At 73.9% G+C, this 48,695-nt stretch carries 36 protein-coding genes; 15 read left to right on the forward strand and 21 right to left on the reverse strand.

What is annotated here, in order from left to right:
* On the reverse strand, positions 1–1,170 hold a 1,170-nt coding region (locus E1J50_RS27250), incomplete at its 3' end, for a serine protease (protein ID WP_165937838.1).
* 268 nt (positions 1,171–1,438) lie between these two features.
* On the opposite strand from E1J50_RS27250, the gene E1J50_RS11500 reads away from it, so the two are divergent.
* Complete coding sequence (locus E1J50_RS11500; RefSeq protein ID WP_132253652.1) at positions 1,439–6,796, forward strand: alpha-2-macroglobulin family protein; 5,358 nt, start codon at positions 1,439–1,441, stop codon at positions 6,794–6,796.
* On the forward strand, positions 6,793–9,021 hold the full coding sequence (pbpC, locus tag E1J50_RS11505; RefSeq protein ID WP_132253654.1) for a penicillin-binding protein 1C: 2,229 nt from the start codon (positions 6,793–6,795) through the stop codon (positions 9,019–9,021). The genes E1J50_RS11500 and pbpC overlap by 4 nt, the downstream gene beginning before the upstream one ends.
* A gap of 31 nt (positions 9,022–9,052) precedes the next feature.
* Here pbpC and E1J50_RS11510 read toward each other — a convergent pair whose 3' ends face one another.
* The 4 genes from E1J50_RS11510 to E1J50_RS11525 all read right to left on the reverse strand — a co-directional run bounded on the left by E1J50_RS11510 (position 9,053) and on the right by E1J50_RS11525 (position 11,700).
* Complete coding sequence (locus E1J50_RS11510; RefSeq protein WP_405029708.1) at positions 9,053–9,625, reverse strand: NAD(P)H-dependent oxidoreductase; 573 nt, start codon at positions 9,623–9,625, stop codon at positions 9,053–9,055.
* A gap of 376 nt (positions 9,626–10,001) precedes the next feature.
* Positions 10,002–10,256, reverse strand: coding sequence for a hypothetical protein (locus E1J50_RS11515; RefSeq protein ID WP_132253656.1), 255 nt, complete (start codon positions 10,254–10,256; stop codon positions 10,002–10,004).
* A gap of 146 nt (positions 10,257–10,402) precedes the next feature.
* Positions 10,403–11,074, reverse strand: a complete 672-nt coding sequence (locus E1J50_RS11520; RefSeq protein WP_132253658.1) for a class I SAM-dependent methyltransferase — start codon at positions 11,072–11,074, stop codon at positions 10,403–10,405.
* Positions 11,071–11,700, reverse strand: coding sequence for a glycosyltransferase family protein (locus E1J50_RS11525; RefSeq protein WP_132253660.1), 630 nt, complete (start codon positions 11,698–11,700; stop codon positions 11,071–11,073). Before E1J50_RS11525 ends, E1J50_RS11520 begins: the two co-directional genes overlap by 4 nt.
* A 120-nt stretch (positions 11,701–11,820) precedes the next feature.
* On the opposite strand from E1J50_RS11525, the gene E1J50_RS11530 reads away from it, so the two are divergent.
* The gene (locus E1J50_RS11530) at positions 11,821–13,083 is read left to right on the forward strand and encodes a DNA topoisomerase IB (protein WP_132253662.1); all 1,263 of its coding nucleotides are present in this window, start codon (positions 11,821–11,823) and stop codon (positions 13,081–13,083) included.
* Positions 13,084–13,098: 15 nt separating this feature from the next.
* Here E1J50_RS11530 and E1J50_RS11535 read toward each other — a convergent pair whose 3' ends face one another.
* From E1J50_RS11535 to E1J50_RS11550, 4 genes are all read right to left on the reverse strand, one after another.
* On the reverse strand, positions 13,099–13,641 hold the full coding sequence (locus tag E1J50_RS11535) for a DUF4142 domain-containing protein (RefSeq protein WP_132253664.1): 543 nt from the start codon (positions 13,639–13,641) through the stop codon (positions 13,099–13,101).
* A gap of 122 nt (positions 13,642–13,763) precedes the next feature.
* Positions 13,764–15,233, reverse strand: coding sequence for a DUF6880 family protein (locus E1J50_RS11540; protein WP_132253666.1), 1,470 nt, complete (start codon positions 15,231–15,233; stop codon positions 13,764–13,766).
* Between the two features lie 47 nt (positions 15,234–15,280).
* Positions 15,281–15,520: a DUF2188 domain-containing protein gene (locus tag E1J50_RS11545; RefSeq protein ID WP_132253668.1), complete on the reverse strand. Its 240-nt coding sequence runs from the start codon at positions 15,518–15,520 to the stop codon at positions 15,281–15,283.
* 83 nt (positions 15,521–15,603) lie between these two features.
* On the reverse strand, positions 15,604–15,831 hold the full coding sequence (locus E1J50_RS11550; RefSeq protein WP_132253670.1) for a hypothetical protein: 228 nt from the start codon (positions 15,829–15,831) through the stop codon (positions 15,604–15,606).
* Positions 15,832–15,918: 87 nt separating this feature from the next.
* Between E1J50_RS11550 and E1J50_RS11555 the strand changes: the two genes are divergently transcribed.
* Positions 15,919–16,164, forward strand: coding sequence for a hypothetical protein (locus E1J50_RS11555; RefSeq protein WP_132253672.1), 246 nt, complete (start codon positions 15,919–15,921; stop codon positions 16,162–16,164).
* A gap of 99 nt (positions 16,165–16,263) precedes the next feature.
* Here the strand turns inward: E1J50_RS11555 and E1J50_RS11560 are convergent, their stop codons facing one another.
* Complete coding sequence (locus E1J50_RS11560) at positions 16,264–16,830, reverse strand: glutathione peroxidase (RefSeq protein ID WP_132253674.1); 567 nt, start codon at positions 16,828–16,830, stop codon at positions 16,264–16,266.
* A gap of 134 nt (positions 16,831–16,964) precedes the next feature.
* Between E1J50_RS11560 and E1J50_RS11565 the strand changes: the two genes are divergently transcribed.
* Positions 16,965–17,480 carry a PRC-barrel domain-containing protein gene (locus E1J50_RS11565; RefSeq protein ID WP_132253676.1) on the forward strand — a complete coding sequence of 172 codons (516 nt, stop codon included), beginning with the start codon at positions 16,965–16,967 and terminating at the stop codon, positions 17,478–17,480.
* A gap of 10 nt (positions 17,481–17,490) precedes the next feature.
* Here the strand turns inward: E1J50_RS11565 and E1J50_RS11570 are convergent, their stop codons facing one another.
* The gene (locus E1J50_RS11570) at positions 17,491–17,901 is read right to left on the reverse strand and encodes a response regulator (RefSeq protein WP_132253678.1); all 411 of its coding nucleotides are present in this window, start codon (positions 17,899–17,901) and stop codon (positions 17,491–17,493) included.
* Positions 17,902–18,135: 234 nt separating this feature from the next.
* Between E1J50_RS11570 and argJ the strand changes: the two genes are divergently transcribed.
* Genes argJ through E1J50_RS11585 form a run of 3 tightly spaced genes read left to right on the forward strand, consistent with a single transcriptional unit; the run spans position 18,136 to position 20,536 of the window.
* Positions 18,136–19,386 (forward strand): bifunctional glutamate N-acetyltransferase/amino-acid acetyltransferase ArgJ, encoded by a 1,251-nt coding sequence (gene argJ, locus E1J50_RS11575; protein WP_132253680.1) that lies wholly within the window; start codon positions 18,136–18,138, stop codon positions 19,384–19,386.
* A complete protein-coding gene (locus E1J50_RS11580) occupies positions 19,383–20,117 on the forward strand; it encodes an SIMPL domain-containing protein (protein ID WP_132253682.1) in 735 nt (244 codons plus the stop codon). The genes argJ and E1J50_RS11580 overlap by 4 nt, the downstream gene beginning before the upstream one ends.
* Complete coding sequence (locus E1J50_RS11585) at positions 20,114–20,536, forward strand: (deoxy)nucleoside triphosphate pyrophosphohydrolase (RefSeq protein WP_132253684.1); 423 nt, start codon at positions 20,114–20,116, stop codon at positions 20,534–20,536. The genes E1J50_RS11580 and E1J50_RS11585 overlap by 4 nt, the downstream gene beginning before the upstream one ends.
* Positions 20,537–20,542: 6 nt before the next feature.
* Here the strand turns inward: E1J50_RS11585 and E1J50_RS11590 are convergent, their stop codons facing one another.
* Positions 20,543–21,766: an AMP-binding protein gene (locus E1J50_RS11590; protein WP_132253686.1), complete on the reverse strand. Its 1,224-nt coding sequence runs from the start codon at positions 21,764–21,766 to the stop codon at positions 20,543–20,545.
* Between the two features lie 541 nt (positions 21,767–22,307).
* Here E1J50_RS11590 and E1J50_RS11595 point away from each other — a divergent pair.
* The gene (locus tag E1J50_RS11595; protein ID WP_132253689.1) at positions 22,308–23,090 is read left to right on the forward strand and encodes an invasion associated locus B family protein; all 783 of its coding nucleotides are present in this window, start codon (positions 22,308–22,310) and stop codon (positions 23,088–23,090) included.
* A gap of 103 nt (positions 23,091–23,193) precedes the next feature.
* On the opposite strand, the gene hspQ is transcribed toward E1J50_RS11595, so the two are convergent.
* The gene (gene hspQ, locus E1J50_RS11600; RefSeq protein ID WP_132253691.1) at positions 23,194–23,532 is read right to left on the reverse strand and encodes a heat shock protein HspQ; all 339 of its coding nucleotides are present in this window, start codon (positions 23,530–23,532) and stop codon (positions 23,194–23,196) included.
* Positions 23,533–23,596: 64 nt separating this feature from the next.
* Positions 23,597–24,646, reverse strand: a complete 1,050-nt coding sequence (locus E1J50_RS11605) for an HpcH/HpaI aldolase/citrate lyase family protein (RefSeq protein ID WP_132253693.1) — start codon at positions 24,644–24,646, stop codon at positions 23,597–23,599.
* 319 nt (positions 24,647–24,965) lie between these two features.
* Between E1J50_RS11605 and E1J50_RS11610 the strand changes: the two genes are divergently transcribed.
* Positions 24,966–26,276 carry a patatin-like phospholipase family protein gene (locus tag E1J50_RS11610; protein ID WP_132253695.1) on the forward strand — a complete coding sequence of 437 codons (1,311 nt, stop codon included), beginning with the start codon at positions 24,966–24,968 and terminating at the stop codon, positions 26,274–26,276.
* 44 nt (positions 26,277–26,320) lie between these two features.
* Here the strand turns inward: E1J50_RS11610 and E1J50_RS11615 are convergent, their stop codons facing one another.
* The 7 genes from E1J50_RS11615 to E1J50_RS11645 form a co-directional block, all read right to left on the reverse strand.
* On the reverse strand, positions 26,321–28,816 hold the full coding sequence (locus tag E1J50_RS11615; protein ID WP_132253697.1) for a sensor histidine kinase: 2,496 nt from the start codon (positions 28,814–28,816) through the stop codon (positions 26,321–26,323).
* A gap of 362 nt (positions 28,817–29,178) precedes the next feature.
* On the reverse strand, positions 29,179–30,579 hold the full coding sequence (ahcY, locus tag E1J50_RS11620) for an adenosylhomocysteinase (protein ID WP_132253700.1): 1,401 nt from the start codon (positions 30,577–30,579) through the stop codon (positions 29,179–29,181).
* A 331-nt stretch (positions 30,580–30,910) separates the two neighbouring features.
* Positions 30,911–31,162 carry a DUF4926 domain-containing protein gene (locus E1J50_RS11625; protein WP_132253702.1) on the reverse strand — a complete coding sequence of 84 codons (252 nt, stop codon included), beginning with the start codon at positions 31,160–31,162 and terminating at the stop codon, positions 30,911–30,913.
* Between the two features lie 45 nt (positions 31,163–31,207).
* Positions 31,208–32,833, reverse strand: a complete 1,626-nt coding sequence (locus E1J50_RS11630; protein ID WP_132253704.1) for an AMP-binding protein — start codon at positions 32,831–32,833, stop codon at positions 31,208–31,210.
* 9 nt (positions 32,834–32,842) lie between these two features.
* Complete coding sequence (locus E1J50_RS11635; protein ID WP_132253706.1) at positions 32,843–33,442, reverse strand: nitroreductase family protein; 600 nt, start codon at positions 33,440–33,442, stop codon at positions 32,843–32,845.
* A 109-nt stretch (positions 33,443–33,551) separates the two neighbouring features.
* Positions 33,552–33,908 (reverse strand): hypothetical protein, encoded by a 357-nt coding sequence (locus tag E1J50_RS11640; protein WP_132253708.1) that lies wholly within the window; start codon positions 33,906–33,908, stop codon positions 33,552–33,554.
* Between the two features lie 35 nt (positions 33,909–33,943).
* Positions 33,944–34,834 (reverse strand): hypothetical protein, encoded by an 891-nt coding sequence (locus E1J50_RS11645; RefSeq protein ID WP_132253710.1) that lies wholly within the window; start codon positions 34,832–34,834, stop codon positions 33,944–33,946.
* Between the two features lie 157 nt (positions 34,835–34,991).
* On the opposite strand from E1J50_RS11645, the gene E1J50_RS11650 reads away from it, so the two are divergent.
* From E1J50_RS11650 to E1J50_RS11670, 5 genes are all read left to right on the forward strand, one after another.
* Positions 34,992–36,275, forward strand: a complete 1,284-nt coding sequence (locus E1J50_RS11650) for a GGDEF domain-containing protein (protein WP_132253712.1) — start codon at positions 34,992–34,994, stop codon at positions 36,273–36,275.
* A 118-nt stretch (positions 36,276–36,393) separates the two neighbouring features.
* The gene (locus E1J50_RS11655) at positions 36,394–37,137 is read left to right on the forward strand and encodes an efflux RND transporter periplasmic adaptor subunit (protein WP_165937839.1); all 744 of its coding nucleotides are present in this window, start codon (positions 36,394–36,396) and stop codon (positions 37,135–37,137) included.
* Positions 37,138–37,139: 2 nt separating this feature from the next.
* Positions 37,140–38,528, forward strand: coding sequence for an efflux RND transporter periplasmic adaptor subunit (locus E1J50_RS11660; protein WP_132253716.1), 1,389 nt, complete (start codon positions 37,140–37,142; stop codon positions 38,526–38,528).
* Positions 38,525–40,672, forward strand: coding sequence for a site-2 protease family protein (locus E1J50_RS11665; protein WP_132253718.1), 2,148 nt, complete (start codon positions 38,525–38,527; stop codon positions 40,670–40,672). The genes E1J50_RS11660 and E1J50_RS11665 overlap by 4 nt, the downstream gene beginning before the upstream one ends.
* 116 nt (positions 40,673–40,788) lie before the next feature.
* The coding region (locus E1J50_RS11670) for an Ig-like domain-containing protein (protein WP_132253721.1) at positions 40,789–48,695 on the forward strand (7,907 nt) is incomplete at its 3' end.

The following is a 48,695-nucleotide window of genomic DNA, read 5'->3' on the forward strand; positions in this document are numbered from 1 at the left end:
GGGCGCCAGCGTGGTGCCGCCCGCCCCCGCCCCGATCACCCCGAGCGCGTCGTCCGGCCCGGCCGGGTCCGGGCGGGCCGGAGGCAGGACAGGCCCCGGAAGCGCGCCGGCTTCGAGGAGTGCGAGGCCGCGGGCCGGATCGCTCCTGAGGATGCGGGCGGGTGCCCCGCCGATCCGGGGGGCGACGCAGCCTTCGAGCGGGGCCGAGGCCGTGAGGACGCGGCCGGGCGCGACGGCGAGACCCGTGGCGGCGAGACTCGTGGTGGCGAGGCTCGTGGTGGCGACAGGGGCCGCCGGGGCGGCCGGCGGGGCTTCGCGGGCCTGTGATGGCGGCGGAGCGGCCGGTGCCGCCGCGACGGCCTGGGCCGTGGGGGATGCCGCCTCCGGGAAGGGCACGAAGGCGTTGGCGATGGCGATCACGAGCCGGTCGACCTCGCCCGCGAGCGCCTTGTCGTAGCCGATCGTGAAGCCGCGGATGCCGGCCTCGCCCGCGGCGTAGCGGATGTAGGACCTTCCCGCCCCCGTCTCCCCCGTCACGACGATGAAGTCCGGCCGCTTCAGCTTGTAGGTGACCTTCCGGTCCGCCCCCGGATTCGTGGCCCGCTCGAAGAGGGCGTCGAGGCTCGCCTCCCCGGTCCCGAACGAGCGGCTTTCCAGGGTCACCCGCCCGTCCGCGCTCTGCCAGCGGCTGCCGCCGGGGATGGCGGTGCGCTTCGCCAGCAGCCGCTCCGGCACCCCCATCACCGCCCCGCTCGCGGGATCGGGCCTGACGGTGAAGCGGGCGCTCCGTCGCGCCGCCTCGCCGCCCGCGAGGATCGCGGTGCGCAGGCGCGGCGCGAGGGGATCCTCGGCGCCCGCGCCGGCCCGGGTCCGGAAGCTCGCCAGCGCCTCGAAAGTTCGGCGCCCGAACGTGCCGGTAACGACGCTGTTATAGTCGCCCGTCCAGACGAGGGCGTCCTGCAGCCCCTTGCGCTCGGTCTCGGGCAGCGCCTCGAAGGCGGCCCTGGCGGCCTCGAAGGCGGGGTCCGGCGCGGCGGGAGCCGGGGCGGCCGGTTTCGGCCGAGCCGGTGGAGGGGGCGCCTGCGCGGCCGCGGGACCGAGGACGAGCAGCGCCGCGATCAGGCCCGCGCCGGACCGGATGCCAGAACCGATACCGTCCCGCCGCGTCATGTGAGCCCGCCCCCGGATGCGCGCCGAGCTTGGCAGAGCGAGGCCGCGAAAGCCAGGGAAGCGGTCGAGAGATCGCGACGACCGCGGCCGCACCGGACTTCATCAGGGGGATGTCCTGGCCGCGTCGCGCCGCTCTTCGAAGAGAGAGCGGCCTTCGCAGCCGTTGCGGCCGCCCGCGCAAGTGCTACGCTCGCGCCTCGACGGCGCCTCTCAAGGAATCGCCGGCCCCGTCGAGGCCGGCCCGGGTGTCCGACGCGCGAGGCGGATCATGGCGGGTTCTTCGAGGCTCGGGCGCCGGATCGGCCGCCTCTCCGCGGCGCTCCTCGCCGAAGGTCTGCTGGCCGCAGGCCTCCTGGCCGGGGCCGCGGGGCCCGCCGCCGCGCAGGCCCCATCGGCGCCGGCCGCCCAGGCCCCGTCGACTCCGGCCGCGCGCACCGCGAAGGTCGCCCCCCCGAAGACCTTCCTGCGCGAGGCGCTCGCCAGTTCCGGCGTGCGCCTGGAGGCGGCCCTCAGGAGCGAGGCGGGCAAGGGCCTGAAGCCCGCCGCGCAGGCCCGGGCCGAGGGCGAGGCGCGCCTGGAGGCCGACGACGCGAAGGGCGCGCTCGCGCCGCTCACGGCGGCGGTGGCCGCCGAGCCCGCGGATGCGCGCAACTGGCTGGCCTTCGCCCGCGCCGCCGACGCGCTGGGCAACGACGAGCAGAAGGGCGGCGACTACGCCGCCCGCTACCGGCTGCGCGAGCGGGCGCTCGCCGCCGCCTACCAGGCGTATTGGCGGGCGAAGACCGCGCCCGATGAGGCCGCGGCGCTGGCCTTCCTCGCCGAGGCCTACGGCAACCAGTCCGAGTGGCGCCCGGCGCTCGAAGCCTACCGGGCGAGCCTCGCCCTCAACGACGACGCGGATGTCCGGCAGGCCTACGAGGAGGTCCGGGCCGAGCACGGTTTCCGCATCCTCGACTACAAGGTCGATTCGGACGCGGCCGCCCCGCGGGTCTGCTTCCAGTTCTCGGAGACGCTCGCCCCGAAGACCGACTTCACGCCCTTCGTCGCCGTCTCCGGCGCGGCGAACGCGGCCGTGACGGCGGAGGGCCAGCAGGTCTGCGTCGAGGGGCTGAAGCACAGCCAGCGCTACGCGTTCGTGCTGCGCGAGGGCCTGCCCTCCTCGGTCGGCGAGACCCTATTGAAATCGGCCGATTACGAGGTCTACGTCCGCGACCGCGCCCCCCAGGTGCGCTTCACCGGCCGCAATTACGTCCTGCCCCGCACGGGTCAGGCGGGCGTGCCGCTCGTGTCGGTCAATGCGGGCAGGCTCGACGTCGAGGTGCTGCGCATCGGCGACCGCGGCCTGCTGCCGGCTCTGCGCACCGAGGAGTTCCTGAGCCAGCTCAACGGCTCGACCGCCCGGGCCATCGCCGACCAGAAGGGCGTGCAGGTCTGGAAGGGCAGCCTCGACACGGCCAAGGCGGAGCCGAACCAGGAGGTCGTCACCGCCTTCCCCGTCCTGGAGGCGGTCGGCAAGCTCGAACCCGGCCTCTACATCATGATGGCCCGCCCCGCCGGCTCCGCGACGCCCGCGGAGGAGGGGGAGGGCGGCTACGAGCAGCAGGCGACGCAATGGTTCGTCGTCTCGGACCTCGGGCTCACCGCCTTCAAGGGCCGGGACGGGGTCCACGTCCTCGCCCGCTCGCTCGCGAGCGCCGAGGCCATCTCGGGCGCCGAGATCCGCCTGATCGCCCGCAACAACGAGGTGCTGGCCACCCGCCGGACGGATGCCTCCGGCCACGCCGCCTTCGATCCGGGCCTCGCCCGCGGGGAGGGCGGCATCGCGCCGGGCCTCGTCGTGGCGCAGCTCGGCGACGATTACGGCTTCCTCGACCTCGCCCAGACCGCCTTCGACCTGACCGACCGCGGCGTGAAGGGGCGCCCGGCGCCCGGCGCCGTCGACGCCTACGTCTTCCCCGAGCGCGGCGTCTACCGCTCCGGCGAGACGGTGCAGCTCACGGCCCTCCTGCGGGACGCGCGGGGGCAGGCGGTGGCCGGCCTTCCCCTGACCCTCGTGGTCAAGCGGCCGGACGGCGTCGAGTACCGCCGCGCGCAGGTCCCGGACCAGGGTCTCGGCGGGCGCGCCCTGCCGCTGCCGCTCCTGTCGGGCGCCATGCACGGGACGTGGCGCGTCTCCGCCCACACCGACCCGAAGGCGCCCGCCATCGGCGAGGCGAGCTTCCTCGTCGAGGATTACGTGCCCGAGCGCCTGGAGGTGAGCCTCACCCCGAAGGCGCCGGCCCTGCGGCGCGGGGAGCCCGCCGAGATCGCGGTCTCCGCCCGCTACCTCTACGGGGCGCCGGGCGCGGGGCTCGAGGTCTCGGGCAACGTCGTGGTGCAGGCCGCGGCGACCTCCGGCATCAAGGGGCTCGAGGGCTACGCGATCGGCCTCGACGACGAGGCCGTCGAGGCCGCCACCGCCGAGATCGGTGAACGCGCCACCACGGACGCGAAGGGCGCGGCGGCGCTCACGGTGCCGATCGAGGCGCCGGCCGCCCCCCGGCCGCTCGAGGCGCGCATCACCCTGCAGGTCGGCGAGCCCGGCGGGCGGGCGCTCTCCCGCAGCCTCACCCTGCCGATCCTGCCGGATGCCCCCGTGCTGGCGATCCGGAAGGGCTTCTCCGGCGACCTGCCCGAGGGCGGCACCGCGAGCTTCGACTTCGTGATGGCGACGCCCGAGGGCCAGCGCCTCGCCCGGCCCGGGGTGACCTGGACCCTGTCGCGGCTGGAGCAGACCTATCAATGGTACCGGGCGGAGGGGCGCTGGTCCTTCGAGCCCGTGAAATCCGTGCGCCGGGTGGCGGACGGGCGGGTCGACCTCAAGGCCGACGAGCCGGCCCGGATCGTGGCGCCCGCCACCTTCGGCAAGTACCGGCTGGAGGCGAGCGTGCCGGGCGAGCCCGGGGCCACCGCGAGCGTGACCTTCAGCGTCGGCTGGAGCGGCGGCGAGACCGCGGACGTGCCGGACCTCCTCGACCTGACCCTCGACAAGGGCTCCTACGCGGGCGGCGAGCGGCTGCGGGCGCGCCTCGCGCCGAAGTTCCGGGGCCGCGCGAGCCTCGCCATCGTCGGCGACCGGGTGCACGACGTCCTCGACGTCGCGGTGCCGGAGGGCGGCACCGTGGTCGAGATCCCGGTTAAGCCCGAATGGGGCGCGGGCGCCTATCTCGTGGCGAGCGCGTTCCGGCCCCTCGACCAGGCGGCCAAGCGCCTGCCGGGCCGGGCGCTCGGCCTCGCCTGGTTCGCGATCGACCGGGACACGCGCGACCTCGCCGTCTCGGTCGCGGCGCCCGAGAAGACCCGCCCGCGGCGCGACCTCACCCTTCCGGTCCGGGTCGGCAACCTCGCGCCCGGCGAGGAGGCGCGGGTCACGGTGGCCCTCGTCGATGTCGGCATCCTCAACCTCACCCGCTACGAGGCGCCGAACCCGTTCAACCACTTCTTCGGCCAGAAGGCGCTCGGCCCCGAGATCCGCGACCTCTACGGATACCTGATCGACGGCATGCAGGGGACGCTCGGCGCCATCCGCTCGGGGGGCGATGGCGGCGCGAGCCTCTCCGAAGCGCCCCCGACCCAGGCCCCGCTCGCCCTCTATTCGGGCCTCGTGACGGTGGGGGCGGACGGCACCGCGCAGGTGACCTTCCCGCTGCCCGCCTTCAACGGCACCGGCCGGGTCATGGTGAGCGCCTGGAGCGGCAGCCGCGTGGGCCAGGCGCAGGCCGACGTCATCATCCGCGACCCCGTCGTGGTGTCGGGCACCCTGCCGCGCTTCCTCAACGTCGGCGACCGCTCGCGCATCTTCCTCGCCCTCGACAACGTCGAGGGAGCGGGCGGCGCCTACACGGTCGATCTCGACCTCGCCGGCCCCGTCCTCGTCGGGGCGGAGGCCCTGCGCCGGACGGTGCGGCTCGAGCCCGGCGCCAAGGCCGAGGTGGCGATCCCGCTCACCGCCGCCGGGCCCGGCCTCGCCCGGCTCGACGTCACCCTGTCGGGCCCGGGGCTGGAGGCCGGGATCGGCCAGAGCTTCGCGCTCGGCATCTCGCCGGGCACCGGCGCCCTGGTGCGGCGGGAGCTGCGCCCGCTGGCACCCGGCGCGGGTCTCCAGATCGACGGGGCGCTCCTGGCCGACATCCTGCCCGGCACCGGCACGGTCTCGGTCTCCGCCTCGGTGCTGCCGGGCCTCGACGTGCCGGCCCTGCTCCAGGCCCTCGACCGCTATCCGTACGGCTGCTCCGAGCAGGTCGTCAGCCGGGCGATGCCGCTCCTCTACGTCAACCGCCTCGCGGCGATGGACCGGCTCGCCCTCGACGACAAGGCGGACCAGCGCGTCCGCGAGGCGATCGAGCGCGTCCTCTCGCGCCAGGATTCGAGCGGCGATTTCGGCCTGTGGTCGGTGGGCGGCATGAGCGACGTCTGGCTCAACGCCTACGTCACCGACTTCCTGACCCGCGCCCGCGAGCGCGGCTTCGCCGTGCCGCAGACGGCCTTCAACGCCGCCCTCGACCGGCTGCGCAACGCGGTGGCCAACACCACCGAGGTGCGCGAGGGCGGCATGGACATCGCCTACGCGGCCTACGTGCTCGCCCGCAACGGCCGCCCGGTGATGGGGGATCTGCGCTACCTCGCCGACACCAAGATCGGCGACTTCTCGACGCCGCTCGGGCGCGGCCAGATCGCGGCGGCCCTCGCGCTCCTCGGAGACCGCGGGCGGGCGGGCAGGGCGTTCGACTCGGCGCTCACCTCGCTCAAGGCCGAGCGCGATGCGAAGACCTACCGGGCCGATTACGGCTCGCGCCTGCGCGACGGGGCGGGCCTCCTGGCGCTCGCGGCCGAATCCGGCCTGACGCGGGAGGCGCTTCAGCCCGTCGGCGCCGTGCTCGCCGAGGAGCGGGCGAGCGGGCGGCTCACCAGCACGCAGGAGAATGCCTGGATGGTGCTCGCGGCCGCGGGCCTCACCAAGGAATCGGAGGCGCTCTCCGTCTCGGTCGACGGGGCGGTCGAGCCCGGCGCCCTCGCCCGGACCTTCCGGCAGGCCGCCCTCGACGCGAAGCCCGTGATGCTGCGCAACGAGGGCCGCGCGCCCGTGCAGGTCTCGGTCGGCGTCTCGGGCAACCCGGTGAGCCCCGAGCCCGCGGCCGCGCAGGGCTACACGATCGAGCGGACCTATCACCGCCTCGACGGGACGGCCGTCGACCCGGGCCAGGGCCTGCGCCAGAACGACCGGCTCGTGGTGGTGCTGAAGGTGACCGAGGCGCAGGCGAGCGCCGGCCGCCTCCTCCTCGTCGACCGGCTGCCGGCCGGCCTCGAGATCGACAACCCGAAGCTCCTCGACGCGGACGCGCTCTCCGGCCTCGCCTTCGCCAAGAGCGAAGTGCAGCCGGTTCACACCGAGTTCCGCGACGACCGCTTCGTGGCGGCCTACGAGCGCAGCCCGAGCCAATCCGCCTTCTTCACGGCGGCCTACACGGTGCGGGCGGTCTCGCCCGGCACCTACGTGCATCCAGGCGCGACGATCGAGGACATGTACCGCCCCGAGCGCTACGGCCGCACCGGGTTCGGCACGATCGAGGTCGGGGCGGCGAAATGAGCGGGGCGGGCGGCGCCCACCTCTCCCGTCCGGGAGAGGTCGAGTCCGCCGCGGGCGGACCGGGCGAGGGATGCGACCTCTCCGGAACGACCTGCCCCCCTCACCCTGCCCCTCTCGGAACGAGAGGGGACCCGCGCCGCGGCCGGCGCACCGCGAGGCGGATCGCCCTCGCCCTCGCCCTCCTCCTGCCCCTCGGGGCCGCCCTCGCCCTCTGGCGCTACGCCGCCGCCCTGCCGCCCCTCGACCTGACGCAGGCGGCCGCGCGCTCCACGATCGTGCTCGACCGGGACGGGCGGCTCCTGCGCCCCTTCGCCACCGCGGACGGGCGCTGGCGGCTGCCGCTCTCGGCCGGGGGCGTCGACCCGCGCATGCTCGCCATGCTGACCGAATACGAGGACCGGCGGTTCGCGAGCCATCCGGGCATCGACCCTGCCGCGATCCTCCGGGCGGCGGCTCAGTGGCTCACGCACGGGCGCATCGTGTCGGGCGGCTCCACCCTGTCGATGCAGGTGGCCCGCCTCGTCGAGCCGCGTACCGAGCGCTCCCTCGTGCAGAAGCTCCGCCAGATGGTGCGCGCCGTCGAGCTGGAGCGGCGGCTCGGCAAGGCCGGCGTGCTCGACCTCTACCTCGCGCTCGCCCCCTATGGCGGGGCCGTCGAGGGCCTGCGGGCGGCGAGCCTCGCCTATTTCGGGCGCGAGCCCGCCCGCCTCTCCTTCGCCGAGGCCGCGCTCCTCGTGGCGCTGCCGCAATCCCCCGAGGCGCGCCGGCCCGACCGCGCGCCGGAGGCCGCGCGCCGCGCCCGCGACCGGGTGCTCGACATCGCGGGCCGGCGCGGACTCATCACGCAGGCGGAGGCCGAGGCCGCCAAGGCGGAGCCCGTGCCGACGGGCCGCCGGCCCTTCCCGATGCTCGCCGCGCACGCGGCCGAGGCGGCGGTGGCGGCCGAGCCCGGGACGCGGGTGCTGCGGCTCTCCCTCGACGGGCGGTTGCAGGCGAGCCTGGAGGCGCTGGCGGCCGAGCGGGCGGCCTCCGCCGGGCCGGACCTCTCGGCCGCGATCCTCGCGATCGACAACCGCACGGGCGCCGTCCTCGCGCATGTGGGCAGCGCGGGCTATCTCGACGCGTCCCGGCGCGGCGCCATCGACATGACGGCGGCGATCCGCTCGCCGGGCTCGGCCCTGAAGCCCTTCATCTACGCGCTCGCCTTCGAGAACGGGCTCGCGCACCCCGAGACGCTCCTCGACGACCGCCCCTCGCGCTTCGCCGCCACCTACGCGCCCGAGAATTTCGACCTCACCTTCCAGGGCACGGTGACGGCGCGCCGGGCGCTCCAGCTCTCCCTCAACGTGCCGGCGGTGGAGCTGACGGAGGCGCTCGGGCCCGCCCGCTTCGTCGCCCGGCTGCGGGCGGCGGGCGCCGGAATCGCCCTGCCGCGGGATGCGGCGCCGGGGCTCCCGGTGGCGCTCGGCGGCCTCGGCATCACGCTGACGGACCTCGCCCGCCTCTATGCGGGGCTCGCGCGCGGGGGCGCCGTGCCGGACCTCGTGCGCCGCCTCGACCCAGGGGAGACGCGCGGCCCGTCCCCGGGCATGCCGGTCGCCGATCCGGTCGCCGCCTGGTACGTGGCCGACATCCTGCGGGGCGCGGCTCCCCCCGAGAACGCCCTGCCGAACCGCATCGCCTACAAGACCGGCACCTCCTACGGCTATCGCGACGCCTGGGCGGCCGGGTTCGACCGGCGGGTCACGATCGCGGTCTGGGTCGGGCGGCCGGACGGGGCGGCGGTGGCGGGCCTCGTCGGGCGGCTCGTGGCGGCGCCCATCCTGTTCGACGCGTTCTCTCGCTACGGCGGCGAGCCGGAGCCGCTGGCCCAGCCCCGCGAGGCGCTCGTCACCACGAGCGCCGGCCTGCCGCCGCCGCTGCGCCACATCCGGCGCGACGGGCCGAAGACCCTCGCCGCGACGCTCAGCGCGCCCCTCAAGATCGCCTACCCGCCGGACGGTGCCCGGATCGATCTCGGCCTGTCCGAGGCGGGCAGCCCGGCGGCCCTCGCCCTCAAGGCGCTCGGCGGCGTGCCGCCCCTGACCTGGCTCGTGGACAGCCTGCCGGTGACGTCCGGGGCGCGCCGCCAGTCCGAGTGGCGGCCGGAAGGGGCGGGCTTTGCCCGGATCTCGGTGATGGACGCGGCCGGCGGCAGCGACAGCGTGGTGGTGCGGATCGAGTGAGGTGATCCGCTCGCTCGGTTGGAGGCCGGCCTCAGGCCGCCGGCGCGGCCCGCGGCAGCTTCGGGCCGAGGGCGGCGGCCTCGATCAGGAGGGCGAGTTCGCGCCCGGCGGCCGCGACGCGCTCGGCGACGCCGGCATCGGCCACGGCGCAATCCTCCATCTCCGCCCCGCCCGCATAGACCGAGGTCGGCGCGATGTGGGCGGCGAAGAAGCCGAACAGCGGGCGCAGGGAATGCTCCACGATGAGCGCGTGGCGCAGGCCCCCGCCCGTCGCCGTGAGCACCACCGGCTTGCCGACCATGTGCTCGGGCTCCACGAAGTCGAGCATGTGCTTGAACAGGCCCGAATACGAGCCCTTGTAGACCGGCGTCCCGACGATGAGCGCGTCCGCCCCCTCGATCGCCTCGACGATGCGGGCGGCCGGGAGCGGCAGGGCCTCGCGCGTCGTCACGCCGATGCCCGGACCGGCATCGAGAAGGTCGTAGATCCGCAGGTCGATCCGGCGGTGCCGGCCGAGCTCCGCGGCCACCGCCTCCACGAGGCCGCGGGTGCGCGAGGGCCGGTTGGAGCTCGCGGAGAAGGCGACGACGCGGGGCAGGGACACGGGGCTTCGTCTCCGGTCTTCGGTTCGCCGTCCCGGCCGGGTCGGGGCGCGGGCGGGCCCGCGCGAGAGCCGGGCCGTGAGGTTCATACGGGAACCTAACGCCCGGATTGCAAGGGGCGGACCGGGACGGAATGTCCCAGATAGGGATGTCGGCCCCCCGTACACATGGACAAGGGCCGCCGCGTGCGGCGGCCCCGGATCCCGTTGTCTCCCAATCCGTCCCGGTCCCGGACGGGGCGGCCCGATCCGCGGGCAGAGCGGCTAAGGCGCCAGGAGCACGTTCGCCGAGCCGACCACGGTGGCGACGAGGCCGCAGGCGAAGACCCCGATCATCAAGTAGTTGAACGCCTTCAGCATCCGGTTCTCTCCTTCTCGATCAGCAGCGGTAGCCGCCCGAGGTCTGCCCGTACTGCTTCACGGGCCGGGTCTGCTGGTTGGCATTGCCCTCCGAGGCCGAGCTCCGCGGGCAGCTCTCGTAGAAGGGGCCGTCATGCACGCCGACGGAGCCGGTGGTCTCGACGTCGAAATGAGGGGCGGGCGCCCGGTCGGCGTCGTCGGTGAAGGCGTGCGCCGACGTGGCGGCGAGACCCAGGGCGGCGGCGGTCAACAGGGTGGCCAACGTATTTTTCATGACATCCTTTCCGTGAAATACTGTTCTTTGTTCTACCTGTATTCGAGTGACCAGGCTTGCGATTGATATAGGGAGCAATTCCCGGACCACGCGTGACGATGCGCACGCGCCAGGAGGGATTATAGACTGCGCAGGATTTGGGGCGGCTAGCGCCGACGAAAGCGCCAGACGCTGGAGCGCTTGATCTCGGCGTCCTCCAGCGCCCGCGTCACCGGCACCTCGTAGGTGGCGAGCACCTCCAGCCGCTCCCGCGGCAGGTAGGAGCGGCCGGGATCGCCGACCAGAACCGTGGCCCCGCCCGCGTCGAGTTCGGCGAGCCACGCACCGACGCGGGCCGCGACGTCGCGCTCGTAGAAGATGTCGGCCGCGAGAACGAGACTCGCGCCCGGCTGGGTGCCGACGAGGTCGGCCGCGACCGCGGTGATCCGGTCGGCGACGCCGTTCGCCGCCGCGTTGAGGCCGATCGCCGGGATCGCGAAGGGGTCGAGGTCGGTCGCGGTCACGTGCGCGGCCCCGGCCCGCGCCGCCGCGATCGCCACGAGGCCCGAGCCCGAGGCGAAATCGAGCACCTGCCGCCCGGCGGCGATCTCCGGATGGTCGAGGATGTAGCGGGCGAGCGCCTGCCCGCCCGCCCAGGCGAAGGCCCAGAAGGGCGGCGGCAGGCCGATCTCGGCGAGTTCCTCCTCGGTCCGCTGCCAGAGGACGGTGGCCTCGTCGGCGACGTGGAGGCGGATCTCGGGGGCGTGCGGCACCGGCCGCAGGCGCGTCTCGGCCCGGATGAAGGCGAGGGCCTCCTCCGGCAGGAGCGCGGCGTTCATGGGCTCAGCAGCGCCGCGTAGAGCCGGCCGATCGCGGCGGCGGATTCCGCCCCGGCAACGCCGCCCGCCAGCAGGGTCACGCCCGTGTCGAGGGGGTCGAGGCCGAGCGTGCGCGCCTCCTCCGGATCCTCCAGGAGGAACCGGGTCCGGCCCGTGGCGAGCGGCCCCCGCATCAGGCGGCCGAAGCCGGCCCGGGCCAGGCGCCCGGCCGCGCCGTCCCGGCGCCCCAGCGCCCCGAAGCCCGCGGGCGTGTAGATCCGGGCTCCGACCCCCGCCATGGCCGCCGCCGTGCCACCGACGAGAATGCCACGCGGGCCGATCGCGTGGAGGATGTCGGCCTTCAGCCCCTTCAGCGTCGCGGCGAGCTGTCCGGCGGCATAGCCCGCCGTCATCGGGTTGAGGCCCGAGCCCTCCTCCCCGAGGGCGAGGACGCGCGCGCCCGTCTCCTCGATCGCCGGCTGATGCGGGCCGGCCCGCATCACCACGAAGACGGACAGGCCCGCCTCCGCGCCGATGCCGCAGAGCGCCCGGTAGCGCTCGGCGAAGAGCCGGTCGTCCGGCGCCACGAGGACGAGGCGCCGCATCGGCACGGGCGCGGCTTCGACGTTCGGAATCGGGTCGGTCATGGTGCTGGCTTAGCACGGCCGCGCGCGCCATGGGCCGAGCCCTGTGCGGCCGATCGCCGGGGCCGGAACAGGGCGGCCCGCTGCCCGGTTGTCGCTCAACCACCAGGGAGGGCGCGTTCCATGGCCTCGGAGCGGGATGAGAGAGCGGTCGCCGATCCGCGGGAGGCCGCCGCCGAGGCGGGCCTGCGCTACGTCGACGACGGCATGCCGGGGCTGAGCCGGAAGAAGAGCGGCACGGGCTTCCGCTATCTCGACGCGAAGGGCCAGCTGGTGCGCGACGCGAAGACCCTCGCCCGCATCCGCGCGCTCGCGATCCCGCCCGCCTACACCGATGTCTGGATCTGCCCGCGCGCGAACGGCCACATCCAGGCGACGGGGCGCGATGCGAAGGGCCGCAAGCAGTACCGCTACCATCCCGATTTCCGCGAGGCGCGGGAATCGAGCAAGTTCAGCCACATCATGGCCTTCGCCGACGCGCTGCCGGGCATCCGGGCGCGGATCGACCAGGACATGCGCCGCCCCGGCCTCTCCCGCGAGAAGGTGCTGGCCACGGTCGTGCATCTCCTGGAGAGCACGCTGATCCGGATCGGCAACGACGATTACGCCCGCGCCAACAAGAGCTACGGCCTGACGACGCTGCGCGATCCGCACGTGCGCGTCGAGGGCTCGGATCTCACCTTCCGCTTCAAGGGCAAGAGCGGCAAGAGCTGGAACCTGTCGGTGAAGGACCGGCGCGTCGCCCGCATCGTCAAGGCCTGCCAGGACCTGCCGGGCCAGGAGCTGTTCCAGTACATCGACGAGGCCGGCGAGCAGCGCGACGTCACCTCGGCGGACGTCAACGCGTACCTGCGCGAGATCACCGGGCAGGACATCACCGCCAAGGATTTCCGCACCTGGGCCGGCACGGTGCTGGCGGCGCTCGCCCTGAAGGAATTCGAAGCCTTCGACAGCGAGGCGAAAGCCAAGAAGAACGTCCGGACGGCGATCGAGTCGGTGGCCGCCCGCCTCGGCAACACGCCGACCATCTGCCGCAAGTGCTACATCCACCCCCAGATCCTCGACGGGTATCTCGAGGGCGGCCTGCTCCTCCAGGTTCAGGACGCCGTCGAGACCGAATTGTGCGAGGACCTCAACCGGTTGAAGCCCGAGGAGGCGGCGGTGCTGAGCCTCCTGCGCAGCCGGCTCGAAGCGGTGCAGGAAGCGCCGAAGGAGGGGGCGGGCAAGAGCCGCGCGCGCGCCCGGCGGCCGGCCAAGGCTTCAGCCACGACTTCAGCCAAGACTCGGGCCAAGGGGGCATCCAAGTCTCGGGCCGGCTCGGTGGCGAAGCGGGCCTCCGGCCCGCGCCGGTCGGGTGCGGGGGCGCAGGCCCCCGCGAGCCCCTGATCGAGGCACCCCGCGCTACTTGTCGAGGTCCTGCGCCATCTTGAGATGGTGGTCGAGGTGCGGCTGGGTCTTGCCCGCCCAAGCCTTCAGGTCGGCGTTGTCGCCGCTCTTGGCGTAGCGCCCGAACAGGTCCACCGCGTCCTTGTGCGCCTTCACCTGGTCGCTGTGGTACTGCTTGTTGAAGTCGTTCCCCTGCAGGCCCTTCAGCTTGTCGAGCTTGCTCTGGTGCGTGCTGTCGAGCTCCGTCGGCAGCGTGGCCTGCACCTTGCCGCCCTGCACGAAGCCCTTCAGCTCGGCAGTGGTCTTCTGATGCTCGTCGATCATCTGCTTGGCGTAGGTCTTGGTCGCGTCGTCGCCGCGCTCGGTGGCGAGCTGGCTCGACTGGATCTCGAACATGTCGCTGATCGCGGCCTCCTTCACGAAGTCGGCGGTGGAGGGCGCCGCGCCGACCAGGGCGTTGAGGCCGCTCTTCTCGCTCAGGGACTGGGCGTCGGCCGGCAGGCTGGCGGGAAGGGCGAAGGCGGCGCAACAGACCGCAATTAGAAGATGCTTCTGCATGTTTATTTCCCTCATGAATTGCATGAATGGGAAAAGGCTTGCCCTGCCCCGGAGTTCCGTCCGCGGGCGCTGCCCTGCGGACCCGCCGCACCCTCTTCCCAGGCGCGGAACCGGGAGCCGCCTCAGCGGCCGCCGACGAGGGTCCAGAAACCGTGCTTGCGCCCGTGCTCGCGGCGCAGGGTGTCGCGGTAGCCGCTCGCGCCGGGATCGATCGCATCGAGCTGCGCGAGGTAGCGCGCGGCGTGCGCGTAGGCCTGGCTCCGGCCCCGCTCCAGGATGTCGTCGATGAGGCGGCGATAGAGGAGGGCGGCGGCCTCCGGCCGGGCCTGCTCCAGCGCCTCGGCCGCCGGGGCCAGAACCTCGTAGCGCTCGCCCTCCCAGGTCTTCGCCCGGTCGAGGACGAGGCGCCCGGCCCGCTCCAGATCCGGCCAGTTGATGAGGAAGGTCAGCGCCCGGTAGGGCTGCGGAAAGGCCATCGCCCGGTCGAAGGCCGCGCGCAGGGCCTCGTCATCCTCGAAATCCGGAAGCTTGGCGAGGTAGTCGCGCAGCATCACCGCGTCGAGGCTGTCGCAGAAGCGCTGCCAGCGCAGATCCTGCGCCTCGCCTGCGCGCCCGAGCGCGTCGAGGATGCCGATCTCGAGGGCGGCCCGCGCCCGGGCCGGCGTCTCTGTGTCGACGCGGCCGGTGATGAGCGCCTCGCGGGTCAGGATCGTCCCGGTCCCCTGCCGGGGCCGGCGCACCCAGTCCAGGGCCTCGTCGAGGCGCCCGGCGGCGAAGAGGCGCTCGGCGACCGCGCCGGTATCCGGCGCCTCGCCCGCGACCGCCCGTTCGAGGGCGATGAAGGCGTCGACGTCGCCCCGCCGGTCGGCGATGTCCTGGCGCGCCCGCAGCAGGCGTCCGCGTGCCCGGGTGGCGCGCCAGTCGCCCGGCGCATCCGGCACCGCGGCCAGCGCCTGCGCCAGATCCGCGTCGAGACCGGGCAAGGCGCCCTCCGGCAAGCGGGGAACCAGGTCGAGGACGAGCATCGCAAGGGGGCCGTCCGGCTCGTCCGCGACGAGCGGCAGGATCCGGCCCGCGAAACGCCCGGCCTCGGCCTCGGGCAGCGCGCCCGCGATCTCGACCGCCGCCTCCGCGGCCCGCTCGTAGACCCCTTCGGTGATGCCGAGGCTGTCGTCCACCCGGGCGAGCACGCCCGAGGCGCCGTGGAGGAAGCGCACCAGCCGGTCGAGGGCGGCGACCGGGTCGAGGGGGCGCAGCTCGCTGAGGATCACCGAGACGGTGGCGTTGAGGTCCGCCGTGAAGGCGCGGCGGCGCTGCCAGTCGATGAAGCCGCGCGCGCCCTCCAGCGCCGAGAGGCGGCGGTCGACGATGGCAGCCACCGCCTCGGGCCCCTGCAGGGCGGCGAGTGCCGCGCTGACGATCTTCTTGAAGGCCGGGTTGCGCTCGGTCTCGCCGAGGATGAGCGCGATCAGCCGGTCCGGCCGCAGCGCGGACAGCGTCTCGGGGGAGGGCGTGGTGCGGCGCGCGCCCTTGCGCCTGGGCGCCTCCTCGCGCGCTGGCGCGGCCTCGGCCGTTGAGGGCTTGCGTGCCATCCTTCCCGCCGATCCCCCGCGGCCGGGCTCACGCCGGACGGAGCCCGCTACTCGACCACCCGCGCGATGGGCCGGTCGTGACCGTCCGAGGTCTCGTCGTGCCACGCCCCCTGACCGTCCTGATAGCGGATCCCCTCGGTCGAGCCCGGAATCTGCTGCTCGGCCGCGGCGCGCTGGGCGGCCTGCAGGGCTTCCTCGCGGCTGCGGAAGGTCTCGGAGAACACGTCCCCGACCTTGTAGGCGAAGCCGCCGTCGTGCTCGACGATCCGGTAGGTGATCTCGCTCATGGACGCTCCTCCACGGTTTCGGTTCGCTGGTGCGCGAACCCGCGGAGCCGGGGCGCGGTTCCTCGGCCGTCTGCCCTCGGCCTTCAATGACGGGTCGGTGCGGCGGCGCGGAGCTGCGTGAGAGCTGCCTCGCAGCCCGCGATCAGCGAGCCGCGCAGGTCGTCCTCCGCGTAGCCCGCCCCGTCCGGGAAGGCGATCGTCCGGACGCTCCCGTCGCCGAGCGCGCGGATATGCGCGAGCCAGCCCGTGTCGGCGCGCTCGAAACGCGCCTCGAAGGTCTCTCCGTCCTGCTCGAAACGATGTGGCTCCATCTCTCCGATCCTCTCCTCGCCCCACCTGCGTCCCGCACTATCTGCCGGCGCGCGGGGGACGACGAGCCCCGCATCCGGGAACCCGCCATGCCGATCCGCGCCGCCCTCATCGCCCTCGTCGCGCTCGCCGGCCCGGCCGCCGCGCAGAGGGGGCCGGGATTTCCCGGCAGCGGCGTCGGCCTGCCCGCCTCGGGCGTGCCGACGAACCCCTTCGCCTCGAACTATCCCTCGGCGCAGCCCCCCGTCCTCATGGAGCGCCCCGCGCCGCGCGTCCACCGCCCCCGCCGCGCCGGGCGCGAGCGGCTGTCGCCGCCCGGGCGGATCGGCCGATGACGGATTGGATGGGCTGGCTCGCGCAGGGCGGGGGCGTGCATCTCATCCTGCTCGCCGCCGGCCTGGTGATCGGCCTGATCGCGGTGACGCGCTGAGGCGTCACTCTTTGTCGAGGGCGCCCGCGATCGCGCTGACGAGGCGCGGGTCGGTCGGATCGACCTGCGTGCCGAAGGCCGCGGCCAGGGTGCCGTCGCGCGCGACGAGGTACTTGTGGAAGTTCCAGCGAGGCGTCTCGCCCGGCTTCTCGGCCGCCGCCCATTGATAGAACGGGTGGGCGTTCGGCATCCGCACCCGGGTCTTGGCGGTCAGCGGGAAGGTGACGCCGTGGTTCTTGCGCGCCGCCTCGACGATCGCCACCCCGTCCAGGGGCTCCTGGTTGCCGAAATCGGGCGAGGGCACGCCGATCACGGCGAGGCCCCGGTCCTGGAAGCGCGTCCAGAGGGTCTGAAGCCCCGCGAGCTGGCCGGCGAAGCCGCAGGCCGTGGCCGGATTGACGACGAGGATCGGCTTGCCGGCAAATTCGCTGAGCGCCAGCGAGCCGCCCTCCGCCCTGTCGAAGGCGAAGGCGCCGGCCTTCGCGCCGCTCCGCTCCGCGGCCGTGGCGGCACGGGGGCCGGCGAGCGCGGCACCGATCAGGACGAGGGCTTGGCGGCGCAACAGGGTCATGGCGCACTCCCGGCAGGCGTTCTCCTGCGCACAATCTAGTTGGCGCCCGCGTCCCGTCCACCGCCAGGGGGAACCTTCCGGCGGGGGATCGCTTGTGCGGGTGCACAATCGATCACCGGAAGAGACATCGTCCCATGCGCAGCCTGCTCGCCGCCACGGCCCTTCTCATGACGGGCGCCTCGCTCGCCCTCGCCCAGGCGCCGGATGCGGGCCAGCCGGCCCCCGCCCCGAAGCCGGAGGTCGCCAAGCCCGCCGAGCAGGCGCCGGGCAAACCCGTCGAGCCGGCGCCGGGCCAGCCCGCGACGCTGACGGGGGATCTCCGTCCGACCTTCGTCGCTCAGGCGCCGACGGACATGGTGGCCTCGAAGGTCGTCGGGCTGACGATCCAGAACGCGGCCAACGAGACGATCGGCGAGATCGCCGACGTGGTGCTCGACGAGGGCTCGAAGGTGAAGTCCTGGATCGTCGGCGTCGGCGGCTTCCTCGGGATCGGCACGAAGTACGTCGCCGTGGACCCGAGCGCGCTGCGCCTCGTGCGCACCGACGGCGACAAGCTCAAGGCGACGATCAACACCGACAAGGACCAGCTGCGCGCCGCGCCGGAATACGTCTATCTCGGCCAGCAGAAGAAGGACGAGGCGAAGAAGTAGGGGCGGCCCGTCAGGCCCTGTTCGCGAGCGCCTCGCGGACCGTGCTCGCCACCGCGCCGTCGCGCAGGTGGCGGGCGACGAGGAGGGCGTCCGGCATCAGCTCGGCCGCCGCGGGATCGCTGTTCGCGACCTCGCTCGCCAGCACGATGCGCAGGCCGGGGCGGAGCGCCCGCGCCTCGAGCGCCAGTCGTGCGCAGCAGAGTTCACCCTCCAGCGAGACGTCGGCGACGAGGACGTCGACGGGGAGCCCGAGGGCGAGGACGGTGAGCGCGTCGATCCCGCAATCGCAGGCCGTGGCGCTGTAGCCGGCTCGCCGGACCTGCCCCGCGATCTCCTCGCGCCACTGCTTCTGGCGTCCGGCTATGAGAACCTGAACCCCGTAGACGCTCGCCCTGGCATCGGTCCGGGCGACGGCGCTCATGGCAGCGGATCCGATTTCAGGACGAGCCATCGCGCCCTCGACGTCGTGTTCGCGTTGCATCGCAGCATGCTAGTCCGAGGGCGCGTGCCGGCACAAGACCCCCGCCGCATTTGCGCCGCAAGCCTGAACGGAGTGCCTGCCTTTCGGGCAGGGAAGCATGGCCGGCATGCGGTTGACGCAGGCGGGGCGGGCGGGCAACACGGCCGCGCCCCTCCGAAGGAGCCTGCGAGATCGATGTCGTCCGCCAAGTCGCCGCCCGTATCGCCGCTCGCCCCCGAATCGGTGCCCGCGCTGCCGCCGGTTCCGGGCGTGCGGCTCGCCACCGCGCAGGCCGGCATCCGCTATTCGGGGCGCACCGACGTGCTCTATGTCGGCCTGGAACCCGGCACCCGGGCGGCGGGCGTCTTCACGCGCTCGAAATGCCCCTCGGCGCCGGTGGATTGGTGCCGCGAAGCCCTGCGCGGCGAATCGGCCCGGGCCCTCGTCGTCAATTCGGGCAATGCCAACGCCTTCACCGGCTCGAAGGGCCGCGAGGCCGTCGCGCTCACGGCCCGGATCGCGGCCGCGGCCGCGGGCTGCCCCGAGGACGCGATCTTCATCGCCTCGACGGGCGTGATCGGCGAACCCCTCGACGCGACGAAGTTCGAGGGCGTGCTCGCCGATTGCGCGGCCCGCGCCGAGGACGGCCCCGGCGCCTGGGACGCGGCCGCCCGCGCCATCATGACGACCGACACCTTCCCGAAGCTCGCGACCCGCACGGCCGAGATCGCGGGCACGCGGGTGACGCTCAACGGCATCGCCAAGGGCGCCGGCATGATCGCGCCCGACATGGCGACGATGCTCTCCTTCGTGTTCACGGATGCGAGCCTGCCCCAGCCCGTGCTGCAGGCGCTGCTGACCGAGGGGGCGGACAGGAGCTTCAACTGCGTCACCGTGGACGGCGACACCTCGACCTCCGACACCCTGCTGCTGTTCGCCACCGCCCGCGCCGGCAACGCGGCGATCGGGGATGCCGCCGACCCGCGCCTCGCCGAGTTCCGCGCGGCCCTCGACGACCTCCTGATCGAGCTCGCCCAGCTCGTCGCGAAGGACGGGGAAGGCGCGCGCAAGTTCGTCACCGTCGCCGTCGAGGGGGCCGAGAGCGACGCTTCGGCGCGCCGCATCGCGCTCTCCATCGCCAATTCGCCGCTGGTCAAGACGGCGGTGGCGGGCGAGGACGCGAATTGGGGCCGGGTCGTCATGGCGGTCGGCAAGGCGGGCGAGCCCGCCGACCGGGACCGCCTCGCGATCTGGTTCGGCGACGTGCGGGTGGCAGTCTCGGGCGCCCGGGACCCCGCTTACAGCGAGGCTGCGGCGAGCGCCGTGATGCGCGAGGCCGCCGTCACGATCCGGGTCGATCTCGGCCTCGGGCAGGGCCGGGCCCGCGTCTGGACCTGCGACCTCACCAAGGGCTACATCGAGATCAACGGGGATTACCGCTCGTGAGGGCGCTTCCCCTCGCGGCCCTCGGCCTCGCCGCGCTCGGGCTCGCGGCGCCTCTCCGCGCGGAGGAGGGCGGCCCCGGCGACGGGCTGATCAGCGTGATCGGCCGGGCGCGCACCGAGACGGCGCCCGATTTCGCGAGCGTCGAGATCGGCGTCGAGGCCCGGGGCGCGACGCCGGCCGCGGCCCTCGACGGCACCAGCGAGGCCGCGCGCCGCATCGTGGCGCTCGCCGCCGAGTTCGGCGTGCCCGAGAGCGACATCGGCACCACCGCGGTCACGCTCCAGCCCGTCACCCGCACGATCCGCCAGCCCGACGGCACCGTCACCGAGAAGGCGGACGGCTATCGCGCCGCCAACCAGGTGCGCCTGCGCCTCGCCGAGATGGGCCGCCTCGGCGACCTGATGCGCCGCGCGCTGGAGGCGGGGGCCAACCGCATCGACGGCGTCGGCTTCGGCCTCAAGGACCCGGAGGCGGCCGAGGCCGCCGTGCGGGTCGCCGCGATGAAGGATGCGGGCGCCCAGGCCGCGCGGCTCGCCGAGGCCGCCGGGGTGAAGCTCGGCCGCGTGGTCTCGATCCAGGCGCCGCCCCGCGCGAGCGTCCCCCCGCCGATCCTGATGGCCGCGCCCGCGCCGATGCGCGCGAAGGGCCGCGGCGGCGTCGCCGTGCCCCTCGTCGCCGGCACGATCGAGGCGAGTGCCGAGGTGGCCGCCACCTTCGCGATCCTGCCGTGAGCGGGCCCGCGCCGCTCCGCCTCCTCCTCGTCGTCGCCGTCGCGCTCGTCGACGCCGACGGGCGGGTGCTCCTCGCCCAGCGCCCGCCCGGCAAGCAGCTCGCGGGGCTGTGGGAATTCCCCGGCGGCAAGGTCGAGCCCGGCGAGCGGCCCGAGGCGACGCTGATCCGGGAACTGGCGGAGGAACTCGGCATCGCGGTCGAGGAGCCGTGCCTCGCACCGCTCACCTTCGCGAGCCACGCCTACCCGGATTTCCACCTCCTGATGCCGCTCTACGTCTGCCGCCGCTGGGAGGGCGCGCCCCGGGCCCTCGAAGGGCAGGCCCTGCGCTGGGTGCGCCCGCGGGCGCTGCGCGACATGCCGATGCCGCCGGCCGACGCGCCGCTGATCCCGTTCCTGATCGACCTGCTGGGGCCTTAGGGCGCCTCAGGCGTCCGTGAGCCCGGTCGCCGTGCCCGCGAACAGGGTGGGGCGGAAGCGGGTGGGGCGCCACGCGGTCCCGTCGAGGCCTGTCTCCTCGCCGCGGCGGACGGGGGCGGCCTTGGCGGCCTGCCCGCGGCAGGCGAGGCGCCCGTCCGCCTCGAGGCGCAGGGCGAGGAGGCTCTCGGGGCATCCCAGATGCGCGGGCTCGGCGAGGCCGAAGGCGAGGTCGTCGAGGCCGCGGGCGCCGGTGATCACGAAATCCTCGTCCACGGCGAGCACGTCGGTGACGGCGACGCGGCCCTTCGCGAAGGCGAGGCGCGGGTTGCGGCCGGTGAGGCGCGTGGGTGCGCGATGGGCGAAGCCGATCGTCCGCAGGGTGGGGGGAAGCGCGCCCTGCGCGAGCGCGGGCTCGAGGAAGGCCGGCACGACGAGATGCGTGGGCACGGGGCGCAGGAGGGCTGCGGCGAGCGCCGCCCCGTCGAAGACCGGCAGAGTCTCCAGGCTGGCGCCTGCGACGAGCGCTGCGCCGAGGCCGGTGACGACGCCGCGCAGGTCTCCCGGCGGAACGAGGCTGAGGATGCGCTCGCCCGGCCCGACCCGGGTCGCGACGAGATGCACGGCGACGGCAGCGAGCAGGGCATCCCCCGGCCGGTGGACGGGGCGGGCGGGGTCGCCGTTCGCGAAGCTGATCAGGCCCCCCCCGGTATCGGCGGCGACGGGCCCGGCGCGCCGGTCGAGGACCATCTCGTCGAGGTTGATCACGCCGTCCGGAACGTCGGGGCCGAAGGCGGCGAGGTAGCGCAGGCCGAAATAGCGCGCCGCCGCCCGGCACAGGCGCTCGGCCGGCCGCGACTCCCCGAGCCGGGTCTGCGTGAGGACGGCGCTGAGGGCCGCCGCCTCGATGCCGGCGGCGAGCTGATCCTCGTCCCATGTCGCGGGCAGGAGGCATGGCACGTGGCCCGCCGCCTCCACCGCGAGATGGGCGACGAGGCCCTCGGTGCTGCCGGGAAGCGCCAGCCCGATGCGGCTGCCGGGGGGAAGCGGCCACGCGCGCAGGCCGCAGGCGAGGCGCGAGACGATCTCGGCCGCCGCGCCGTAGGTCCAGGTCATGGCCGGCCGGCCGCTCCAGGCCGCCTTGTCCGCCGCGTCGAGCAGGGCGACGCGGGCGGGGTGGCGCCGCCCGGTGGCCGCGAGCAGGGCGCAGAGGCCCGTCCGCCGCAGGGGCACCTCGGCCGGGTCGGAACGTGGATCGGCCGGCGATTCGGGGGCGGAGGCCGGCGCGCGCGGGACGGCGAGGGCCGCCCATCCGGGCGGGCCCTGAAGATCGGAGGCCCTCGGTAAGACAGCAGCCTGCGCCGACACCTGCGCCCCACTTCCCTGAAGCCAGCGATGGATCGCGTGAGATGGCCTCGTTGATGGGACTTTAAGGTTAACCGATCCCTAATTTCTCATCGGGAGGGGAGCGAGGCGGGCGGAGGGCCGCCCTCGAGGGGTGGCTCGGGGCGGCCGTTTGCCCTATGCATCCGCGCCGTCGCCGGATACCGGAATGGCTGCGGTGTCATGTCTTCGCCGTATTCCGGAGGAAAGCAGGCCGCCCTGTCGTTCGAGCGGAGCCGCGAGGCACCCGCGCCCGCACGGCGCCGCCCGGGCCGGCGTGCCGGTCGACGGCGCGCCCCGGGCGAGGCCTCCGGCGCGCGGCTCGAACGCGATACGGTTCCCGGTCGTCCCGATCCGGTTCTACACGACGCACTCCAAGGGGTCAGAGCTGATGTTCTTCGCCAACAGCCAGGCGCGCCTCACGCGCAAAGCCGCGTTCCTCGCGCTCGCCGGCAGCCTCGTCGCCGGTCCGGCCCTCGCCCAGGCGCAGCCGAAGGGCAAGCCGGCTCCGGCCGCCCCGGCCCCCGCCGCCCCTGCCCCGGCCGCGCCCACCCAGGCGCCGCAGACCCCGGCGGCCCAGCAGCAGACCGGCCCGCAGATCATCAACGTGAAGTCCGAGCCGAGCCAGGCCGACTGGACCAAGGTCTGCGGCAAGGACCAGGGCTCGGGCACCGACGTCTGCTACACGACCCGCGATTTCGTCTCCGACCAGGGCCAGCCCGTGCTGGCGGTCGCCGTCTACGACATGAAGAACGCCCAGACGAAGCAGGAGGTGCGGGTGGTGCGCTACCTGCTGCCCCTCGGCCTGCTCCTGCAGCCGGGCATCCGCTTCACCGTCGACGGCCAGCAGCCCACCGCCGGCCGCTTCGCGGTCTGCTTCCCGAACGGCTGCTTCGCCGAGGCGCCCCAGCTCGATGCCGGCGTCGTCGCCGCGATGAAGAAGGGCACCACCCTCAACGTCTCGGTCCAGAACCAGACCCAGCGCGAGGTCACCTTCGCGGTCCCGCTCGCGGGCTTCGGCAAGGCCTTCGACGGCCCGGCCATGGACCCGAAGGTGCTGGAGGAGCAGCAGAAGAAGCTCCAGTCCGAGCTCGAGAAGCGCAGCGACGACATGCGCAAGAAGCTCGAGGCGGAGAAGGGCGGCGCGGCCGCCACCGCCGCCCCGAAGCCGTAAGCCCGGCCGGACGCATCAGGTTTTCTCGGAACGCGGGAGGCCGGGCAGCGATGCCCGGCCTCTTCGCATGTCGGGAGGGGCTGGGCCGCCGGGCGGCCCCGGCTCAGTTCGGGTGGCGGTCGCGGACGCGGTAGGCGCCGCTCGAATCCTGCTCGAAGACGTCGGCGATGCCGGCATGGCGCAGGGCCTCGCCCGAGGTGTCCGGAACGAGGTTCTGCTCGGAGACGTAGGCGACGTACTCCGACTCCGCATTCTCCGCGAGCAGGTGGTAGAAGGGCTGGTCCTTGCGCGGCCGCACGTCCTCGGGGATCGCGAGCCACCAGTCCTCGGTGTTGTCGAACACCGGATCCACGTCGAACACGATGCCCCGGAAGGGGTAGATGCGGTGGCGAACGACGTCGCCGAGGCCGAATTTCGCGTTTCTCATCCTGAGAGCGGTCATGGTCGTCAAGATAGGTCCCGGCCGGGCGCCTGTCAGTGCGCCGGCCGGGCGGGTTCGTGGGTGATCAGGAAAGTTTGTAGACTTTCGCGAGTTCCGGATCCTTCTGCGCCACAAGCTTGGCGAGGTCGACGATGACCTTGGCCTGCTTCCAGGTGGCGTCGTCCTGCATCTTGCCGTCGAGCATCACGGCGCCCGTCCCGTCCGGCATCGCCTCGACGATGCGCACGGCGAAGGCGACCTCCTCCGGATCGGGAGCGAAGACGGTCTTGGCCAGCGCCACCTGGCTCGGGTGCAGCGTCCAGGCGCCGGCGCAGCCCATCAGGAAGGCGTTGCGGAACTGGACCTCGCAGGCCGCGGAATCCGAGAAGTCGCCGAAGGGGCCGTAGAAGGCCTTGATGCCGTTGGCCATGCAGGCATCGACCATCCGCGCGATGGTGTAGTGCCAGAGGTCCTGCTGGGCGGAGGCGCGGGGCGCGTCGCCCGCGGGATCGGCGATGACGCGGTAATCCGGGTGGCCGCCGCCGACCCGGGTGGTCTTCATGCCGCGGGAGGCGGCGAGATCGGCCGGCCCGAGGCTCATGCCGTGCATGCGGGGCGAGGCGCTGGCGATGGCGTCGACGTTGGCGACGCCCTCCGCGGTCTCCAGGATGGCGTGGACGAGGATGGGCTTGCCGACCCCGTGGCGCGCCTCGAGCTGGGCGAGGAGCTGGTCGATGTAGTGGATGTCCCAGGGACCCTCGACCTTGGGCACCATCACGACGTCGAGCTTGTCGCCGACCTCCGCCACGATCTCGAACAGGTCGTCGAGAATCCAGGGCGAGTTGAGGGCGTTGATGCGGGTCCACAGGCCGGTCCCGGAGGCCGCGAAGTCGGTGTCGCGGGCCATCGCCACGAAACCCTTGCGGGCGGCTTCCTTCTGGTCGGCCGGGACCGCATCCTCGAGGTTGCCGAGCACCACGTCGACGGTCTTGGCGAGCTCCGGCACGCGGGCGCGGACCTTGTCGTTGTGGGGCGGCACGAAGTGGATCATCCGCTCGAGCCGGACCGGCAGATCGCGGAAGGGGGCGGGAGCTCCGGTGGCGAGCGGCTGGAAGAAGCGGCGCGGCAGTTTCATGGTCGGTCCTCGGTCGGTTCGATTCGCTCCCGCGTAGTGCAAGCGTGGCCCCGGCGTAAAGCCGTCCTCTCGGGGGAGAGCCCCTCCGGTCGCGCGGGGCCGGGGCCGCGACAGGTGTTGCAGCGCACGCACGGTCAAGTTCCGTATCGGAACTGGGCCGCACGGGGGACGTTTTCGACAACGAGGCGGGTCTCACCAGACTCCCCGCGAGACGCCCGGACAGACGGGCCTTCGTCGGCGACCGCGCCCGAGCGTGCGGCGAAGGGCTGTCGCCCGACAGACGTTTCTCGCGCGGGGTTCCCATCCGAGGACCAGGCAGATGTCCGGACTGACCAAGCGGCACCTGCTCCTGTGCACCGCGCTGGCGATGCTCGGCACGGGCGCTTCCGGGATGGCACTCGCCGCGCCATCCTCGAAATCCCCGAGCCCGCAGGCCTCGGCCCCGGCGGGCGGGCGCGGGAGCGATCAGCGGGCGACCTTCACCCCGGGTGAGGCGGCGGCCGCGCGCCCGGCCGCACTGGCGGGGCCGGTCCGGATCGCGGGCGACGACGTTTCGGCCTTCCAGGGCCTCATCGACGGCGCCTCCGAGGCGCGCGAGCCCTGGCTGGTCCTCTCGGGCGGAGGCGAGAACGGGGCCTTCGCGGCGGGCCTGCTCTCGGGCTGGAGCGCGGCGGGCGACCGGCCGGCCTTCGGCGTGATCACGGGCGTCAGCACGGGGGCCCTCATCGCCCCCTTCGCCTTCATCGGAGCGGCGGGCGACCGGCCCCTCGAGACCGCCTACACCACGGTCACGGCGGCGGACGTGTTCGAGTTCGGCGGCACCAACGAGGCGCTGACGGACACCTGGCCCCTCAAGCGGCGGATCGCCCGCACGGTGACGCCCGAGCTGCTGAAGGCGGTCGCTTCCGAGCACGCCAAGGGCCGCAGGCTCCTCGTCGCCACCACCGAGGTCGACACCGAGCGCCCGGTCCTGTGGGACATGGGCGCGATCGCGAGCGCGGGCGGCCCGAAGGCGCTGGAGCTGTTCCGGGCGATCGTGCTCGCCTCCTCGGCGGTGCCCGGCATCTTCCCGCCCGTAATGATCGACGCGCTCGCGCCCGACGGGAAGGCCTTCCAGGAAATGCACGCGGACGGCGGCACCACGGCCCCGTTCTACCTCGCGCCGGCCCCGGCGATCACGGGGGCGGCCCCGGTCCGGATCCCGGCCCGGACCGTCTACGTCGTCGTCAACAACAAGCTGGCGCCCGACTTCCAGATCGCGAGCCGCACGACCCTGAGCGTGCTCGGCCGCTCGCTCTCGGCCGCCATCAAGGCGCAGACCCGGGCGGCACTGGCGCTGACCCGGACCTTCGCGGCGGCGAACGGGCTCGACGTGCAGGTCGCGGAGATCGACGGGCGCTTCGGGCAGACCTCGGCGGCGCCCTTCGACCAGGGCTACATGAAGGCCCTCTACGCCCATGGGGAGCGGCTGGGGCGCGCCGGCACCGCCTTCGCGACGCCGGACGCGCTGGCCCGGCGGGACGAGCCGGAAGCCGCCGGGGCGGCCCTCGCGACGGGTTCCGTCAGGCCCGCGCCCCGCCCCCCGGGCGGCCGGGCGCAGGCCGCCTCGAGCGATCTCGCGCGCCGATGATCGCGATCACCGGCCGGCGCCCGCGGACGTAGATCGCGATCATCCTATTCCGCGGCCGCCATGTGCGGCTCCGGCTCGGCCAGGGGGAAGGTGCAGGTCACGACGGTGCCCGTGCCGGGCGCGGTCTGGAGCGTGACGCGGCCGCCATGCAGCTCCACGAAGGAGCGCACGATCGAGAGGCCGAGGCCGACGCCGCGGTGGCGGGTGCCGAAGGTGTGGCTCTCGAACCGGTCGAAGACCCGGGCGGCGACGTCGGGGGGCATGCCGCGGCCCTCGTCGCGGACGGCCAGAACGAGCTCGCTCGCGGTGCGGCGCGCCGTCACCGCCACCCGCTGGCCGGGGCTCGAGAAGCCGACGGCGTTCGAGAGCAGGTTGAACAGGATTTGCCGGACGCGCTTGCCGTCGGCCACCACGCTGCCGATGTCGTCGGGCACGTCCAGTTCGAGGCTGATCTCGGATTCGGCGAGCCGGTCCTCGATGCCGCGCACCGCCGCCTCGATGGTGGAGCGCACGTCCACGCTCTCGCGCTGCAGCTCCAGCGAGCCGGCGTCGATCGAGGCGAGGTCGAGGATGTCGTTGATGATGACGAGGAGCGAGCCCGAGGAGCGCAGGATGTGGTCGGAATACTCGCGCTGGCGCTCGTTGAGCGCGCCGACCGTCTCGTCGCCGAGGAGCTGCGTGAAGCCGATGATGTTGGTGAGCGGCGAGCGCAGCTCGTAGGAGACGTGGTGGACGAAGGTGTCGCGCAGCTGCGCCGCCTTCTCCAGCGCGTCGTTCTTCTCGGTCAGCGCCCGCTCGACATTCACGCTCGCGGTGACGTCGATCAGGGTGAGGAGCGTGGCGCCCTCGGGCAGCGGCTGGGCCGCGCAGTCGAGCACGGTCCCGTCGACCACCTCCAGGCGGCAGGCGAGGCCGGAGCGCGATTCGAGGCCCGTCACCGCGTCGCGGATGTCCATCCACGGCTCCTCGGCCGGGGCGAGCGCCCGGCAGGCGGCGATCACGGCGTCGATGCGCGGGCGCGATTCGAGGGTGGCGGTGTCGAGGCGCCAGACGGTGGCGAAGGCGCGGTTGGCGAAGGTGAGGCGCCCGTCGGCGCCGAACACCGCGACCGGCTCCTTCAGGGTGTCGAGGGTCTCCGCCTGGACCCGCATCAGGGCGTTGTAGCGGGATTCGAGCTTCATCCGGTCCGAGACGTCGTCGAACAGGTAGGTCAGGCCCCCTTGCGGGTTCGGGTCGGCCACGACCCGGAAGGTGCGCCCGTCCGGCAGGTACCACCAGGTCTCGTTGGCCTCGGCCGCCCGGTAGGCGGCGAGCACGCCCTGCTTCCAGGACTTGAAGTCGGCCTGCTCGGGCAGCTTCCGCTGCGAGCGCAGATGGTCGAGGATCTCGCCGTCGAGGGGGCGCCCTTCGAGGAAGCCGGGGTCGAGGTCCCAGAGCTGCCGGTAGGCGGCGTTGTGGAAGATGAGGCGCTGGCGGGCGTCGAAGATCGCCACCGCGGTGGGCAGCTGGTCGAGGGTGCGGACGTTCGCGTCCATCTGGCGCTGGAGGTCGGCGCGCACGCTCTCGAGCTCCGAGACGTCCACGGCGATGCCGACCCGGCCGTTCTCCAGGGCCGTCTCGGTCACGTCGAGGATGCGGCGCCCACCCGCCACCACCGCCGAGAGCCGCAGCGCCTGCCGCGCGGCCGGGGCGCGGCGGCTCGCCTCCTCGCGGGCGATCAGCTCGCGGGCCGGCCGGTCGAGAAGCTCGGTGCCCGCCTCGAGGGCGACCTCGCGGCTCGGCGCCTCGACCGCGGCGACGTAGGCCGTGTTGACCCAGGCGAGGCCGCCGTCGCGGTTGCGCCGCCAGACGGGCTGCGGGATCGCGTCGAGGAGGCCGGCCAGGGCGGCGAGGCCGCGGCGGGCCTCGTCCAGGGTCCCGCGCAGCTCCATCAGCTCGCGCCGCTCGTCCGTGGTCTCGCGCAGGCGCAGCAGCGCCCGGCCGGCCACCGCCTGACCCTGCGCCTCGACGCTGCGGCCGGACTGGCTGCGCAGGCTGAGCCGGAAGCCGGTGCCCCGCACCCGCAGGGTCTCGACGCCGGCCTCCAGCGCCGCCGCGTCGGCGGGCACGAGCCAGGTTCCGAAGGCGAGGATGCGGCGCGCCGCGGTCGCCGCCGGGCGCGCCCCGTCGAAGGCGAGGCCGACATCGCCCTCGATCACGGGGTCGCCCCGCCCCTCCCAGGTGATGATGACCTGCCGCTCGGCGTTGAGCAGCATCTCCGCCCGGTCGTGCGCGCCGCGCAGCGCCCCGAGGGCCGCCGCCTGCTCGCGCTCGCGCCGGGTCCAGCGGGAGCGCTCGTGCAGGTGCAGCAGGGACAGGATCGTGGCGAAGACCGTGAGCCCGATCAGGATCGCGAGGCCGGCGAGGTTGTGGGTGTGGATCCCGGGCGCGGCGGCTTGCCCGTCCGCCGGGGCCGCCAGGGCGCTCCCGGCGAACCCGGCCGCGGCGACGATGAGAGCGCCGGCGCAGACCGTGAGGCGCGCCGTCCGTTCGACCCTCATGATCCGTACCGCCTCCACGAATCTTCGATGAGGCACGCGAACGCGGCCCCGCGGCGCGAACCGCGCCGTTCCCGCGTCGCGGCCTCTCGGGCCGTCCCGCAGGGCACCTCATCTGAGGAATCGGGACACTGTACCCCGTCGCGGAATCGCGCCGGAAGGGGGTCTGGCTGAACAATGAACCCTGGGGTGCATGTCGGACCGACCCCGACACACGAAAGACACACTTCCGCACGGGGCAGGTCGCAATCCCTGCGGGTGCGGGCGGAGCCCCCGAACGCGCGAAAGCCCGGCGCGGGGCCGGGCTTTCGGACGGTTCCCGCGGGCCGGCTCGGCGCCGGCCCCGGGCGGGATCGAGGGCGGGATCAGTAGCGGTAGTGATCCGGCTTGAACGGGCCCTGCTCCGGCACGCCGATATAGGAGGCCTGATCGGGGCGCAGCTTCGAGAGCTTGGCGCCGATCTTCTCGAGGTGCAGGGCGGCGACCTTCTCGTCGAGCGTCTTGGGCAGCGTGTAGACCTGCCGCTCGTACTTGCCCGGGTTCGTCCAGAGCTCGATCTGGGCGAGCGTCTGGTTCGTGAACGAGGCCGACATCACGAAGGACGGGTGGCCCGTCGCGTTGCCGAGGTTCACGAGGCGGCCCTCCGAGAGGAGGATGATGCGGTGGCCGTCGGCGAACTCGATCTCGTCGACCTGCGGCTTGATGTTCGTCCACTTGAGGTTCTTGAGACCCGCGACCTGGATCTCGTTGTCGAAGTGGCCGATGTTGCAGACGATGGCCCGGTCCTTCATCGCCCGCATGTGGTCGAGGGTGATGATGTCCTTGTTGCCGGTCGCCGTCACGAAGATGTCGGCGCGGGGCGCGGCATCCTCCATGGTGACGACCTCGTAGCCCTCCATCGCGGCCTGGAGCGCGCAGATCGGGTCGATCTCGGAGACGAGCACCCGGCAGCCGGCGTGGCGGAGCGAGGAGGCCGAGCCCTTGCCCACGTCGCCGAAGCCCGCGACCATGGCGACCTTGCCGGCCATCATCACGTCGGTGCCGCGGCGGATGCCGTCGACGAGCGACTCGCGGCAGCCGTAGAGGTTGTCGAACTTCGACTTCGTGACCGAATCGTTCACGTTGATCGCCGGGAAGAGCAGCTTGCCCTCCTTGGCGAGGATGTAGAGGCGGTGCACGCCCGTGGTCGTCTCCTCGGAGACGCCCTTGATCGAGTCGGCGAGGCCGGCGAACCAGCCCTTCGGCTTCTCCTGGAGCTTCTTCTTGAGGAGCGCGAAGAAGATCTCCTCCTCCTCGGAGCCCGGCTTGTCGAGGAAGGCGGTGTCGCCGGATTCGGCGCGCAGGCCGAGATGCACGAACATCGTGGCGTCGCCGCCGTCGTCGAGGATCATGTTCGGCATGCCGCCGTCATGCCAGTCGAACAGGCGCGAGGTGTAGTCCCAGTACTCCTCCAGCGTCTCGCCCTTGACGGCGAAGACGGGGATGCCGGCGGCTGCGATGGCGGCGGCGGCGTGGTCCTGCGTCGAGTAGATGTTGCAGGAGACCCAGCGGATGTCGGCGCCGAGCGCCTTCAGGGTCTCGATCAGCACGGCCGTCTGGATCGTCATGTGCAGCGAGCCGGCGATCTTGGCGCCCTTGAGGGGCTGGCGCGCCGCGTATTCCTCGCGCACGGCCATCAGGCCCGGCATCTCGCTCTCGGCGATGGAGATCTCCTTGCGGCCGTAATCGGCCAGCCCGATGTCCCTGACGATGTAGTCCTTGGCCATGTGCCCGATGCTCCGTTCCATTGGCTGTTCGGCGGTGCCTATACCAGGGCGCGGGGTACGAGGCAATCAAGACATAAAGATGTCTTTATGCGTATCTCGCCGGGCCGGTGCGGCGAGGCCGTGACGGGGCCGCGTCAGGGCCTCATGCGGGGTGGCGCCTTGCGGGGAAGGCGGTCACGAGCCGCGCCGAGTCGGGCGAAGTGACGACCCACACGCTGGCCCGAGGAGGAACGTCGCTTTCGGGGCGCCCGACGGAGGATCGCGGTTCAGCAGGCAGGCCGTGACCTCGGCGCCCGGATCGCGAGGCTGCCCGGACCGGCACGGCGATCGTTCACGGGGCCATGGGCCGGGTCCGGACGAGATCGGAAGCCCGCACCGTGGCGAGGGCTTCCTCGGGTTGCGCGAACTCGACCATCACCGTTGCGCCGCCCGGGGCGACGTGGACGACGGTTCCCTCGGCGCCGGCCGGGATCGTGCCGCCATCGTCCGTCACGGCGTCGGTGACGAGCCGCACGTCGTCGAGGTCCCGAAGCCTTGCATCGGGACCGTCGCGTTCCAGACGATAGAGGACCTCGACCGACATGGTCCGGTGGGTAGGAGTTCGCCGGGGCGGCGGCAAGCCGCGGCCCTATCCCTCCGCCCGCAAGTGCCGCCGGATGATCTTGCCCGTGGTCGTCATCGGCAATTCGGCCCGGAAGGCGAGGTCGCGCGGGTATTCGTGGGCCGAGAGGCGGGCGCGGGCGAAGGCCAGGATCTCGTCGCGCAGGGCGTCGGACGGGGCAAAGCCCTCGCGTAGCACCACGAAGGCCTTCACGATCTCGGTGCGCAGCGGGTCGGGCTTGCCGATTGCGGCGGCGAGCGCCACCGCCGGGTGGCGCAGGAGGCAATCCTCGATCTCGGTCGGGCCGATGCGGTAGGCGGCCGAGGTGATGAGGTCGTCGTCGCGCCCGACGAAGTGGATGTAGCCGTCCGCGTCGCGCCGGGCCTGGTCGCCGGTCAGCATCCAGTCGCCGCGGAACTTCCGGGCCGTCGCCTCGGGCTGGTTCCAGTAGCCGAGGAACATCACGGGGTCGGGGCGGGCGACGCAGATCTCGCCCGCCTCGTCGACATCCGCCTCGCTGCCGTCCGGCCGCAGGATCGCGACGCGGTGGCCCGGGACGGGCTTTCCCGTCGAGCCGGGCCGGGCGATCCCGGCCGCGCGGCAGGCGGCGAGAACGAGGTTGCACTCGGTCTGCCCGTAGGCCTCCCCGATCGTGAGGCCGAGGGCGTCCCGCGCCCAGTCGAAGGTCTCGGGGCCGAGCGCCTCGCCCGCCGAGGCGATGTTGCGCAGGCGGGACAGGTCGAAGCGCGCCCGCGGGTTCTCGACGCCGCGCAGCATGCGCAGGGCGGTCGGCGGCAGGAAGACGTTGGTGATGCCGAGCCGGGCGATCAGGCCGAAGGCGTCCTCCGCCTCGAAGCGGCCGGGCCGCGCCACCACGGGCATGCCGAAATGCAGGCTCGGCATCAGCACGTTGAGGAGGCCGCCCGCCCAGGCCCAGTCCGAGGGCGTCCACATCAGGTCGCCGCCGTGGGGCGCGAAATCGTGCATCATCCGCCAGCCCGGCAGGTGGCCGAGCAGCACCCGGTGCCCGTGCAGCGCGCCCTTCGGCGCGCCCGTGGTGCCGGAGGTGTAGATCATCAGGGCGGGGTCGTCGGGGCCCGTCTCCAGGGGCGTGAAATCCTCGCCCCCCTCCGCGAGGAGGTCGGCGAGGCCGACCGTCCCCTCGGGGGCGCCTTCCGCGCCCTCGCGGCAGACGACGAGGTCGAGGTCCGGCAAGCCGGCGCGCAGCGGCCCGAGCTTGGCGAGGCCGGCGGCGTCGGTGAGGATCGCCCGCGCGCCGGAATCGGCCAGCCGGTAGGCCAGCGCGTCCGGCCCGAACAGGCCGGCGAGCGGCAGGGCGACGGCGCCGAGCTTGTAGGCGGCGGCGTGCGCGACCACCACGGCGGCCGATTGCGGCAGCAGCACCGCCACCCGGTCGCCCGGCCCGACGCCGCGGCCCCGCAGCGCCCCCGCGAGCCGGTTCGACTCCGCCCTGAGCCGCCCGAACGTGACCGTCCCGACCGTGCCGTCGGGGCCGACCTCCAGGATCGCCGGCCGATCGGGCTCGCGCGTCCCGAAGCCGTCGCAGACATCGACGCCCATGTTGTAGCGCCCGGGGATCTCCCAGCGGAACGCGGCGCGCAGGCTATCGTAGTCGGGGGCGGGGTTCAGCACGGGGCGCGCTCAGGCGTCGCGGGCGGGGAAGGCGCCGGCGAACACGAAGTCGGTGATCGGCCGGCGGCCGTTCGGCGCCTCGCGGGTGCGCTGCTCGTCGGTGAGGTCGGCGGGCGGAACCGCGCGCCCGACGGCGTAGGCCGCCTCGACCCGGTGATGCTCCGGCACGTTGAGAACGCCGACCGCGCGCTCCCGGTCGAATCCGGTCATGCCGTGGGCGTGCCAGCCCTGGCGGATCGCCTGGAGCTGGAAGGCGAGGGAGGCCGCGCCCGCGTCGAGGGAGTGGCTCCAGGAGGGCTGCAGGTTCTCGCCCACCCGCATGCGGCCGCTGGAGACGAGGAAGACGAGGGCGCCGGTGTCCTTCACCCATTTCTGGTTGCCGGGCCCGATGAGGTCGAACAGCCGGTCCCAGTTGGCGTCGCCGCGCAGGGCGTAGACGAAGCGCCAGGGCTGCGAATTGTAGGAGGAGGGCGCCCAGCGCGCCGCCTCGAACATCCGCATCAGCTCCGATTCCGGCACCGCCTCGCCCGTGAAGGCGCGCGGCGAGCGGCGCTCGACGAAGAGCGGGTCGACCGCGTGGTCGGGCTGGCGCGGCGTCGGGGTCGTCACGGGCGCATCTCTCCGGGCTGGACGGGCGTCTCGGCGGCGCGCCGCGCCGCCCGCCTCCCGGCATGCACGAGGTGCGCGATCCGCGCAAATGCGACCTTCGGGGGAGGGCCTAGGGCAGGCCGCCGAGCCCCGAGGCCGCACCGGCGCCGCCGAGACCTCCGCCGCCCCCGAGGCCACCCCCGCCCCCGCCGCCGAGCCCGCCTCCGCCGCGGGGCGCCCCTCCGCCGCCGCCCTCGGCTCCGTCGCCCCCGCCGCCCGTGACGATGCTGCCCGGCAGCGAGATCGAGCCGGGGCTCACGGACATCGGCGCGAGCGATTGCGGGCAGATCCGCGCGCAGACAGGCGCCATCTCGGCCGGGCTCGAGCACAGGGAGCGGGCCTCGCCCCCCACGCAGGCGCAGCTGCAGGTCGCCGCGGCCGGCAGGGGCAGGAGGGACGCCAGGGCTCCCAGCAGAAACAGGCGCATGCTCTTCTCCCGATGCGGCTCGCGCGCAGCATAGCTCAACGCGGCCCCCGTGTCCGCGCCCGGGCCAGGGCGGCGTGGAGCCCGGAGAGCCCCGCCTCGACCGCCTCCAGGGTGCCGACCAGGGTGTAGCAGGTGTAGGCGTAGGCGCCCGGCCGGCCGGGCCCGTGCCGGTAGACGCAGTTCCATTTCACCGTGGCGTTGCCCTCGGGCCCGCGCGGCGCCGGGAAGCGGAAGCGGCCGTAGCCCGCATCCGGATGCGCGGGCTGGGGCAGGCCGGGGCTGTAGACGCCCATCGCGTAGGCGCCGTCCTCCGTCGCGAGGATGACCGGCAGCGGCTGCTCGCCCGGCCCGTCCGAGAGGGGGGCCCGCCGGCCGCTCGCCGGGTCGTAGCTCCAGAACCGCGAGAAGTCCGGCGGCATGTAGCCCGTCAGCACCTCGAAATTCGCCGCCTCGAAGGGGCGCGCCACCGCGAAGGTCGCCCGGTAGGCGATGGCGTTGGGGATCCCCTGCGCGCCGATCTCCACGTCCTTGTCGAGGACCGTGTCCGAGGTGGGCGAGGCGTAGCCGCCCGGACCCTTCGGGCATTCCCGCGAGGTCTCTCCGGGGCCGACCCACCACGCCATCCGCGTGCGGGTGCGCAGGCGCCCGCCCTCCGCCCGCAGGCTGACGAGCAGGCTGCTGCTGCCCGGGCCGCTCCCGTCGCCGCGCGAGCCGGCCTCCGTCGGGTTCAGGCACTCCCCGAACCCGTCGAAGGCGGCGGCCGACTGCAATTCGCGGCCGTGATCGAAGCGGTTCAGGAACTCCCGCCCGTTCCAGGTCAGGCTGTCGATGGCGCCGGCCGTGCGGGCCGAGGCGCCCACGACGATCTGCGAGCCGGCGAAGGGCCGCGAGACCGCGACGCGCCCCTCGGGGGAGGGCCAGCGCACGCCCGGCCCGCACCGGTTGCGCCAGCGCGAGGGCCAGCGCGAGCGGAACGAGGCGATGGGCGCGCAATCCGAAGATCGGATTAAGGGCCTCGCAATGCCGGTGGGCTAAGCCTTTAAGCCTATCCGCGAGGCCGGATCCGGACAGGGGCTCAGACCGATGACGAAGCGGAGCGACCGAGTCCCCGCCCCCGAGACGCCGCGCTTCTCCGAGCCCCGGACGAGGTTCGTGCGCTGGCTGATGCGCCCGCATCGGTCCCTGTCTCCCGCGATCCACCCCATCCTCCTGGCGAACTATTTCGCGAACGCCAAGGCCCTCGTCCTCGGCGGGCTCAATTCGGTCCTCGTGGCGGCGGCGCTCGCCCTGTGGCTCGGCAGCCCCCTCGTCGCCGCCGTCGCGGCGGCGGATCTCGGCCTCCTGGCGGCCCGCCTCGCGGTCCGCGCCCGCTGCCACCGCAATGCGGCCTCGGGCCGCGCGACCGCCACCGACCTCTACGTCGCGCTCAACCTCCTGTGGCCGACGCTGCAGGGCTGCGTCTCGCTCTGCGCCGTCCTGAGCGGGGACTGGCCGAGCATCCTCCTCGCCTCGATCTCGGCCGTGGCGGTGATGGGCCCTCTCTGTGTCCGCAACTTCAGCGTGCCGAACCTCGCGATGGCGCAATGCACGGTGCTCATCCTGCCGACCGTGATCAGCGGCGGCTTCGTCGACGCGCCGCTCCTGCTGCTGTTCCTGATCCAGCTGCCCTTCGCGGTCCTGGCGGTGCGCGGCGTGACCGAGCAGGTCGCCGTGCTCGCCGGGGGCGCCTTCCGGGCCACTCTGGAGAACGAGCGCAAGGCGCTCTGCGACGATCTCACGGGGCTCGGCAACCGCCGGGCCTTCGAGCGCCACCGGCAGGCCGACATCCGGCCGGGCGGCCCGGACGGCGCCTGCCTGTTCTGCCTCGACCTCGACGGGTTCAAGCCCATCAACGACACCTACGGGCACCCGGCCGGCGATGCGGTCCTCGTCGCGGTCGCGGGCCGGCTCGGGAGCGCCTTCGGGACGAAGGCCAGGGTCTTCCGGCTCGGCGGGGACGAGTTCGCGGCCGTCGCGACGGGGCTCGACCTCGGCGAGGTGCACGCCCTCGGGCAGCGGGTCATCGAGGCGGTCGGGCGGCCGATCGCGCTGGCGGACGGGAGCGCGGTCGAGGTCGGGATCACGGTCGGCGCCGCCGTCGCGCCGGGTCCGGCGGCCGGCCGGGCCGACCTGCTCCGCCTCGCCGACGAGGCGCTGTACCGGGCCAAGGCGGCCGGCAAGCGCCGCATCGAGGTGATCCTGGCGCTCGGATCGGGCGCGCCCGCGGCGGCGAGCCCGGCCGAGGCGCCCCTGCCCGACGCGCCGGCTGGGAGCGATGTGCCCGCTGCGCCCGCCGCGCCCGCCGCGCGCGGTCGCGACGCGGCCTGAGGCGCCCGGAACCGTGCCGGGCTGAGCCTGCGCACAATCGATCCGGCGAACCGAACCTTAACCACGTCCGCGCTCTGATGGCGCGATGTCGGGTCGGGGTGAACGAGAGGTTTCGCGCGTGCGTCGGGGGTTCCTTCGTCCGGTCCTGCTGCCGGTTCTGCTCCTCGCCGCGCTGCCGGCGGCCGCGGAGGGCGACGCGTCCGTGCGCGGCGTGGTGCGGGCCCTGCGGGACGCCAGCGTGGCGACCGACCTCAACAGCCGCGTCGTCCAGCTCCCCTTCCGCGAGGGCGATGCCTTCAAGGCCGGCGACACCCTCGTCGCCTTCGACTGCGACAAGGCGACGGCCGAGTTGCGCTCGGCCCAGGCCGAGGATCAGGTCAACCGCATCGCCTTCGACAACGCCCAGCAACTCGACCGGCGCCAAGCCATCGGCCGCATGGAGGTGCAGGCCGCCAAGGCGAAGTGGGAGAAGGCGCGGGCCGCCGCCGAGGCGCTTCAGGTCCGCGTGCGCGACTGCCGCATCCTCGCGCCCTTCGCGGGCCGCGTCGCGGACCTGCGCATCCACGAGCACGAGATGTCGACGCCGGGCCAAGCCCTGATGCGCATCGTCGATGCCGCCGCGCTCGAGATCGACCTGATCGTGCCCTCCGCCTGGCTCGTCTGGCTGCGGGCCGGCACGCCGCTCTCGGTGCGGGTCGACGAGACGGGCCTCAGCTACGCGGCCCGCGTCGCCCGCACCGCCGCCGCGGTGGACCCGGTCTCACAGACCATCAAGATCACCGCGCATTTCGCGCCGGGCGACATCGCGGCCGTGCTGCCGGGCATGAGCCTCGACGCGCGCTTCGACCGCCCGGCCCATTGACCATGCCGATCGAGGCGAGGATCGCGCCGCGGCCCGCGCGCGCCGAGGCGCAGCCCGCGGCCCCCCGGGCGGCCCCCCAACCGGCCCCCCAACCGGCCGACCCGGCCTCCGGCCTGCGCCAGCTCCTGCGGGTCGAGGCGGAGTTCCGCCGGGCCGCGACCCGGGACGCGCTGGGGCTCGCCCTCGTCAACGAGACGGGCAAGCTGACCCGCGCCCGGCAGGTCTTCCTGCTCGGGCGCACGGGCAAGGCCCTCTCCGTCGAGCGGGTCTCGGGGCTCGGCGCCTTCGAGCGCGACGCGCCGCTGGTCCGCTGGGTCGCGTCGGTCGCGGCGGCGGCGGGCGAGGCGGCGCGGCCGGTCGATCTCGCGGCGGAGACGGGCGAGGAGGCGCGCACCTACCCGTTCCCGCACGCCCTCTGGATTCCGCTGCGGGACCGCGCGGAGACCCTGGTCGGCGGCCTGCTGCTCGCCCGCGAGCGCCCCTGGGACGAGGCCGACACGGCGCTCGCCTCGCGCCTCGCCGAGACCGGCGCCCACGCCCTCCTGGCGCTCCAGGCCCCCGCCCGCCGGCGCCTCGCGCCGCGCTCGCGGAAGGCGTTCCTGATCGGCGGGGCCTGCGCCCTCGGCGCGCTCGCCCTCCCCGTGCCCATGACGGTGCTGGCGCCGGCCAGCATCACCGCCGAGCGGCCCTTCGTCCTCGCCGCCCCGATCGACGGCATCATCGAGGAGGTCGCCGTCGCCCCGAACACCGCGGTGCAGGAGGGCGACCTCGTCGCCCGCTACGTCGATACCGCGCAGCGCAACGCGCTGGCCATCGCCGAGCGCGACGTGCAGGTGGCCGAGGCGCGGCTGCGGCAGGTGACGCAGGGCGCCTATCTCGACGACAAGGCGCGCCGCGAGATGGGGCAGGCGCGGGCCGAGCTCGCCCTCAAGAGCGCCGAGCGCGACTTCGCCCGCGACACCTACGCCAAGACGCAGATCCGCGCCGAGCGGGCCGGCGTCGTGGTCTATGCCGACCGCAAGGACTGGTTCGGCAAGCCGGTCGCCGCCGGGGCCCGCATCCTCGAGATCGCCGACCCGCGGACGGTGGAGGTGCGGATCGACCTGCCCGTCGCCGACGCGGTGGCCCTGCCCGAGGGCGCCCGCGTCCGCCTCTTCCTCGATTCCGATCCGCTCGCCGCCCTCGACGCGAGGATGGTGCAGGCGACGCCGATCGCCCGCCTGACCGATGCCGGGGTGCTCGCCTACCGGATCACCGCCGCGCTGGCGCCCGGGGAGCCGCCGCGGCTCGGGGCGCACGGCACGGCCCAGCTCTTCGGCGAGCGGGTGCCGCTCGCGTTCTACCTCCTGCGCAAGCCGCTGACCTATCTGCGCCAGAAGGCCGGCCTGTGAGCGGGCCGGCGCTCCCGGCCGCGGGCCCTGCTGCCGCGCCGCTGACGGCTCTGCGGGAGGATCTGCGCTTCCATCCGGGCGCCCCCACCGGCGACGGCGCGCCGACCTGGCTCGTCTACGACCCGCCGGCCCACCGCTACTTCGAGATCGACGCCACGGGCCTCGCCCTGCTCCAGGCATGGCGCGCCGGCCTCGCCTCGGCGGAGCTCGCCGAGCGGGCGGGGCGGGCGCTCGGCCGCACGGTGGCCGAAGCCGAGGTCGCGGCCTTCCGCGCCTTCGCGGAGCAGAACGGGCTCGCGGCCCATCCCGGCGGCTGGGCCGCGCAGGCGGCGCAGCTCGCGGCCGGCCGCACCGGCTGGGCCTCCTGGCTCCTGCACAACTACCTCTTCATCCGCATCCCCCTGGTGCGGCCGCAGGCCTTCCTCGTCCGCACGCTGCCCCATGCCCGCAGGCTCGCCTCACGGCGCAGCCTCGCCGCGATCGGGCTCGCGGGGCTCCTCGGCCTGATGCTCGCCTCCCGGCAATGGGACGCCTTCACCTCGACCTTCCTGCACTTCCTCAGCGTCGAGGGCCTCGGCGGCTACCTCGCGGCGCTCGCCTTCGTGAAGGTCCTGCACGAGCTCGGCCACGCCTACGCGGCCGTGCATCGCGGCTGCCGCGTCTCCACCATGGGCGTCGCCTTCATGGTGTTGGTGCCGGTCCTCTACACGGACACCACGGATGCGTGGCGCCTGCGCGACCGGCGCCAGCGCACGCTGATCGACGCCGCCGGCATCCTGGTCGAGCTCGGCGTGGCGCTGCTCGCGACGCTCGCCTGGTCCTTCCTGCCGGAGGGCTCGCTGCGGAGCATCGCCTTCTTCCTCGCCACGGCCGGCTGGGCGATGAGCCTCGCGGTCAACCTCAACCCGCTGATGCGCTTCGACGGCTACTATCTCGCCTGCGACGCCCTCGGCATCTCGAACCTGCAGCCCCGCGCCTTCGCCCTCGCCCGCTGGCGCCTGCGCGAGTGGCTGTTCGACCTCGGCGACCCCTGTCCCGAGGCGTGGAGCACGGGGCGCCGCCGCGCCGTCCTCGCCTACGGCTTCGCGGTCTGGCTCTACCGGCTCGTCCTGTTCACCGGCATCGCCGTCATGGTCTACGCCATGACCTTCAAGCTGCTCGGCCTGCTGCTCTTCGCCGTCGAGATCGGCTGGTTCGTGGTGGCGCCGATCGGGCGGGAGGCGGCGTTCTGGTGGCGCAACCGGACGCGGATCGACCCGGCCGGGCGCCTGCGCGTCACGGGCGGCGCCCTCGCGCTGCTCCTCGTCCTCCTGGTGATCCCGGTCTACGGCCGGGTCGAGATCCCCGCCATCGCCGAGCCGGGGCGCAGCGCCCGTCTCACCGCGGCGGCGCCGGGCCGGATCGAGGCCGTGGAGGTGGGGGCGGGCGCCTCCGTCGCGGCGGGGCAGGTGCTGCTGCGCCTCGCCTCGCCGAGGCTCGACCACGAGATCGCGGTGGCGCGCACCAAGCTCGCCCTGATCGAGTTCCGGCGCGACCGCCGGGCCGCGGACGCCCTCGACCGCAGCGCGAGCCTCGTCCTCGACCGGGAATTCGCGTCCCAGCGCGAGGCCCTCGCCGGCCTGGAGCGGCGGCGCGGGGAACTCGTGATCCGGGCCGCATTCGACGGGATGATCGCGGAGCTGGAGCCCGATCTCCAGCCCGGCCGCTGGGTCGGCCGCGGCGCCGAGCTCGGCACGCTCGCCTCGAACGGTCCCCGCCAGGTGCGCGGCCTCGTCGGCGAGGACGGGCTGCGCCGGCTCCGGGCCGGTGCCGCCGGCACCTTCGTGCCCGACGACCTCACCGCGCCCTCGCTTCCCGTGACCCTGGCCTCGGTCTCCCGGGCGGCCTCGGCGACCGTCGAGATCCCCTATCTCGCCTCGCATCTCGGCGGCCCCGTCTCCGTGCGGGAGGAGAAGGGCGTCGGCCCCGTGCCGGTGGAGGCGCAGTACACCGCGATCCTCGAACCGCCCTCGGAGGGCCTGCGCCTTTCCGAGAGCCCCGCCGTGGTGCGCGGCGTCGTCACCGTCGCGGGGACGCCCGAGAGCCTCGCCGGCCGGGCCGTCCGCCGGATCGTGGCCGTCCTGGTGCGCGAGAGCGGATTCTGAGCGGGTCCCTCGCCGCATCCGGGACGCGAGCGGCGAGGGATCCTTAACCCTGTTCGTACACACTCGTACGGCCCCCGGACCCTCGCTTTCGTCCGGGGACGGAGACGGCTTCCGCCATGTTCGAGCGCTTCCGCAACCGCCCGCGTGCCCGCTCGCGCGCCGCCGCGGCCCGGCCCGCCACCGCGATCCGGGCGCTGGAGCCGCGCTACGTGTTCGATGCGGCGGCCGCACCGGCCGCGGCCGCCGCCGCCCAGGCCGCCGAGGCGCCCGCGCCCGACCATCCGGCCGCCGAAGCGGCGCACCCGGCCGAGAGCCCCGCGCCGGACCACGCCCCGAGCCCGGCCGCCGACGCCTCCGCCGCGGCGGCTGAGCGGCGCGAGATCGTCGTGATCGACCGCAACGTGCCCGACCTCCAGACGCTCCTGCGGGGCGTGCCCGAGAAGGCCGAGGTGCTGCTGATCGATTCCGCCCGCGACGGGTTCGACCAGCTCGCCGAGGCGCTGCGGGGGCGCAGCGACGTCGATGCGGTCCACATCCTCTCGCACGGGGCCGCGGGCGACCTGCGCCTCGGCACCGGCACCCTCACCGCCGACACCATCGCGGGCCGCTACGCCGAGGATCTCGCCGCGATCGGGCGAGCCCTCGGGCCGGACGGCGACCTCCTGATCTACGGCTGCGATTTCGGCGCGGGCGCGAAGGGGGCGGAGGCGGTGCGCCTCCTCGCCCGGGCGACCGGGGCCGACGTGGCCGCCTCGGACGACGCGACGGGCGACGCGGCGCTCGGCGGCGACTGGGACCTCGAGACCCGCACCGGCGCGATCGAGGCCGGCCCCGCCCTCGACGCCGCGGCCCGGGAGAGCTGGCACCATCTGCTCGCGCCGGCCCAGATCAGCATCGCCGGCGAGCCGACCGTGCGCGACGGAAGCGGGACCCTGATCACCGCCAAGACGAACCGCAGCACCAACGGCGGGTCGATCGACTACTTCGACGTCAACGCGAACGTCGTCAACGCGACGGCGACCTGGGCGACTGCCGGCACGGTCGGCGGCGTGGCGGTCAGCCTCCGGGCCACCGTGGTCTCGATCGGCGAGGGCGACGACGCGGTTTCCTTCGGCACCAGCAGCGACGATACGGCGGTGCTGCTGCGCTCGACCTCGGCCGCGAACGGTGCGCCGGGCAACGCGGCGCACGTCGTCCTGCGCTGGGATCTCGTGCGCGCCGATAACGGCCAGCCGATCGCCGCCGACATCGATTTCCGGATCGGCGACATCGACGGCATCAACGGCAACCCGAACACCCGCGAATCGGTCACGGCCGCCCAGACGGGCCTGACCTCCTACACGGTCGACCAAGCGACCCACCTCGCGCTCGACTCGCGCAACGACCTCGTGCGTGCCTCGGGTCGGCAGGACGAGAACGTCACGCCCCCCGATCCGGTCTCGATCATCGGCTACAATTGGACGAACGTCTCGTCCTGGACGATGACCTACGACCTCGCGGCGAACACGCAGACCGGGGGCGCCGCCTTCATCCACGACGGCGACCGGGACATCGCCTTCACGACGCCGGTGACGGTCACCATCCCGAAGGTGGATCTCGACGCCGACGATTCGGCCGGGTCGGGCCTCAACTACGCGACGCAATTCACGGAGGACCGGCCGGCTGTCGGCGTCACGGACACCGACGTCCTGATCGCGAACACGCCGGCCGTCGACGGGGCGGAGATCATCCTGCGCAACGCCAAGGCTGGCGACGACCTGATCGTCGGCGCGCTGCCGGGCACCCTCACCGCCGTGATCGACCACAGCGTCGCGGGCGTGATCAAGGTGACGCTCTCGGGCAACGGCAGCCTCTCGGACTACCAGAACGCCCTGAAGGCGGTGACCTTCACGAATTCGGACGACCTGCCCGACACGACCGACCGCCAGATCGACGTGCGCGTGAGCACCGGAACCACGCAGGGCACGAGTTCACGCACCACGATCTCCGTGGTGCCCGTCGACGACGCGCCCGTGAACACGGTGCCGCCGCCGCAGACGATGCAGGAATACACGAGCCTCGTCTTCTCAAGCGCCAACGGCAACGCGATCAGCGTCGCCGACGCGGATGCGGGCGCGTCGAGCATCAAGGTCACGATCACGGCCGGCAACGGCATCGTCACGCTCGCCCGCACGACGGGGCTCGGCGTGACGGGCGACGGCACGGGCACCGTCACCCTCACGGGCTCGATCAGCGACATCAACGCCGCCCTCGACGGGGCCGCCTACCGGCCGAACACGCATTTCGCCGGCTCGACCGCGGTCACCGTCGCGACGGACGACCTCGGCAATACCGGTCCGGGGGGGCCGAAGACCACGACCAGCCAAGCCCTCATCACCGTCCAGGCCAATGCGGAGGCGCCGACGATCGGAGCGCGAACCGGCACGGAGCCGGCACGCGAGGACACGCCCCTCGTGTTCTCCCCGGCGAACGGCAACGCGATCACGGTCGCCGACCGGGACGGCGGTGCCCTCACCGTCACGATCTCCGCCAACCACGGCGTCCTCACCCTCGCGCGGACCACCGGCCTGACCGTCACGGTCGGCGGCGGCGCGGACGACGCCAGGATGACCTTCTCCGGCCTCGCCTCCGACATCAATGCGGCCCTCGACGGGCTGCGCTTCGACCCGGATGACGACTATAACGGGCCTGCGCAGATCGCCCTGTCGGTCCAGGACTTGCCCCGCGCGGCGGACAATTTCACCAATGGCAGCTTCGAGCAGCCGGGCGAGCCGCCGAACAGCTACACGCTCGTGGACGACAGTTCCGTGCCGGGCTGGAAGACCACGGCCAGCGACCACAAGATCGAGATCTGGGGCACGGGCTGGAACGGCGTGCCGGCCTACGAGGGCAACCAGTTCGCCGAGATCAACGCGACGGAGGTCGCCGCCCTTTACCAGGATTTCGACGCCTCGCCGGGCTCCATCATCTCCCTCGACTTCGCCCATCGCGGACGCCTCGGCGTCGACACGATGCGGGTGGTCGTCACCGATCTCGGAGCGGACGGGGTCTATGGCACCGGCGACGACCTCGCGCTGCTCGACAAGAACTACTTCGATGGCAACGCGGCCTGGGGCGCCTACCACGAGGAATTGTCGCAGAGCGCCAGCGGCAACAAGCTGCGCTTCGAGTTCCGCTCCGTCAGCGCGGAAGGCAACGATCCGACCTACGGCAATTTCGTCGACGGTATCGAGATCAAGCAGAATTTCATCACCCAGCGCACGATCGACCTCGCGATCGCGCCCGTGGCCGACATCGTGGCCGACACGGTGGCGACGAACGAGGACAACGCGGTCACCTTCAACGCGCTGACGGGCACGAACGGCGCCTCGGCCGACAATTTCGAGGATCCCGGCGCCTTCGTCTCGAGCGTCACGAACGGCGCGCACGGACGCGTCAGCTTCCAGCCGGACGGGCGGCTCACCTACACGCCGGATCCCGACTTCAACGGCACCGACACGTTCACCTACACCGTCACGTCCGGAGGCACGACCGAGACCGCCACCGTCACGGTCGGCGTCGCGGCGGTCAACGACGCGCCCCAGCACGCGCTGCCGGCCGGCGCCTCGACGAACGAGGACACCGACCTCGTCCTGTCGGGGGCGAACGCCATCCGGGTCTCGGACGTGGATGCGGGGACGGCCAGCCTGACGACGCGGCTCGGCGTCGCCCACGGCACGCTGACGCTCGCGCCTGGCTCGGGCGCCGGGGTGAGCGGGGACGGGACGGGCAGCGTGACGCTGACGGGCACGCTGGCGCAGATCAACGCGGCGCTCGACGGGCTGCGCTACCGGCCGGCGGCCGACTATAACGGGCCGGACACGCTCACCCTCGTCACGGACGATCTCGGCAACACGGGCGCGGGCGGGCCCCTGAGCCGCACCGACACGCTGGCCATCGCCGTCGCGGCGGTCAACGACGCCCCCCGCACCGGGCCTCTGACCGCGCGCGGCTCCGTCGACGGGGCGGCGGTGAGCGTCGATCTCGGCGCCTCCTACAATGATCCGGAGGGCGATCCGATCACCTACACGGTGACGGGCCTGCCGCCGGGTCTCTCCGCCGATCCGACGACCGGCCGCGTGAGCGGCCGGATCGACCGCTCCGCCTCGCAAGGGGGAGCGGGTGGGCTCTACACGGTCCAGGTGCGCGCCACGGACGGGCAGGGCGGCATCACCGACGCGACCTTCACCTGGCGGGTGCTCAACCCTGCGCCGATCGCCCGGAACGACACGTTCCTGGCGGAAGGGGGGCGCAGCCTCACCGGGTCGGTCCTGGCCGACAACGGCAACGGGCCCGACGCGGACCCGGACGGGGACTCGCTCGCCATCGTCGCGGTGGGCGGCCGGGCGGGCGATGTCGGGCGGGGCGTCGCGGGCTCGGCCGGCGGGATCTTCACGGTCGAGGCCGACGGGCGCTACGCCTTCGATCCGGGCGCCGACTTCGCCGACCTCGCCCCCGGCGCGACCCGCACTACCACGCTCACCTACACGGTCTCGGACGGGGAGGGAGGCCTTGCCACCGCTCAGGTCAGCGTCACGGTCGCCGGGCGGATCCCGGCGCTCCCGGCGCCCTCGCCCCTCGACCTCGCCAGCAACGACGGGCAGCCGCTCCGGCTCGATCTCGCGGCGCTCTTCCCGGGCCGGGAGGGCCTCACCTACGCGGCCGCGGGCCTGCCGCCCGGCCTCGCGCTCGATCCGGCGACGGGCCTCGTGTCCGGCACGGTGGCCTCGGACGCGTCCGGACCGACGGGCCTGCGCGGCTACCCGGTGACGCTCACCGCCACGGACGCGTCCGGGGCGAGCGAGACCCGCACCCTCACGTGGCGCATCGCGAACCTGCCCCCCGCGGCGGCGGCGGATGCCGCGACCACCGCCGAGGACACGCCCCTCGTCATCGACGTCCGCGCGAACGATGCCGATCCGGACGGCGACCCGCTCACCCTCGTCGCGGCGGACGGCCTCGCCCCGAGCGCGCTCCACGGGCGCGTGGACGTCGTCGGCGGGCGCCTCGTCTACGTGCCGGACGCGCATTTCAACGGCCAGGACCGCATCACCTACACGGTTTCCGACGGGAACGGGGGGCTCTCGACCGCCACCGTCGACGTCACCGTGACGCCGGTCAACGACGCGCCGGAGGCCGGCAGCCTGCCGGACACGGTCTCCCGCGACGGGCAGACCATCACCTATCCGATCGCCCCGAATTTCAGCGATCCGGACACCGATCCCCGCGTCGCGCAGGGGACGAGCGGGGACGGCCTGACCTTCTCGGCCGCCGGGCTGCCGCCGGGGCTCTCGATCGACCCGTCGACCGGCCTGGTCAGCGGCACCCTGCCGGCGAACGCCTCGGCCACGCCCGATTACAGGGTGACGGTGACCGCGACCGACCGGAACGGGGCGAGCGTCGGCCGCAGCTTCACCTGGCACGTCGACAACGGCGCGCCCGTGGCCGCACCCGACGCGGCGGCGACCGTCCAGGGCCGGCCCGTCATCGTCGCGGTGACCGCGAATGACGGCGATCCGGACGGGGATGCCTTCGCCCTCGTGGCCGATCCCGGCCGCGCCACCGCCGCGCATGGCAGCGTCGGCGTCGATCCCGCGAGCGGCACCCTGACCTACACGCCGGATCCGGGCTTCCGCGGCACCGACACGATCACCTACACGATCCGCGACGCGCAAGGGGACGAGGGAACCGGCTTCCTGACCGTGACCGTCGGGCCGGTGAACCAGCGCCCGACCGCACCGGACAGCCTCGCCGCGCGGGTCGCCGCCGACGCGGACCGCGTCGATCTCGACCTCGGCGCCGCCTTCGCCGATCCGGACGGAGATTTCCTCGCCTATACGGCGACCGGCCTGCCGCCCGGCCTCACGATCGACCCGGCGACCGGCCGCGTCACCGGACGGGTCGACGCCTCCGCCTCGGGGCCGGACGGCAGCCGCACCTACGTCGTCGAGGTCACCGCGCGCGACGCGGGCGGCCTCTCCGTCACCCGCGCCTTCGCCTGGACGGTGGTCGATCCGCCCCCGGAGGCCGTGAACGACACGATCGCGACCGCGGAAGAGACGCCCGTCGACATCGAGGTGGTCAAGGCCGGCGCGGCTCCGGGCACGCCGGGGCAGGACACCGACCCCGACGGCGACCCCCTCGCGGTGGTGCCGGGCTCGCTGCGGGCGGCGCATGGCAGCGTCGGCCTCAACCCGGACGGCACGATCCGCTACCGGCCGGACGCGGATTTCAACGGGACCGACACGATCCTCTACACCGTCTCGGACGGGAATGGCGGCTTCTCGACCGGCGCCGTCACGGTCACGGTGGGCCCGGTCAACGACGCGCCCGTCGCCGGGCCGCTCGCCGACCGGGGCGGCGCCGACGCGGAGGTGATCGATCTCGCGACCGCCCCCGCCTTCAGCGACGTGGATACCCGCGACCATGCGCCGGGCTCGGTGCCGGACCGGCTGAGCTACTCGGCCACCGGCCTGCCCCCGGGATTGTCCATCGACCCCGATACGGGCCGGATCACGGGGCGTCTCGCCTCCGACGCCTCCACCCGCGTCCCCGGCGGCCTCTACACGGTCACGGTGACGGCGCGGGACCTGGCCGGCGCGGCCGCCTCCAGCACCTTCACCTTCGCGGCGCGCAACATCGCGCCGAGCGCGGGCGACGACGCCTTCGCCGGCGACGAGGACGCGCCCCTCACGGGCTCCGTCCTCGGCAACGACGCCGACCCGGACGGCGACCCGGTCGCGGCGGCGATCCTGCGGGGGCCGGCCCACGGCACCCTCGACCTGCGCCCGGACGGGCGCTTCACCTACGTGCCGGACGCCGATTACAACGGTCCCGACAGCTTCACCTACACGCTCCGCGACGCGGACGGCGCCACGGCGACCGCGACCGTCACGCTCGCGGTGCGCCCGGTCAACGACGCGCCGGAGGCCGGGGCGCCGCCGCTCGTCACGCCGGAGGACACGCCGGTGGACGGGCGCCTCTCGCTGCGCGACGTGGACGGCGACCCGCTCACCGTCGCCGTGGAGCAGGCGCCGCGCTCGGGCAGCCTGATCCTGCGGCCGGACGGCAGCTACACCTACCTGCCGAACCGCGACTTCCACGGCAGCGACAGCTTCACCCTGCGGGTCGCCGACCCGAACGGCGGGGTCACCCTCGTCACGGTGCCGGTCACGGTCGATCCCGTGAACGACGTGCCCGAGGCCAGCGCCGACCCGCTGACCCTGCCCGCCAACACCAGCGCCGGCGGCCGCGTCGTCGCCTCGGACCGCGACGGCGACAGGCTCGCCTTCCGGCTCGCGGCGCCGCCGGCGAACGGCAGCCTCGCCCTCGCGGCGGATGGCGGCTACGTCTACGAGCCCTACGACGGCTATTTCGGACCGGACCAGTTCAAGGTCCTCGTCTCCGACGGGCAGGGCGGGGAGACGCTCGTGACGGTGGCGGTGACCGTCACCCCGAACCCGATCGAGGTGCGCCCGCCCATGCCGCCGGCGGCGCTCATGCCGCCCTCGCCGCTCGCCCCCCCGCCCGGAGCCGGTCGGGACGCGAGCCCGCTCCCGCCGCCCGCGGTCACGGCGACCGGCATCGTGCTGCCCACGGTCGCCGCGTTCGGCAGGCTGGAGAGCGTCTCGGACGTCGTGCTCGCCGAGGGCGCGGTCGTGGCCGCGGTCAACGGCGTGCGGTCCCTCAACGGCATCGACATCGTGCCCGTACGCCCCGCCATCCAGCAGGAGACCGAGCGGCTCGCGCGGCTCGGGAGCGACGGGCTCGTCCCGGAGATCGGCCTGGAGACGCCGTGGTTCTCGGCCCGGCCCTTCATCGGGCGCTCGCTCGGCTTCACGCTCGCCGAGGAGACCGGCGCCGGGGGCGTGCTGCGCGACGTGGTCGTGGAAGCCATCCGCCGCCCGGACGCGTTCGGCCTCAGCCTGCGTAACCTCGCCCCCGACGCGGCGGGTATCGCCGCCGTCACGCTCCGCGGCGCGGA

Source organism: Methylobacterium segetis, from assembly GCF_004348265.1.
In the GTDB taxonomy this organism is placed as follows: domain Bacteria; phylum Pseudomonadota; class Alphaproteobacteria; order Rhizobiales; family Beijerinckiaceae; genus Methylobacterium; species Methylobacterium segetis.

Excerpts from the sequence above, each read along its gene's own strand:
- E1J50_RS11535 (WP_132253664.1), bottom strand. The coding sequence starts at position 13,641 with ATGCAGAAGCATCTTCTAATTGCGGTCTGTTGCGCCGCCTTCGCCCTT.
- E1J50_RS11615 (WP_132253697.1), bottom strand. The coding sequence starts at position 28,816 with ATGAGGGTCGAACGGACGGCGCGCCTCACGGTCTGCGCCGGCGCTCTC.
- E1J50_RS11515 (WP_132253656.1), bottom strand. The coding sequence starts at position 10,256 with ATGAAAAATACGTTGGCCACCCTGTTGACCGCCGCCGCCCTGGGTCTC.
- E1J50_RS11570 (WP_132253678.1), bottom strand. The coding sequence starts at position 17,901 with ATGAGCGCCGTCGCCCGGACCGATGCCAGGGCGAGCGTCTACGGGGTT.
- pbpC (WP_132253654.1), top strand. The coding sequence starts at position 6,793 with ATGAGCGGGGCGGGCGGCGCCCACCTCTCCCGTCCGGGAGAGGTCGAG.
- hspQ (WP_132253691.1), bottom strand. The coding sequence starts at position 23,532 with ATGACCGCTCTCAGGATGAGAAACGCGAAATTCGGCCTCGGCGACGTC.
- E1J50_RS11555 (WP_132253672.1), top strand. The coding sequence starts at position 15,919 with ATGCCGATCCGCGCCGCCCTCATCGCCCTCGTCGCGCTCGCCGGCCCG.
- E1J50_RS11610 (WP_132253695.1), top strand. The coding sequence starts at position 24,966 with ATGTCCGGACTGACCAAGCGGCACCTGCTCCTGTGCACCGCGCTGGCG.
- E1J50_RS11565 (WP_132253676.1), top strand. The coding sequence starts at position 16,965 with ATGCGCAGCCTGCTCGCCGCCACGGCCCTTCTCATGACGGGCGCCTCG.
- E1J50_RS11660 (WP_132253716.1), top strand. The coding sequence starts at position 37,140 with ATGCCGATCGAGGCGAGGATCGCGCCGCGGCCCGCGCGCGCCGAGGCG.
- E1J50_RS11625 (WP_132253702.1), bottom strand. The coding sequence starts at position 31,162 with ATGTCGGTCGAGGTCCTCTATCGTCTGGAACGCGACGGTCCCGATGCA.
- E1J50_RS11545 (WP_132253668.1), bottom strand. The coding sequence starts at position 15,520 with ATGAGCGAGATCACCTACCGGATCGTCGAGCACGACGGCGGCTTCGCC.
- E1J50_RS11640 (WP_132253708.1), bottom strand. The coding sequence starts at position 33,908 with ATGCGCCTGTTTCTGCTGGGAGCCCTGGCGTCCCTCCTGCCCCTGCCG.
- E1J50_RS11560 (WP_132253674.1), bottom strand. The coding sequence starts at position 16,830 with ATGACCCTGTTGCGCCGCCAAGCCCTCGTCCTGATCGGTGCCGCGCTC.
- E1J50_RS11525 (WP_132253660.1), bottom strand. The coding sequence starts at position 11,700 with ATGACCGACCCGATTCCGAACGTCGAAGCCGCGCCCGTGCCGATGCGG.
- E1J50_RS11605 (WP_132253693.1), bottom strand. The coding sequence starts at position 24,646 with ATGAAACTGCCGCGCCGCTTCTTCCAGCCGCTCGCCACCGGAGCTCCC.
- E1J50_RS11650 (WP_132253712.1), top strand. The coding sequence starts at position 34,992 with ATGACGAAGCGGAGCGACCGAGTCCCCGCCCCCGAGACGCCGCGCTTC.
- E1J50_RS11520 (WP_132253658.1), bottom strand. The coding sequence starts at position 11,074 with ATGAACGCCGCGCTCCTGCCGGAGGAGGCCCTCGCCTTCATCCGGGCC.
- E1J50_RS11550 (WP_132253670.1), bottom strand. The coding sequence starts at position 15,831 with ATGGAGCCACATCGTTTCGAGCAGGACGGAGAGACCTTCGAGGCGCGT.
- E1J50_RS11500 (WP_132253652.1), top strand. The coding sequence starts at position 1,439 with ATGGCGGGTTCTTCGAGGCTCGGGCGCCGGATCGGCCGCCTCTCCGCG.
- argJ (WP_132253680.1), top strand. The coding sequence starts at position 18,136 with ATGTCGTCCGCCAAGTCGCCGCCCGTATCGCCGCTCGCCCCCGAATCG.
- E1J50_RS11530 (WP_132253662.1), top strand. The coding sequence starts at position 11,821 with ATGGCCTCGGAGCGGGATGAGAGAGCGGTCGCCGATCCGCGGGAGGCC.
- ahcY (WP_132253700.1), bottom strand. The coding sequence starts at position 30,579 with ATGGCCAAGGACTACATCGTCAGGGACATCGGGCTGGCCGATTACGGC.
- E1J50_RS11595 (WP_132253689.1), top strand. The coding sequence starts at position 22,308 with ATGTTCTTCGCCAACAGCCAGGCGCGCCTCACGCGCAAAGCCGCGTTC.
- E1J50_RS11540 (WP_132253666.1), bottom strand. The coding sequence starts at position 15,233 with ATGGCACGCAAGCCCTCAACGGCCGAGGCCGCGCCAGCGCGCGAGGAG.